Source organism: Zavarzinia sp., from assembly GCF_041650655.1.
Classification (GTDB): Bacteria; Pseudomonadota; Alphaproteobacteria; order Zavarziniales; family Zavarziniaceae; genus Zavarzinia.
In genome coordinates this window covers 1-46,637 of record NZ_JBAZKR010000026.1, presented here as the reverse complement: position 1 = coordinate 46,637, position 46,637 = coordinate 1, and the positions used below count along the sequence as shown (strand labels likewise).

The 46,637-nt window shown below is 67.6% G+C and carries 44 protein-coding genes; 34 read left to right on the top strand and 10 right to left on the bottom strand.

Translation table 11 applies throughout. The features are described from left to right. Window positions 1-151 precede the first annotated feature (151 nt). The 3 genes from WC493_RS08130 to WC493_RS08120 all read right to left on the bottom strand — a co-directional run bounded on the left by WC493_RS08130 (window position 152) and on the right by WC493_RS08120 (window position 2,578). A complete protein-coding gene (locus WC493_RS08130) occupies window positions 152-985 on the bottom strand; it encodes an SDR family NAD(P)-dependent oxidoreductase (RefSeq protein ID WP_373064394.1) in 834 nt (277 codons plus the stop codon). A 148-nt stretch (window positions 986-1,133) separates the two neighbouring features. Then, window positions 1,134-1,544, bottom strand: a complete 411-nt coding sequence (locus WC493_RS08125; RefSeq protein WP_373064392.1) for a c-type cytochrome — start codon at window positions 1,542-1,544, stop codon at window positions 1,134-1,136. 104 nt (window positions 1,545-1,648) lie between these two features. Further along, entirely contained in the window at window positions 1,649-2,578 is a 930-nt protein-coding gene (locus WC493_RS08120) for a MurR/RpiR family transcriptional regulator (RefSeq protein WP_373064390.1), read from the bottom strand. Window positions 2,579-2,851: 273 nt separating this feature from the next. Here WC493_RS08120 and WC493_RS08115 point away from each other — a divergent pair, with 273 nt between their 5' ends. From WC493_RS08115 to WC493_RS08085, 7 genes are all read left to right on the top strand, one after another. Continuing rightward, window positions 2,852-4,297 carry an amino acid permease gene (locus WC493_RS08115; RefSeq protein WP_373064388.1) on the top strand — a complete coding sequence of 482 codons (1,446 nt, stop codon included), beginning with the start codon at window positions 2,852-2,854 and terminating at the stop codon, window positions 4,295-4,297. Between the two features lie 71 nt (window positions 4,298-4,368). Beyond that, window positions 4,369-5,736, top strand: coding sequence for a glutamine synthetase family protein (locus tag WC493_RS08110; RefSeq protein WP_373064386.1), 1,368 nt, complete (start codon window positions 4,369-4,371; stop codon window positions 5,734-5,736). Continuing rightward, window positions 5,736-7,127, top strand: a complete 1,392-nt coding sequence (locus tag WC493_RS08105) for an aldehyde dehydrogenase family protein (protein WP_373064384.1) — start codon at window positions 5,736-5,738, stop codon at window positions 7,125-7,127. The genes WC493_RS08110 and WC493_RS08105 overlap by 1 nt, the downstream gene beginning before the upstream one ends. Window positions 7,128-7,138: 11 nt before the next feature. Next, window positions 7,139-8,317: an iron-containing alcohol dehydrogenase gene (locus WC493_RS08100; RefSeq protein ID WP_373064382.1), complete on the top strand. Its 1,179-nt coding sequence runs from the start codon at window positions 7,139-7,141 to the stop codon at window positions 8,315-8,317. 15 nt (window positions 8,318-8,332) lie between these two features. Next, the gene (locus tag WC493_RS08095) at window positions 8,333-9,193 is read left to right on the top strand and encodes a type 1 glutamine amidotransferase (RefSeq protein ID WP_373064380.1); all 861 of its coding nucleotides are present in this window, start codon (window positions 8,333-8,335) and stop codon (window positions 9,191-9,193) included. 121 nt (window positions 9,194-9,314) lie between these two features. Beyond that, a complete protein-coding gene (locus WC493_RS08090; RefSeq protein ID WP_373064378.1) occupies window positions 9,315-10,559 on the top strand; it encodes an FAD-dependent oxidoreductase in 1,245 nt (414 codons plus the stop codon). Window positions 10,560-10,708: 149 nt separating this feature from the next. Then, window positions 10,709-11,302 carry an RBBP9/YdeN family alpha/beta hydrolase gene (locus tag WC493_RS08085; RefSeq protein WP_373064376.1) on the top strand — a complete coding sequence of 198 codons (594 nt, stop codon included), beginning with the start codon at window positions 10,709-10,711 and terminating at the stop codon, window positions 11,300-11,302. Here WC493_RS08085 and WC493_RS08080 read toward each other — a convergent pair whose 3' ends face one another. Then, a complete protein-coding gene (locus WC493_RS08080) occupies window positions 11,303-11,959 on the bottom strand; it encodes an MBL fold metallo-hydrolase (protein ID WP_373064374.1) in 657 nt (218 codons plus the stop codon). It lies immediately after the preceding gene. A 97-nt stretch (window positions 11,960-12,056) separates the two neighbouring features. Between WC493_RS08080 and WC493_RS08075 the strand changes: the two genes are divergently transcribed. From WC493_RS08075 to WC493_RS08065, 3 genes are all read left to right on the top strand, one after another. Beyond that, entirely contained in the window at window positions 12,057-12,695 is a 639-nt protein-coding gene (locus WC493_RS08075) for a DUF502 domain-containing protein (protein ID WP_373064372.1), read from the top strand. Between the two features lie 70 nt (window positions 12,696-12,765). Beyond that, window positions 12,766-14,670 (top strand): acyl-CoA synthetase, encoded by a 1,905-nt coding sequence (locus WC493_RS08070; RefSeq protein WP_373064370.1) that lies wholly within the window; start codon window positions 12,766-12,768, stop codon window positions 14,668-14,670. Between the two features lie 67 nt (window positions 14,671-14,737). Then, window positions 14,738-14,917: a hypothetical protein gene (locus WC493_RS08065; RefSeq protein ID WP_373064368.1), complete on the top strand. Its 180-nt coding sequence runs from the start codon at window positions 14,738-14,740 to the stop codon at window positions 14,915-14,917. Between the two features lie 102 nt (window positions 14,918-15,019). Here the strand turns inward: WC493_RS08065 and WC493_RS08060 are convergent, their stop codons facing one another. Next, window positions 15,020-15,238 carry a hypothetical protein gene (locus WC493_RS08060; protein WP_373064366.1) on the bottom strand — a complete coding sequence of 73 codons (219 nt, stop codon included), beginning with the start codon at window positions 15,236-15,238 and terminating at the stop codon, window positions 15,020-15,022. 139 nt (window positions 15,239-15,377) lie between these two features. Between WC493_RS08060 and ccoN the strand changes: the two genes are divergently transcribed. From ccoN to WC493_RS07970, 18 genes are all read left to right on the top strand, one after another. Next, window positions 15,378-16,847 (top strand): cytochrome-c oxidase, cbb3-type subunit I, encoded by a 1,470-nt coding sequence (ccoN, locus tag WC493_RS08055; protein ID WP_373064364.1) that lies wholly within the window; start codon window positions 15,378-15,380, stop codon window positions 16,845-16,847. 12 nt (window positions 16,848-16,859) lie between these two features. Then, entirely contained in the window at window positions 16,860-17,597 is a 738-nt protein-coding gene (ccoO, locus tag WC493_RS08050) for a cytochrome-c oxidase, cbb3-type subunit II (protein WP_373064362.1), read from the top strand. 18 nt (window positions 17,598-17,615) lie between these two features. Then, the gene (locus tag WC493_RS08045) at window positions 17,616-17,774 is read left to right on the top strand and encodes a cbb3-type cytochrome oxidase subunit 3 (protein WP_373064360.1); all 159 of its coding nucleotides are present in this window, start codon (window positions 17,616-17,618) and stop codon (window positions 17,772-17,774) included. A 1-nt stretch (window position 17,775) separates the two neighbouring features. Then, window positions 17,776-18,657, top strand: coding sequence for a cytochrome-c oxidase, cbb3-type subunit III (gene ccoP / locus WC493_RS08040; RefSeq protein WP_373064358.1), 882 nt, complete (start codon window positions 17,776-17,778; stop codon window positions 18,655-18,657). 37 nt (window positions 18,658-18,694) lie between these two features. Continuing rightward, entirely contained in the window at window positions 18,695-20,143 is a 1,449-nt protein-coding gene (ccoG, locus tag WC493_RS08035) for a cytochrome c oxidase accessory protein CcoG (protein WP_373064356.1), read from the top strand. Next, window positions 20,140-20,634 carry a FixH family protein gene (locus WC493_RS08030; protein WP_373064354.1) on the top strand — a complete coding sequence of 165 codons (495 nt, stop codon included), beginning with the start codon at window positions 20,140-20,142 and terminating at the stop codon, window positions 20,632-20,634. Before ccoG ends, WC493_RS08030 begins: the two co-directional genes overlap by 4 nt. Further along, window positions 20,631-22,835 (top strand): heavy metal translocating P-type ATPase, encoded by a 2,205-nt coding sequence (locus tag WC493_RS08025; RefSeq protein ID WP_373064352.1) that lies wholly within the window; start codon window positions 20,631-20,633, stop codon window positions 22,833-22,835. The genes WC493_RS08030 and WC493_RS08025 overlap by 4 nt, the downstream gene beginning before the upstream one ends. Continuing rightward, window positions 22,823-23,002: a cbb3-type cytochrome oxidase assembly protein CcoS gene (gene ccoS / locus WC493_RS08020; protein ID WP_373064350.1), complete on the top strand. Its 180-nt coding sequence runs from the start codon at window positions 22,823-22,825 to the stop codon at window positions 23,000-23,002. Before WC493_RS08025 ends, ccoS begins: the two co-directional genes overlap by 13 nt. Before the next feature lie 117 nt (window positions 23,003-23,119). Continuing rightward, a complete protein-coding gene (gene zapE / locus WC493_RS08015; protein ID WP_373064348.1) occupies window positions 23,120-24,259 on the top strand; it encodes a cell division protein ZapE in 1,140 nt (379 codons plus the stop codon). Window positions 24,260-24,512: 253 nt separating this feature from the next. Then, the gene (gene mdh / locus WC493_RS08010; RefSeq protein WP_373064346.1) at window positions 24,513-25,535 is read left to right on the top strand and encodes a malate dehydrogenase; all 1,023 of its coding nucleotides are present in this window, start codon (window positions 24,513-24,515) and stop codon (window positions 25,533-25,535) included. A gap of 112 nt (window positions 25,536-25,647) precedes the next feature. Further along, entirely contained in the window at window positions 25,648-26,817 is a 1,170-nt protein-coding gene (gene sucC / locus WC493_RS08005) for an ADP-forming succinate--CoA ligase subunit beta (protein ID WP_373064344.1), read from the top strand. Then, complete coding sequence (sucD, locus tag WC493_RS08000; RefSeq protein ID WP_373064342.1) at window positions 26,817-27,692, top strand: succinate--CoA ligase subunit alpha; 876 nt, start codon at window positions 26,817-26,819, stop codon at window positions 27,690-27,692. The genes sucC and sucD overlap by 1 nt, the downstream gene beginning before the upstream one ends. Window positions 27,693-28,015: 323 nt before the next feature. Continuing rightward, window positions 28,016-30,937 carry a 2-oxoglutarate dehydrogenase E1 component gene (locus tag WC493_RS07995; RefSeq protein WP_373064340.1) on the top strand — a complete coding sequence of 974 codons (2,922 nt, stop codon included), beginning with the start codon at window positions 28,016-28,018 and terminating at the stop codon, window positions 30,935-30,937. A gap of 36 nt (window positions 30,938-30,973) precedes the next feature. After that, on the top strand, window positions 30,974-32,206 hold the full coding sequence (gene odhB / locus WC493_RS07990; RefSeq protein ID WP_373064338.1) for a 2-oxoglutarate dehydrogenase complex dihydrolipoyllysine-residue succinyltransferase: 1,233 nt from the start codon (window positions 30,974-30,976) through the stop codon (window positions 32,204-32,206). 110 nt (window positions 32,207-32,316) lie between these two features. Beyond that, entirely contained in the window at window positions 32,317-34,101 is a 1,785-nt protein-coding gene (lpdA, locus tag WC493_RS07985; protein WP_373064337.1) for a dihydrolipoyl dehydrogenase, read from the top strand. 2 nt (window positions 34,102-34,103) lie between these two features. Then, a complete protein-coding gene (locus WC493_RS07980; protein ID WP_373064336.1) occupies window positions 34,104-34,652 on the top strand; it encodes a hypothetical protein in 549 nt (182 codons plus the stop codon). Next, the gene (locus tag WC493_RS07975; RefSeq protein ID WP_373064335.1) at window positions 34,652-35,092 is read left to right on the top strand and encodes a hypothetical protein; all 441 of its coding nucleotides are present in this window, start codon (window positions 34,652-34,654) and stop codon (window positions 35,090-35,092) included. Before WC493_RS07980 ends, WC493_RS07975 begins: the two co-directional genes overlap by 1 nt. 168 nt (window positions 35,093-35,260) lie before the next feature. After that, the gene (locus WC493_RS07970) at window positions 35,261-35,800 is read left to right on the top strand and encodes a hypothetical protein (protein WP_373064333.1); all 540 of its coding nucleotides are present in this window, start codon (window positions 35,261-35,263) and stop codon (window positions 35,798-35,800) included. 94 nt (window positions 35,801-35,894) lie between these two features. Here WC493_RS07970 and WC493_RS07965 read toward each other — a convergent pair whose 3' ends face one another. The 4 genes from WC493_RS07965 to fsa form a co-directional block, all read right to left on the bottom strand. Then, the gene (locus WC493_RS07965) at window positions 35,895-36,218 is read right to left on the bottom strand and encodes a hypothetical protein (protein WP_373064396.1); all 324 of its coding nucleotides are present in this window, start codon (window positions 36,216-36,218) and stop codon (window positions 35,895-35,897) included. Between the two features lie 105 nt (window positions 36,219-36,323). Next, entirely contained in the window at window positions 36,324-37,268 is a 945-nt protein-coding gene (locus WC493_RS07960; RefSeq protein WP_373064331.1) for a tyrosine recombinase XerC, read from the bottom strand. A 1-nt stretch (window position 37,269) separates the two neighbouring features. Beyond that, window positions 37,270-38,016 carry a DUF484 family protein gene (locus WC493_RS07955; protein ID WP_373064329.1) on the bottom strand — a complete coding sequence of 249 codons (747 nt, stop codon included), beginning with the start codon at window positions 38,014-38,016 and terminating at the stop codon, window positions 37,270-37,272. A gap of 5 nt (window positions 38,017-38,021) precedes the next feature. After that, window positions 38,022-38,678 (bottom strand): fructose-6-phosphate aldolase, encoded by a 657-nt coding sequence (gene fsa / locus WC493_RS07950; RefSeq protein WP_373064327.1) that lies wholly within the window; start codon window positions 38,676-38,678, stop codon window positions 38,022-38,024. 100 nt (window positions 38,679-38,778) lie between these two features. On the opposite strand from fsa, the gene WC493_RS07945 reads away from it, so the two are divergent. Beyond that, window positions 38,779-40,950 (top strand): primosomal protein N', encoded by a 2,172-nt coding sequence (locus WC493_RS07945; RefSeq protein ID WP_373064325.1) that lies wholly within the window; start codon window positions 38,779-38,781, stop codon window positions 40,948-40,950. Between the two features lie 22 nt (window positions 40,951-40,972). After that, a complete protein-coding gene (locus tag WC493_RS07940) occupies window positions 40,973-41,425 on the top strand; it encodes an N-acetyltransferase family protein (protein ID WP_373064323.1) in 453 nt (150 codons plus the stop codon). A gap of 427 nt (window positions 41,426-41,852) precedes the next feature. Here WC493_RS07940 and WC493_RS07935 read toward each other — a convergent pair whose 3' ends face one another. Beyond that, the gene (locus WC493_RS07935; RefSeq protein WP_373064321.1) at window positions 41,853-42,074 is read right to left on the bottom strand and encodes a hypothetical protein; all 222 of its coding nucleotides are present in this window, start codon (window positions 42,072-42,074) and stop codon (window positions 41,853-41,855) included. 310 nt (window positions 42,075-42,384) lie between these two features. On the opposite strand from WC493_RS07935, the gene WC493_RS07930 reads away from it, so the two are divergent. From WC493_RS07930 to atpD, 4 genes are all read left to right on the top strand, one after another. Continuing rightward, window positions 42,385-42,945 (top strand): F0F1 ATP synthase subunit delta, encoded by a 561-nt coding sequence (locus tag WC493_RS07930; RefSeq protein WP_373064319.1) that lies wholly within the window; start codon window positions 42,385-42,387, stop codon window positions 42,943-42,945. Then, window positions 42,945-44,474, top strand: a complete 1,530-nt coding sequence (gene atpA, locus WC493_RS07925) for a F0F1 ATP synthase subunit alpha (RefSeq protein WP_373064317.1) — start codon at window positions 42,945-42,947, stop codon at window positions 44,472-44,474. Before WC493_RS07930 ends, atpA begins: the two co-directional genes overlap by 1 nt. Before the next feature lie 25 nt (window positions 44,475-44,499). Continuing rightward, window positions 44,500-45,387 carry a F0F1 ATP synthase subunit gamma gene (locus WC493_RS07920; RefSeq protein WP_373064315.1) on the top strand — a complete coding sequence of 296 codons (888 nt, stop codon included), beginning with the start codon at window positions 44,500-44,502 and terminating at the stop codon, window positions 45,385-45,387. A gap of 23 nt (window positions 45,388-45,410) precedes the next feature. Then, the coding region (atpD, locus tag WC493_RS07915; RefSeq protein ID WP_373064313.1) for a F0F1 ATP synthase subunit beta at window positions 45,411-46,637 on the top strand (1,227 nt) is incomplete at its 3' end.

Below are 46,637 nucleotides of genomic sequence, written 5' to 3'. Positions count from 1 at the left end.
AGGCCCCTACAGTTTAGCGGTCTGGTGACTGGGGGCCAACCGCAACGGTGAAGCCTGGCTTGCCGGCGATGGAAACAGTTTAGCGGTCTGGTGACTGGGGGCCAACCGCAATAGGCGAACGTTCTCCCGGTCAATGCTCTGGAGCCCGCGTTTACGGCGCGCTCGACCAGGGCGCCGGCCAGTCCTTGCCGAAGAGTTCGGTGTCGGCATCGTCGTTGGTGCGGTTGAGGGCGAGTTCGGTGCCGCCGTCGACGGCGAAGCTCTGGCCCGTCACCCACTTCGCCGTGGCGAGGTAGCGGACGGCTTCGGCGACTTCCGAAGGATCGGCCGGGCGGCCCATGGGGATCACCTCGCGCGCCCGGGCCGCCATCACCTCTTCACCGAACATCGACTTGACGCCGGCGGCGACCGTCATGCCGGGACGCACCGCGTTCACCCGGATACCCAGGCGGGCGCATTCCTTGGCCGCCCCCTTCACCATCGCCTCGACCGCCGCCTTGGCGGCGCAGTAGGGGGTGAGGTGGGTCGAGGGCAGGCTGGCGCAGACCGAGGAGATGCAGGTCACCGAACCGCCCCGTTCCAGCATCGGAATGCCGAAACGAAGCGCCAGGAAGGCACTGGTCAGGTTCCGCTCGATCACCAGCCGGAAACTGTCGAGGGAATGCAGCACCAGGGGTTTCAGGCCCAGGCTGCCGCCCACCGTGGCGACGATCATGTCGAGCCGCCCCTGTAGCCCGTGGGCGGTCTCGAGGGCGCGGCGCATATCGGCTTCCGAGCAGGCGTCGCCCGCCGCGACGGCCACCATGGCGGCAGGATAGCGGGTCGCCAGACGTGCTCGTGTGGCCTCCAGTTCGCCCATCCGGCGCGCCACCAGGAGCACGGCGGCGCCGTCCGCGGCCAGGCGCTCGGCGCAGGCGGCGCCGATCGCGCCGCTACCACCGGTGATGATGGCCGTGCGGCCGGCGAGCGAGGGAGGAAGTGTCATGGGTGGCCCCGTCTTGTCCTGGGTGGCGACAAGGTCGGACGTTGCGCCGGGGCCGTCATCCCTCGCCTGGACTAGGCAATCTTCCGTCGAGGATCGCCCCGGGAGCGCGAGGCACGGGAAGGCTGGATCGCCTTCCCGGCCCGTTGCGTCAGTGGGAACTCAGGATGTAGTCGATCAGAATCGCGGCTTCCTCGTCGGTGACGGGCTGGCGGGCGTCCTCGGGCGGCATCTTGCCGGGGCCCCAGTGATAGGGGGCGCCTTCGCCGGTGCCGGCGTGCACGATCGGCATCAGCATCATCTTGGCATTCGCCAGGCCCTCGAAACGCCGCGCGATATCGCCGAAGGATGGCGCGAGGCCGCCGCTGCCCTTGGCGCCGTGGCACACGAAACAGCCTTTTGCCTTCGCCAGTTCTTCCGGCGTCAGCGCCTGCGCCGGCGCGGTCGCCGCCGCCGCCAGCGACAGGAAGCCCACCGCCAGGAGCGCACGGGTGACCGCCTGTTTCCTGCCCTTGTTGGTCGCCGTGCCGACGTCGGGCGACTGTTTGATAGTTGCAGACATTTGAGCCCTCTCGAGTTGACAAGGTCGACCACCGGCGCGGCATTTCCGATGGCCAGCTCCGTTATACCACACTCGTCGCGCGATGAATGGGCTCCCCCTGGGGTTCAGTCCTCCGCCCGCCCGGGGGGCGCGGGGGCTCGCAGCCGGTCGCGCAGGTCTTCGATCGCGGCCAGGCGCTTTTCCAGTTTCGGGCCGGCCAGGGCGCTCACCCGGGCGATCAGGGCTTCGGCCAGGGCGAAGAGGGCGGCGGTCGAATCCCAGGTTCCTTCGGTCCGCACTTCGGCGGTCAGCACGATGCGGGCGTGCGGTGTCGAGGGCGTCTCGCGCTGATCGGTCAGCAGGATGACATCGGCCCCGCGGGCGGTGGCGGCCTCGGCGAAACGGCCGATCGTGGTCGAATGGCGCCGGATGTCGAACAGCACGACGACGTCGTTCCGCCCGAGATCGGCCAGCCGGTCGGCCCAGGCATCGGCCTGGGCGTCGGGGCGGAGCACATTGCCGCGCACGATGTCGAGGTGGAGTGCCAGGTAATGGGCCAGCGTCTGGGTGAAGCGGCCGCCCAGGACCTGGAGGCGGCGGCGCGGCTCGGCCAGCAGGCGGGCGGCGCGTTCGAAATCGGCACGCGGCACCTGGGCGAAGGTGGTGGCCATATTCTGGGCGACGCGGGCGGCGAAACGGGCCAGGAAATCGTCCTGGCGCGGGCGCCGCGTACTCGCCGCGGTGAGCCGTTCGAGCGGCGATTGCAGGCCGGCCGCGACCTCGTGCTTCAGCGCCGCCTGGAAGGCGCCGTAGCCGGCAAAGCCGAGCTTGGCGACGAAGCGCAGCACCGATTGCGGGCTGGTACCGGCGCCGCGGGCGAAGGCGCCAATCGAGCCGAGCCCGGCCATCGGATAGGTGGCGAGCAGGTGGCCGCCGGCCAGCGCTTCGCGCGGGGTCAGGTCGGTCATCGCGGCCTGCACCCTGTCGAGCACGGTCTCACCCTGGCGAAGCGGGCGGGCGGCGGAACGGGTTACCGCGCGGGCGAGGCGGGGCATGCCGTGTTTCCTCCTTTTCTTGGCCGGACGAGGGTCTGATCAGGTTGGATCATTCGTGCCAGCATTGACAGTCCTCACGCGCTTTGGAACGATCATTCGAACAACTCGGGCGCAAAAGCCCGGCCAGGGAGCGGCTTCATCGGTCCAATCTCGCAACGGGTGCTGGGGAGTACAACCATGTCTGGGTCAGAGAACGGTTATACAGAGGCCGAGCATCATAAGGATGTTCAGGTCCTGCACAGCATGGGCTATGCCCAGGAGCTGGAAAGGCGCATGAGCGCCTTTTCCAATTTCGCCATCTCCTTCTCGATCATCTGCATTCTGGCCGGCGGCATCACCGCCTTCCAGCTCGGCTTTTCGGCCGGCGGCGGGGCCTCGATCGGGCTCGGCTGGCCGCTCTCGTGTATTCTGTCGCTCATCGTGGCGGCCTCGATGGGGCAGATCGCTTCGGCCTATCCGACCGCGGGCGGCCTCTATCACTGGGCCTCGATCCTGGGCGGCCGTGGCTGGGGCTGGGCCTGCGCCTGGATCAACCTGCTCGGCCTCGTCTTCGTCGTCGCCTCGGTCGACGTCGGCGTCTGGTTGCTGTTCCGCGACCTCGTGCTGGGCGGCGTCTTCGGTGTCGACGTCTCGGGCTTTGGGCCCACGTCGCAGTTCGTCGCGGTGGCGATCATCCTGATCAGCCAGGCCGTGTTCAACCATGTCGGCATCCGCGCCACCACGATCCTGACCGATTTCTCGGGCTATCTGATCCTGGTCGTCGCCATCGTGCTGACCATCGCCCTGCTGATCGCGGCGCCCTCGATCGACCTCTCGCGTCTCTTCACCTTCACCAACAACACGGGTGACGCGGGTGGTGGCGTCTGGCCGGCGACCGGCTCGGCGATCCTGGCCTTCGGCCTCGGCATGTTGCTGCCGGCCTATACGGTGACCGGCTTCGATGCCTCGGCCCATACTTCGGAAGAGACCCGTTCGGCCCAGACCAGCGTGCCGCGCGGCATGCTGACCTCGGTGTTCTGGTCGTTCCTGTTCGGCTATTTCATGATCTGCTCCTTCGTGCTGGCCATGCCGGACACGACGGAAGGCGCCAAGCAGGGCCTGAACGTCATCTTCTGGACGATCGACGGTACCTCGATCCCGAAGCCCCTGAAGGACGCGCTCTATATCGGCATCGTGGCGGCCAACTATCTCTGCGCGCTGGCCGGCCTCACCTCCTTCTCGCGCATGATCTTCGCCTTCGCGCGCGACGGCGGCCTGCCCAAGATCCTGGCCAAGGTGAGCCCGACCCACCGCACGCCGGTCCATGCCGTCTGGGTGGCGGCGATCCTGGCCTATATCTCCACCCTCTATTCGCCGGCCTTCGCGGCACTGGCGGCGGGCTGTGCCGTCTTCCTCTATCTCTCCTATGCGATGCCGATCGCGGCCGGCTTCTTCGCCGAGGGCAAGACCTGGACCACCTTCGGGCCGTTCCGCCTGGGCGCCATGTCGAAGCCCTTCGCGGTGATCACCGTGGTCTTCGCGCTGGCCCTGCTGTTCCTCGGCCTGCAGCCGCCGAACGACATCCTGGTCAACTACAGCCTGGGCATCCTGGTGCTGCTCCTGGTCGGCTGGTACGCGCTCGAACGCCGCCGCTTCCAGGGCCCACCGGTCGGCGACATGATCAAGAAGCGCGCTGCCGAGATCAAGGCGGCCGAAGCCGCGGTCGGCGAACCCGGCTGATTACATGATGTACCCCGGCCGCACTCGACGCGGCCGGGTTTCCATAAGAAAAATTCGGGAGGAAGTTTGCCATGTTGCCGGTGGAGGTGAAAACCGCCGCCGATGCCCGGGCGATCGTCGAGGAACGGGGCCTGACTCACGTCAAGGTCGGGGTCTTCGACGTCGACGGCATCATGCGCGGGAAATACATGTCGCGGGAGAAGTTCTTCTCCGCCCTCGACAACGGCTTCGGCTTCTGCGACGTCGTGCTCGGCTGGGATTCGAACGACCAGCTCTATGACAATGTGCGTTACACGGGCTGGCACACCGCCTATCCGGACGCGCCGGTCCGCGTGGTGCCGGAAACCTGCCGGGCGGTGCCGGACGAGGGCGACATGCTGCTCTTCCTCGGCGAATTCGCAGAGGGGGCGGAGGCGGTCTGCCCGCGCGGCGTGCTGCGCCGGGTCCTGAAACGGGCGGCCGACATGGGCTTTTCGGTCAGTGCCGCGGCGGAATTCGAATTCTTCCTGTTCGACGAGACGCCCCATTCGATCCGCGAGAAGCACTACCGCGGCTTGAAGAACCTGACCCCCGGCTTCTTCGGCTATTCGGTGCTGCGCTCCTCCGTCCATGCGGAATTCTACCGCGATCTCCTGACGCTCTGCGAAGCCATGCGGATGCCGCTCGAGGGCCTGCACACGGAAACCGGGGCCGGCGTGCTCGAAGCCGCCATCACCTATTCCGAAGCGCTGGAGGCCGCCGACCGCGCCGCCCTGTTCAAGACCTTCACCAAGGTGCTGGCGCAGCGGCGCAATCTGATGGCCACCTTCATGGCCAAATGGTCGCACGACTGGCCGGGCCAGTCCGGCCATCTCCACGTCTCGCTGAAGGGCAAGGGCGGCAAGGCGGTGTTCCACGATCCGGGGAAGCCGTCCAACATGTCCGACACCATGCGCTGGTTCGTCGGCGGCCAGCAGGCGCTGATGCCGGAACTGCTGGCCATGGTCGCCTGCACCGTGAACAGTTACACGCGGCTGATCCCCGGCTTCTGGGCGCCGACCGACGCGACCTGGGGGGTGGAGAACCGGACCTGCGCGCTCCGCGTCATTCCCGGCAGCCCGAAGAGCCAGCGGGTCGAATACCGGGTCGCGGCCGCCGACATCAATCCCTATGTGGCGCTCGCCGCCGCGATCGGCTCCGGCCTCTGGGGCATCGAACATAAGATCGAGCCAGACCCGGCCGTGGTCGGCAATGGTTACGCGGTGAAGCACCCGGCCAAGCGGCAACTGCCGCGCAGCCTGGGCGAGGCGGCGTCCCGCCTGGCGAAATCCAAGCCGGCCAAGGCCCTGTTCGGCGAGGACTTCGTGCATCACTTCGCCTCGACGCGCGAATGGGAAGAACGGGAAGCCCGCCGCGCCGTCACCGATTGGCAATTGGCCCGCTATTTCGAGATCATCTGATGTCCGGCATGATTCAGACCATCAGCCCGGTCGACGGGCGAACCTATGTCTCCCGCCCGCTGGCCGACCATGGCGCGATCGAGGCGGCGCTGCTGCGCGCCAGCGGGGCGGCCTATATGTGGGCGGCGACACCGCTTCCCGAACGGCTGGCCCGCCTGACCGCCCTGGTCGACGCCATGGTCGCCATGGCGGGCGAGATCGGCCCCGAGCTGACCTGGCAGATGGGCCGCCCGGTCTCCCAGACGCCGGGCGAGGTGCGCGGCTTCGAGGAACGAGCGCGTTACATGATCGGATTGGCGCCACAGGCGCTGGCGCCGGTCGATCCCGGGCCGAAGGAGGGCTTCATCCGCGCCGTGAAGCGGGTTCCGCTCGGCGTCGTCGCGGTGGTGGCGCCCTGGAACTATCCCTATCTCACCGCGGTCAACGCGGTGGTGCCGGCGCTGGCCGCCGGCAATGTGGTGATCCTGAAGCACAGCCACCAGACGCCGCTGGTGGCCGACCGTTTCCAGGCCGCCGCCGATGCCGCCGGCCTGCCGCCCGGGGTGTTCCAGCATCTCGACCTGTCGCACGCCGACACGGCGCGGCTGATCGGCGATCGCCGGATCGCCCATGTCTGCTTCACCGGCTCGGTCGCCGGGGGGCACGCAGTCGTGCAGGCGATGGAAGGCGGCTTCGGTACCGCCGGCCTCGAACTCGGCGGCAAGGACCCGGCCTATGTCCGGGCCGATGCCAACCTCGCCCATGCGATCGAGAATATCGCCGACGGCATCTTCTTCAATTCGGGGCAGAGCTGCTGCGGCATCGAGCGCGTCTATGTCCACGACAGTCTCTACGACGCCTTCGTCGAAGGGGTCGTGGCTTTCGCCAAGGGTTACAGGCTGGGCGACCCGACCGATCCCGCCACCAACCTCGGCCCCATGGTGCGGACGTCGAGCGCCGAATTCGTTCGCGCCCAGGTCGCCGAGGCGGTGGCGCAGGGGGCGCGCGCGCTGATCGATCCCCGCCATTTCGCCGCCGACCGGCCGGGCACGCCCTATCTGGCGCCCCAGGTGGTGGTCGATGTCGACCATTCCATGCGCCTGATGACGGAGGAGACTTTCGGCCCGGTCGCCGGGATCATGCGCGTCGCCTCCGACGAGGCGGCGATCGAGTTGATGAACGACAGCGCCTATGGCCTGACCGCAGCGATCTGGACCTCGGACGTCGAAGCGGCGGAATCGATCGGCGACCGGCTGGAAACCGGCACGGTGTTCATGAACCGCTGCGATTACCTCGACCCCGCGCTGGCCTGGACCGGGGTCAAGGACACCGGCCGGGGCGCCACCCTGTCGCGCGTCGGCTACGAGCATCTGACACGGCCGAAGAGCTTCCACCTGCGCAGCAAGATCTGAGAGAGGCGAGCATGACCGCCACCCTGAAGGGCGCCTGGAATTACCCGACCCGCGTGCTGGCCGGGCCCGGGCGCATCGCCGAACTGGCCGACGCCTGCCGTGGCGCAGGCATCCTGAAACCCCTCTTCGTCACCGACAAGGGCCTGGAGACCAGCGCCATCGCCGCCCGCGCCATGGCGGTGCTGCGCGACGGCGGCCTTTCGCCCGGCTTCTATGCAGAGATTCGCTCCAACCCGGTCGAGGCCAATCTGACCGACGGCCTCGCGCTCTACCGGGCCGGCGGGCACGACGGGGTGGTGGCCTTCGGCGGCGGCTCGGCCATGGATGTCGCCAAGCTGATCGCCTTCATGTCCGGGCAGAAGCGCCCGGTTTGGGATTTCGAGGATGTGGGGGACTGGTACACGCGGGCCGATCCCGCCGGCATCGCCCCCGTGATCGCGGTGCCCACGACGGCCGGCACCGGCTCCGAGGTCGGCCGGGCCGCCGTGCTGACCGACGGCGCCACCTCCACCAAGAAGATTATCTTCCACCCGAAGATGCTGCCCGTCCTGGTGATCGAGGATCCGGAGTTGACGGTGGGCCTGCCGCCCCATGTCACCGCCTGGACCGGGCTCGACGCCTTCACCCATTGCTTCGAGGCCTATTCGGCGCTCGGTTTCCATCCGCTGGCCGACGGCATCGCGCTCGAAGGCATGCGGCTGGTGAAGGACTATCTGCCCCGTGCCTTCGCCAAGGGCGACGATATCGAGGCCAGGGCCAAGATGCTGGCCGCCGCCACCATGGGCGCGACCGCCTTCCAGAAGGGCCTGGGGGCGACCCATTCGATCGCGCACCCCCTGGGCGTGCTCTACGACACGCCGCACGGACTGGCGAATGCCGTCATCCTTCCCTATGTGATGGTCTACAACCGGCCGGCCATCGAGGACCGCATGCCGCTGCTCGCCCGGGTGCTCGACCTGCCCCGGGCGGATTTCGACGGCGTGCTCGACTGGCTGCTCGGCTTCCGCAAGGCGCTCGGCATTCCCGCCAGTCTCGGCGAGGTGCAGGTGCCCTTGGCGCGGGCGGCGGAAATCGGCGTGATGGCGGAACACGATCCCTCGACCGGGACCAATCCGCGTCCCGCCGCCGCCGCCGACATGGAAAAGATCTTCCGGGCGGCGCAATCGGGCGACCTCGCCGCCGCGGGATAGGGTGAAGGACGGCACATGGAACTGCGGCTTCTGGTGGTCGAGGGCAATACGGCGGCGGGGCGGGAGCGCGCGGTCGCTTCCGGCGGCGCGCCCGCGGGCGAAGCCTATGCCGCCCTGCTGCGCGACCTGGCGCCCGATGCCACCGTGGACATCTGCTATCCGGCCGATCCCGGCACCAACCTGCCGGGGGTCGAGGAATTGGGTGCCTATGACGGCGTCGCCATCACCGGCTCCGCCCTCAACGTCTATGACGGCGGCCCGGCGATCGAACCGCAGGTGCGCCTGGCGCAGGATGTCTTCCGCGCCGGCACGCCCATGTTCGGCTCCTGCTGGGGTCTCCAGGTCGCCACCGTGGCGGCCGGCGGCACGGTGCGCGCCAATCCGAAAGGGCGCGAGATCGGCGTCGCCCGCAAGATCGCGGTGAACGAGGCGGGCCGGGAGCATCCGCTGTTGGCCGGCCGGCCCCCGGTTTATGACGCGCTCTGCGTCCATCTCGACGAGGTGGAGGTGATGCCGGCGGGCATGACCGTGCTCGCCGGCAACGAGATGAGCGAGGTGCAGGTGGCCGAGATCCGCCACGGCGCCGGCATTTTCTGGGGCGTGCAGTATCACCCGGAATATTCCTTCGGCGAGCTGGCGGCGGTGCTGCGCCGCTATGGCCCGGTCATGCAGCGCGACGGCTTCGTGCACGAGGGGGCGGAACTCGAGCGGGTGATCGCGCTCTACGACGGGCTCCAGGCCCTGCCGGCGGACAAGGCCCTGGCCTGGCAGCTCGGCGTCGACCGCCAGACCCTCGATCCCGCCGAACGCAACCGCGACATCGCCAACTGGCTGGAATTCCTGGTCCGCCCCACCGCCGCCCGCCGCCGCGCCTGAAAATCGGGGCCTCGACCCCGCGTCATGCAGGGGGCGGGGGCCCTCATGTGCGGCTGGCCCTTTCGTTCGCCGCCCGCCGGTGGCTATGATCGCTGAGGTTTCATCGGGCGGGGTTGAAGGAATGGCGAAGTCTGACGTCGTGGTCCTGGGTGCCGGCATCGTCGGCGTTTCGGTCGCCCTGCACCTCCAGGCCCGCGGGCGTTCGGTCGTGCTGCTCGAAAAGAGCGGCATCGGCGAGGGGACGTCCTTCGGCAACGCCGGCCTGATCGAACGGGCCAGCGTGGTGCCCTATTCCTTCCCGCGCGATCTCCTGGATCTCGCGCGCTATGCCCTGAACCACAATGTCGACGCCCATTACGACCCGCTCTTCGCGCCCAAGATCGCGCCCTGGCTGGCCCGCTTCTGGTATTATTCCTCGCCTCAGCGCCTGGCCAAGATCTCGGCCGAGCTGTTGCCCCTGATCCAGAATTCGCTGAGCGAGCACAAGGCCCTGATCGAACCCGCGGGGCTCCAGCACCTGATGCGCGAAGTCGGCTGGATCGAAGTCTTCCGCAAGGAATCGAGCCACCAGAAGGCGATCGCGGAGGCGAAGGAGATCTACGCCCCCCACGGCCTGAAATTCGACGTGCTCGACGCGGCAGGGCTCAAGGCGCGCGAACCCTATGTCTCCGACGTGGTGGTGGGCGGTGTCCATTGGCTCGACCCCGCTTCGATTCTGGACCCGAGCGCCCTGGTCAAAGGCTATGCCGCGCTGTTCGAGAGAAGGGGCGGCACGCTGGCGACCGGCGACGCCCGCAGCCTCGACGTCACCGGCGGCGGCTATCGCTTCGTCACCGATACCGGCCCGGCCGAGGCGGCGGAGGCGGTGATTGCCCTCGGCCCCTGGGCCAACGACGTCTACGAGCCGCTGGGCTACGACTTCCCGCTGGCGGTGAAACGCGGCTACCACATGCATTACAAGCCGGTCGGCAATGCGGTGCTCAATCACACGCTGCTCGACGTCGACAAGGGCTTCCTGCTCGCCACCATGAACCGCGGCGTGCGCCTGACTACCGGCGTCGAATTCGCCGACCGCGACGCCCCGCCGACCCCGGTCCAGCTCGAACGGGCGGAGCCGATCGCTAAGGAACTCTTCCCCCTCGGCGAGCATGTCGATCCCGAACCCTGGATGGGCCGGCGCCCCTGCCTGCCCGACATGAAGCCGGTGATCGGCCCGGCGCCCAAGCACAAGGGCCTCTGGTTCGCCTTCGGCCACAACCACCACGGCCTGACACTGGGCCCCGTCACCGGCCGCCTGCTGGCCGAGATGATGACCGGCGCCGAACCCTTCACCGACCCGACGCCCTACCGCGCCGACCGTTTCTGAGCAGCGGAGCCTCGGCTGGCAGCCGGGGCTCTGCAGTTCTGGGTATATTGAACACAGAAATACTGCATTGAAATTTATAAATTTCATATTGTAGTGTGAATATCGGACGGCCACATGAATTCATGTTGTTTCTGTCCGGAGCCAGCGCCATGACCCTCGACTCACCGCCCTATCTGATCGTGCCCGGCCTCGGCAATTCGGGCCCCGGCCATTGGCAGAGCCATTGGCAGGCCGAGCTGCCGCGGGCGCGCCGGCTGGAACAGGCGGAATGGGAGCGGCCGCGGCTGGCCGACTGGCTGCCGCGGGCGATCGCCGCGATCGAGGCGGTACCGGGGGCGGTGCTGGTCGCCCATAGTCTCGGCTGCGTGCTGACCGCCCATGTCGCGGCGGCCAGGCCCGATCTCGATATCGCCGGCGCCTTGCTGGTCGCCCCGGCCGATGTCGAGCAGCGCGGGCGCGCGCCGGACTTCCTGGCCGATTTCGCCCCGGTGCCGCGCGACGCGCTGCCGTTCCCCGCCATCGTGGTGGCCAGCCGCAACGATCCCTATATGGATTTCGGCCGCGCCTGCGACTGGGCCGGGCGTTGGGGTGCCCGGGTGGTGGATGCCGGACCTGCCGGCCACATCAACGTGGCGTCCGGCCACGGCGCCTGGGCGGCGGGCAGGGCGCTGCTCGCCGAATTGGCGCCGCCGCGCCGGCGGGCCGGGGCGGCGGCCCGGCTGGCCGCGGGCGTGCCGGCCTGATCAGGCGCCGGCCGCCAACACCCGGTCGCCGACGAAGGGGTTGGAGCGCCGTTCCGCCCCGAAGGTGGAATGGGGGCCGTGGCCGGGCACGAAGGTGACGTCGGCGCCCAGCGGCCAGAGCTGCTCGGTGATCGAGCGGACCAGGGTCGCGTGGTCGCCGCGCGGGAAATCGGTCCGTCCGATCGAGCCCTGGAACAGCACGTCGCCCACGATGGCGAGCTTGCTCGGGGCATGGAAGAAGATCACATGGCCCGGCGTATGGCCCGGGCAGTGGCGCACCTCGAGCACTTCCTTGCCGACGGTCACGGTATCGCCGCCCTCGAGCCAGCGATCCGGCGTGAAGGCGGGGTGGACCGGGAAGCCATAGGCCTTGCCCTGGGTCTGGAGACTGTCGATCAGGAACTGGTCGTCGCGGTGCGGGCCCTCGATCTTGACACCGGCTTCTGTCGCCAATTCGCCCGCGGCCGAGGCATGGTCGAGATGGCCGTGGGTCAGCAGGACTTTCTCCAGCGTGATGCCCACTTTCTGGATCGCGGCGCGAATCCGGTCCAGATCGCCGCCGGGATCGATGGCGGCGCCCTTCATGGTCTCGTCGCACCAGACCAGGCTGCAGTTCTGGGCGAAGGGGGTGACCGGGACGATTCCGACTTTCAACATGGCAGGCCCACCGGCGATAATTCCGCCCGGTCTCTAACACAAGGCGGCTAGGATGCCCACATCCGCCGCCTGTCCTGTGTATCGGGGGTCGAGCATCATGGAACGCATTCGCCGCAACATCATGGCAGGGTTGCTGGCCAGCCTGCCCCTCCTGCTGACGGTCTGGGTCGTCGGCATCGTGTTCGATTTCCTGGTGGCGGCCGGGCGGCCGCTGGTGCTGGCGGTGGCCGGTGCGGTCGACACCTGGGCGCCCGGCGTCGCCATGATCCTGCAGCAGAGCTGGTTCCAGACCGGGCTCGCCGCCTTCGTCACCCTGCTCGCGCTCTATGTCCTGGGGGCGGCGACCACGGCCGTGCTCGGGGCGCGGGTCTGGCATTTGTTCGACCGGCTGATGGCGCGCATTCCCTTCGTCGAGTCGGTTTACGGCGCGGTGCGCAAGCTGATCGCCTCGTTCCAGCAGGCGCCGGCCGGTCAGCAGCGGGTGGTGCTGGTCGAATTTCCCAATCCGCAGATGAAGACGCTGGGCTTCGTCACCAAGGTCTTCACCGATACGGAGACGGGGCAGGAGATCGCCGCGGTCTACGTCCCGACCGCGCCCAACCCGACCTCCGGCTATATGGAACTGGTGCCGGTCGAGAATCTGGTCTGGCTCGACTGGACGGCCAACGAGGCGATGCAGTTCATCCTCTCGGGCGGTACGTCGGCGCCGGACCGCCTGACTTTCGGCAAGTCTTGACCCCGGCGGGCGGTACGCCGATCTTGGCTCCCCGCACAATGCCTCGCAGAAGGCGCCAGGGGAGAGTGAGATGGACGACGCGATCAGAATCGCGACTTACGACGACGTGCTGGCGGTCGAATCGGTACCGCTGGAGCAGCGCCTAGCCGGCATCACCGATACCTATTCGGTCCTGAGGCACGCGGCGGATCGCTTCGGCGACGCCCTGGCGCTCCGCTTCCTGCTTCTGGGCGATCCCGCGCTGCCCAGCGCCGATGTGACCTATCGCGAGCTCTTCGCCAATGTGACGCGCGCCGCCAACGCCTTCCATGGCCTGGGCGTCGGGCCGACCGATGTCGTCACCCTGTTGCTGCCCAACCTGCTGCAGACCCATTACGCGCTCTGGGGCGGGGAGGCGGCCGGTATCGCCAATCCGATCAATCCCCTGCTGGAGCCCGAGAAGATCGCCGCCATCATGCGGAGTGCCGGGGCCAAGCTGCTGGTCACCCTGGCGCCCTTCCCGCAGTCCGACCTGTGGGACAAGGCGGTTCAGGTGATCGATCAGGTGCCGAGCCTCGAAGCCGTGCTGCGGATCGACCTCGCCCCCTTCGTGCCGGAGCCGATGCGCCCCATGCTGGCCGCGCTGACGCCCGAAGACCGGCGCCCGGCGCGCGACCTGCCGATCCTCGATTTCGACGCCACGATCGCGGCCCAGCCGGGCGACCGCCTGCTCTCCGGCCGGGTCATCCGCGCGTCGGACATCGCGTCCTATTTCCATACCGGCGGTACCACGGGCACGCCCAAGCTCGCCCGCCACAGCCATTTCAACGAAGCCTTCGAAGCCTGGCTGCTCGGCTCCATCATGGGGGCGGAGGCGGACGACGTGATCCTGTGCGGCCTGCCGCTGTTCCATGTGAACGGCACGGTGGTGACCGGCATCGCCGCCTTCGCGGGCGGCGCCACGGTGGTGATCCTGACACCCCAGGGCTACCGCGGGCAGGGCGTGATCCAGAACTTCTGGGCTCTGGTCGAGCGCTTCAAGGGCAATTCCTTCTCCGGCGTGCCGACCCTCTACGCCGCCTTGCTGGACGTGCCGATCGGTACCTGCGACGTGTCTTCCCTGAAGACCGCGATCTGCGGGGCGGCCCCCATGCCGGCCGACCTGATCCGCCGCTTCGAGGCGGCCACGGGGGTGAAGATCCTCGAAGGTTACGGCATGACCGAGGGCACCTGCGCCAGCGCCACCAATCCCCGCTTCGGCGAGCGGCGGGCGGGCTCGGTGGGCTTCCGCCTGCCCTATGTCGAACTGCAGCCCATGGTGGTCGACGGCGAGCGCAAGCCGGTACGGCCCTGCCCGGTGGGCGAGGTCGGCACCCTGTTCATGAGGGGCCCGCAGCTCTTCGCCGGCTATGTCGGCCAGCCGGCACCGGACGATTGGTTCGACACCGGCGACCTCGCGCGTTACGACGAGGAGCATTATCTCTGGCTGGTCGGGCGGGCCAAGGACCTGATCATCCGGGGCGGCCACAACATCGATCCCCAGATGATCGAGGACGTGCTGGTCGGCCATCCCGCCGTGCTGCTGGCGGCCGCGGTCGGCCAGCCGGATGCCTATGCCGGCGAACTGCCCACGGTCTATGTCAGCCTGCGCCCGGGGGCGACGGCGACGGAACAGGAGCTGGCCGACTACGCCCGCGCCCATGTCCCCGAGCGCGCGGCGGTGCCCGTGCACATCGAGATCCTGCCCGAGATGCCGGTCACCGCGGTCGGCAAGATCCACAAGCCGCCGCTCCGCCAGATGGCGGCACGCCGGGTCATCGAGAAGGCGCTGGCCGACTCGGGCCTGACGGCGACGGTTGAGACCTTCGACGATCCGAAGCGTGGCCTGACCGCCCGGATCGCGCCGGCGCCCGGCACCGACCTCGATGCCTTGCGCATGGTCACCGGACGATTCGCCCTGGCTGTCGAAATTATCGGGAGTGTGGCCGCCGGGTAACAAACGACTCGCGTCGCCGAGCTCCCGCCGTTAGGTTAACGGCGGCAATTGTGCAGGAGGCCCGACGATGTCCGATCGCGATACCGAAAAGACCATCCCCGCCGTGCAGTACCAGCTCGTCGCAACCGGCGGATCGGCGCAGATCATCGCCTTTCCCCAGCCTTCACCGGAAGCCAAGCTGGTCGCCGCCGAAAAGGCATTGAGTTCGGCGGCCGCCAGCGTCTACGCCGCGGGCGACGAAGATTAGGCCGCCGCCGGCGGCTTTACGGTTTCCGGCAACGCAGAAAGTCCCGGCACCGCCCTGCGGCGGCCGGGACTTTCTTTTTTTGGCGCTTTTCGGCGTGCGGCTTCAGACCTTCTTGCCGAAATAATACATGGTCATCAGCAGCGAGAAGATCATGAAGCCGAAGCCTTCGACATAGCCCTGCTGGTCCGGCGCGTGGGCGGCCAGCATGACGCCGAAAGCGCAGATCAGCAGGAAGGCGATGCCCATCAGTACGGGGGCGATGCGGCCGCCGGACTCTGGCGGGGCGTCGAAGACGATATCGTGGTTTTCCGCGATGCTCATAGCGGGCTCCATAAGTCGAAAGTGTCGCAACCGTAGGGACCGAATGACCCCCTCGCCCTGATCTGGATCAAAGCGGCTGATCACCCCATCGCCCACATTCGGCCACAGTTTGCTAGGTCGCCAATGAGGGGCGCAAACCATGACCATGTCTGCATCCTTGTCTCCGGGACAAAGTCCCGACGCACCCGTCGCCTACCGCGACGACGTGGTGCGCTGGTTCATGATCGCCGCAGTTTTCTGGGCGGTCGTGGGCATGCTGGTCGGCGTATTGATCGCCGCACAGCTCACCTTTCCGGCCCTGAACCTCGGTCTGCCGTGGACCTCGTTCGGCCGGCTCCGCCCGGTTCATACGTCGGGCGTGATCTTCGCCTTCGGCGGGTCGATGCTGATCGGCACGTCGTTCTATATCGTGCAGCGGACCTGTAAGGCCCGGCTGTTCGGTGGCTTCGCCCCGGTCTTCGTGTTCTGGGGCTACCAGTTCTTCATCGTCATGGCTGCGCTCTCCTACGTTCTGGGCGGGTCCCAGGGCAAGGAATACGCCGAGCCGGAATGGTACGTCGACCTGTGGCTGGCGGTCGTTTGGGTGACCTACCTCGTGGTCTTCATGGGGACGATCATCAAGCGCAAGGAGCCGCACATCTATGTGTCGCTCTGGTACTTCCTGGCCTTCATCGTGACCATCGCGGTCCTGCACATCGTCAACAACCTGGCGGTGCCGGTCTCCTTCTTCGGCACGAAGAGCTACTCGGCCTTCTCTGGCGTCCAGGACGCCATGACCCAGTGGTGGTACGGCCACAACGCGGTGGGCTTCTTCCTGACCGCCGGCTTCCTCGGCATGATGTACTACTTCGTGCCGAAGCAGGCCGAGCGGCCGATCTGGTCCTATCGCCTGTCGATCGTGTCCTTCTGGTCGCTGATCTTCGTCTACATCTGGGCCGGTCCGCACCACCTGCACTACACCGCGCTGCCGGACTGGGTGCAGACCCTGGGCATGACCTTCTCGATCATCCTGTGGATGCCGTCCTGGGCCTCCATGGTGAACGGCATCATGACCGTGTCGGGCCGCTGGGACCGCCTGCGCACCGACCCGATCCTGCGCTTCCTGGTCGTCGCCGTGGCCTTCTACGGCATGTCGACCTTCGAAGGTCCGCTGATGTCGATCCGCGCCGTGAACGGCCTCAGCCACTACACCGACTGGACCGTCGGTCACGTGCACTCGGGCGCCCTCGGCTGGAACGCCTTCATCTCCTTCGGTGCGCTCTACTACCTGTTCCCCAAGCTGTGGGGCCGTAAGGAGATCTACAGCCAGGCGGCGATCCGTCTGCACTTCTGGCTCGGCACTGTCGGCATCGTCCTCTACATCACCGCGATGTGGGCGAGCGGCATCATGCAGGGTCTGATGTGGCGCGCTTACGACAGCCTCGGCTTCCTGCAGTACAGCTTCATCGAAACCGTCGCGGCCATGCATCCCTTCTACGCGATCCGTACCCTGGGCGGCCTGTGCTTCCTGACCGGTACGATCATCATGGCGTGGAACCTGTGGATGACGGTGAAGGCCGGCAAGCCCGTCGAGGCGAGCCCGCGTCCCGCCCTGCAGCCGGCCGAGTGAGGAGGACCCATCATGGCTAACATTTATTCGATCCATGACGCCCTCCAGAAGCACTCGATCAAGCTGCTGGTTGGCATCGTCGCCGCGGTCTCCGTCGGTGGTCTCGTCGAAATCGCGCCGCTGTTCCTGATCGAGAGCACGATCGAGAAGGTGGACGGGATGCGTCCCTACACCCCGCTCGAGCTCGCGGGCCGGAACATCTACATCCGCGAGGGCTGCTATCTCTGCCACAGCCAGCAGATCCGTCCGTTCCGCGACGAAGTGGAACGTTATGGGCCTTACAGCCTGGCGGCCGAGAGCATGTACGACCACCCGTTCCAGTGGGGTTCGAAGCGTACCGGTCCGGACCTGGCCCGCGTCGGCGGCAAATACTCCGACGACTGGCACGTCCGTCACCTCTCGAACCCGCAGAGCGTGGTGCCGGAATCGGTCATGCCGTCCTATGCCTTCCTGGCGACGACTCCGATCTCCGGTGCCGACATCGCGGACCACCTGAAGACCCTGCGTGTCGTCGGCGTGCCCTACACCGACGACCAGATCGCCAACGCCACTCAGGATTTCGCCGCCCAGGCGACTCCGGATGGGGCGCCGGCGGACTTCGCGGCCCGCTATGCCAAGGCATCGTCGCGTGATTTCGACGGCAATCCCGAGCAGGTGACGGAGATGGACGCGCTGGTCGCCTATCTCCAGATGCTCGGCACGCTGGTCGATTTCCCGAAGATCGTGCCCGACGCCGATTTCAACCGCTGAGGCGAGGGGGGATACGTCATGGACTTCGACGAAGCCCTGGTGTTGAGCCAGATCGTCTCGACCGTGCTGTTCTTCGGCCTCTTTATCATCTTTACCGTCTGGGCCTATCGGCCGGGCGGGCGGCGTGTCTACGAGGATGCCGCGCGCATTCCCTTCGACGCTGCCGAGGAGAAGTGAAATGACCGAACATCGCAAATATGAAGTCGACCCGGTCACGGGCAGCCCGATCCATCCCTACAGCTGGGACGGTATCGGCGAACTGGAAACGCCGCCGCCGCGCTGGTGGGTGCTGACCTACGCGGCCTGCGTGGTCTTCGCGCTGGCCTGGTGGGTGCTCTATCCGGCATGGCCCTATATCGCGGGCTACACCAAGGGCGTGTTGGGTTTCTCGACCCGCGTCCAGGTGGCGGAGACGCTGGCGGCGGCCAAGGCCGCCCAGGCGCCCTACAACGACAAGCTGGCCAAGCTCGACTATGCCGCGATCGCGGCCGACCCCGAGCTGTCGACCTTCGCTCTCGCCGGTGGCAAGGCGCTGTTCCAGGAGAACTGCTCGCAGTGCCATGGTTCGGGTGCCGCCGGTAACGTCGGCTATCCCAACCTGCTGGACGACGACTGGCTCTGGGGCGGCAATTACGCCACCCTGGAACAGACGATCCAGCACGGCATCCGTGCGCCGGGTGACGATGCCACCCGCGTCGCGCAGATGCCGGCCTTCGGCAAGGACAGCATGCTGACCCGGGCCCAGATCGACGACGTCACGGCCTATGTCCTGTCGCTCTCCGGCACGGCTCCGGCCGATCCGGCGGCGGCCGAGCGCGGTGCCCAGCTGTTCACCGACAACTGCGTCGCCTGCCATGGCGAAAAGGGCGTCGGCAACCGCGATGTCGGCGCGCCGAAGCTCGCGGATTCGATCTGGCTCTACGCCGGCGACGCCAAGTCGGTCGCGGCCCAGGTCTTCAATCCGAAGCACGGCGTGATGCCGGCCTGGGCCAGTCGTCTCGACCCGCTGGCGATCAAGAAGCTGGTGCTCTACGTCCACAGCCTCGGCGGTGGTGAGTAACTAGAAGCGATCTTGAAGCGATAGAGTGAGTACGGCCATGACTTCCCAACGCAGTTCCACCCCGACCTATATCGACGAGGAAGACATTCCCGTCTGGGCGGCGAGGCCCAAGGCCTTTCCGAAGAAAGTGAAGGGGCCGATCCGGAACCTGAAGTGGGCCGTCATGGCCGTCTTGCTGGGTATCTACTGGGGGGTGCCGTGGTTGCGTTTCGACCGCGGCCCCTTCGCCCCCGACCAGGCGGTCCTGATCGACCTGCCCGGCCGCAAGGCCTATTTCCTGTGGTTCGAGATCTGGCCGCAGGAAGTCTACATCATCACCCTGATGCTGATCGTCGCGGCGATCGGCCTCTTCTTCATCACCGCTATGCTGGGCCGCGTCTGGTGCGGCTATGCCTGCCCGCAGACCGTGTGGACCGACCTTTTCGTGCTGGTCGAACGGTGGGTCGAAGGCGACCGGGCCCAGCGCATGAAATTGGACCGCGCACCTTGGAGTTTGTCTAAGTTCCGCAAGCGGGTATCCAAATACGCCCTGTGGATCCTGATCGGTGCGGCCACCGGCGGCGCCTGGGTGCTCTATTTCAACGATGCTCCTTCCGTGGTGCCGGCGATCTTCACGGGCACGGCCGGCACGGCGGTCTATGCCACCATCGGCTTCCTGACCTTCTCGACCTTCCTGCTGGCCGGGGTGGCGCGCGAGAACGTGTGCACCTACATGTGCCCCTATGCGCGCTTCCAGTCGTCCATGTTCGATCCCGACACGCTGCTGGTCTCCTACCACCCGGCGATCGGCGAGCCGCGCGGCAAGCACAAGGCGGGCGAGAGCTGGGAAGGCCGCGGCCATTGCATCGACTGCCACCAGTGCGTCGAAGTCTGCCCGACGGGTATCGACATCCGCGAAGGCCTGCAGATGAACTGCATCTCCTGCGGCCTGTGCATCGACGCCTGTAATGCGATCATGGACAAGGTGGGCCTGCCCCACGGCCTGATCTCCTACGACACCGAACGCAACGTCGAGCTGATCGCGGCCGGGCAGAAGCGGCGGTGGAACTTCTTCCGCCTGCGCACCCTCGGCTATGGCGTGATCTTCACGGTCGCCGGCATCGCCATCGTCTATTCGCTGCTCGCCCGTTCGACGCTCGACGCCAGCGTGCTGGCCGACCGCAATCCGATGTTCGTGAAGCTCTCGAACGGCGACCTGCGCAACGGCTATACGCTGAAGCTCCTGAACAAGACGCCCCAGCCGCACAAGGTGAGCATCGTGCTCCAGGGTCTCGAGGGCGGCGAACTCACCGTGCTCGGCCACGAGGGCGAGGCGAACCCGGAAGTCGCCCTGTCGCCCGAACAGGTCGCCGCCATCCGCATCTTCGTGCGCCTGCCGGCCGAGCACTGGGCAGGCAAGCCGATCGACTATAGTTTCAAGATCGACGAAATCGGCGAAGACGTCAGCGTGACCGCTGGCGCTCGTTTCGAGGGACCGCAGAAATGACGATCGCGAACAACGAGATCCCCCGCGCGCGGGGGGGGCTGACCGGCCCAAAGGTGCTGGCTTGGTGCGTCGGCTTCTTCGTCTCCGTCGGGGCGGTGAACGTCTATATGGTGACGACCGCCCTGGAAAGTCAGCCCGGCCTGGTCGCCGACCACCCCTACGAGCGCGGCCTCGCCCACAACGACGTGCTGGCGGCGGAAGCGAAGGAGCAGGGGCTCGGCTGGAAGCTCGGTTCCAAGGCGGCGGACGGCGTTCTGACCGTCACGTTGCAGGACGCGGCCGGCCTGCCGGTCAGCGCGGAACGGATCGACGTCCGTCTGCTGCGGCCGAGCGACGCGCACCTCGACCGCCAGCTGGATCTGGTGGCGGACGGCGCCGGCCAATGGCGTGCGGCGATCGACGGCGCGGCCGCCGGCCTGTGGCATCTCGCGGTCGTCGCCGAGCGCGGCGGCCAGCGTTACGACAGCTACGAGACCCTGGTTCTGCCATGAGCATCGCCGCCGATCATTCGGGCGTCGTGCCGCGCGTCGAAACCGAAGGCGACGTCAACCGCCTGATGCTGGCGGTCGACGGCATTCATTGCGCCGCCTGCGTGCAACGGATCGAACGCGCCCTGACGGCGGAACCCGACGTGGTCGGCGCGCGGGTGAATTTCACCACCCGCCGTCTGTCCCTGGCCTGGCGCGGCGCCCCCGCCCGCGCCACCGACTTCATCGACCGGCTCGACGACATGGGCTTCACCGCCCGGCCTTTCGATGCCGGCAAGCTGGCCGCCGCCGATGCCGCCAACGACCGCCGCCTGATGCGCGCCATGGCCGTCGCCGGCTTCGCCGCCGGCAACGTCATGTGGCTGGCGATCTCGGTCTGGGCCGGGGTCTTCGCCGACATGGGGCCGGCGACCCGCGGGCTGCTCAACTGGGTGCAGGCGCTGATCGCCCTGCCGGCCGTCGTCTATGCCGGCATGCCCTTCTATAGCTCGGCCTGGCACGCGGTCCGGAGCGGCCGCGTGAACATGGACGTGCCGATCACGGTGGGCGTGTCGCTCGCCGCCGTGATGAGCCTGGTGCAGGCCATCATCGGGGCCGAGGAAGTCTATTTCGACGCCGCGATCTCGCTCGTCTTCCTGCTCTTGGTCGGGCGCTTCCTGGATCAGCGTGCCCGCGGCCGGGCCCGTGCCGCGGCGACCCATCTGCTCTCCCTCGCGGTGACCGAGGTGACACGCGTCACGGCCGATGGGCGGACCGAATTCGTGCCGATCGAGGCGGTGCGCCCGGGCGACCATCTGCTGGTCGCCGCCGGTGCCAAGCTGCCGGTCGACGGCATCGTCTATGCCGGCCGCTCGGCCCTCGACACCAGCACCCTGACCGGCGAGAGCGTGCCCGCCACCGTCGGTGTCGGCGATCAGGTCTTCGCCGGCACGATCAACACGGGCGGCGCCCTGACCATCGAAGCCAAGGCCGTCGGTCCGGACACCGTGCTGGCCGAGATCGTGCGTTGCATGGAGGCGGCGGAGCAGGGCAGGGCGCGCTATGTCGTGCTGGCCGATCGCCTGGCCAAGCTCTATGTCCCGGTCGTCCATGGCCTCGCCCTGATCACCTTCCTCGGCTGGTGGCTCTGGCCGATGCACGCCGATTGGACGGTCGCGCTGCTCAATGCCGTCGCCGTGCTGATCATCACCTGCCCCTGCGCTCTGGCGATCGCCGTGCCGGCGGTCCAGGTGACCGCCTCGGGCCGCCTGTTCAAGCGCGGCATCCTGCTGAAGAGCGCCACCGCGCTCGAGCGTCTGGCCGAAGTCGACACGATCGTCTTCGACAAGACCGGCACGCTGACCGAAGGCCGGCCGGAACTGGTCGATGCCGCCAAGGTGCCCGCCGCCGCCCTGACCCTGGCGAGCGGTCTCGCCGCCGCCAGCCGCCATCCGCTGTGCCTGGCGCTTCGCCGGGCCGCGGGCGACGTGCCGGCGCTGACCGGCGTGGTCGAACTGCCGGGCGACGGGCTCGAAGCGACGGTCGACGGACGTCTGGTCCGCCTCGGCCGGCGTGATTTCGCTGCTCCCACGGCGCCGGAGATCGACGACGGCTGCGCCGAAATGTGGCTGGCGGGCGAAGGGCAGGCGCCGGTTCGCCTGGCCTTCCGCGATGCCCCGCGCACCGATGCGGCTTCGGTCGTCGCCGCGGTGAAGCGGCGCGGCTATCGCGTCGCCCTGTTGTCCGGCGATCGGCCGGCCGCGGTCGCCGCCCTGGCCGACCAGCTCGGCATCACCGAATGGCGCGCCGCCCAGCGCCCGGCCGACAAGGTCGCCGCGATCGAGGCCCTGAAGGCCGAAGGGGCCCGCGTTCTCATGGTCGGCGACGGCATCAACGATGCGCCCTCGCTGGCCGCCGCCCATGCCTCCATGGCGCCTTCCGCCGCGGCCGACATCAGCCGCACCACGGCCGACGTGATCTTCCAGGGGGCAGGGCTCGACGCCGTGCCGGCCACGCTCGACGTGTCCCACCGTGCCCAGCGTCTGGTGGTTCAGAATCTGGTGATTTCTCTCCTCTACAATGCCACCCTGGTGCCGCTCGCCGTGATCGGCCTGGTGACGCCGCTGATCGCCGCAGTGGCGATGTCGGTCTCGTCGCTGACCGTCATTCTGAACGCCCTGCGCCTCGGCCGCGCGGGCAAGGGGACGCAGACATGGACATCCTGATCTTCCTGCTGCCCACGGCGCTCCTGATGGGCCTGGTCGGCCTCGCCGCCTTCCTCTGGGCGATGAAGACCGGCCAGTTCGACGACCTCGAAGGCGATGCCGCTCGCATCCTCTACGACGACGAGACACCGGCCCCGGTCGATGCTCCCCGGGGCAAGAAGGCCTGAAAACCGCCTTCAGGAATTCTGAAGCCGCACTTGTCTGATCGGCCCCGCCCGGCTAATCAAGCCGGGCAAGGTGGAGGTCGGCATGGTGCGGGTGAGGTCTGACGGCGGGGTTGGGGCATGAGCGGCCCGCTGGATGCCTATGCCGCCCTGGTCGCCGAAGGCACGGTCGAATCCGATCCGGCCCAGCGCCTGGCGATCGAAAAGCTCGAAATCCTGCATCAGCGCCTGGCGCTCTGGACCCCGCCGGAGGCACGCGCCGCGCGCGGCCTGTTCGGCTGGCTGACCGGGTCACGCCGCAGCCACGAGGAACCGCCCCAGGGCCTCTATCTCTATGGCGGCGTCGGGCGCGGCAAATCCATGTTGATGGACCTGTTCTTCCGCGGCGCGCCCGTCGAGAAGAAGCGCCGCGTGCATTTCCACGCCTTCATGCAGGAGGTCCATGCCGCGATCAACGCCCACCGCCGCCTCTCCGACACGGAGCGGGCCAAGCGGGGCGGCGACGACCCGATCCCCGTGGTCGCGCGCGACATAGCAGGCGAGGCGCGCCTGCTTTGCTTCGACGAATTCCAGGTCACCGACGTCGCCGACGCCATGATCCTGAGCCGGCTGTTCCATGTCATGTGGCAGGAGCAGGTGGTGGTGGTCGCGACCTCCAACCGGGCGCCGCGCGAACTCTACATGGGCGGGCTCAACCGCCAGCTCTTCATCCCCTTCATCGACGAACTGGAGGCGACGCTGGACGTCCTCCACCTCGACGGCGCCCGGGACTGGCGCTTGGCCCGGCTGGCCGGCCACCGGGTCTATTTCACCCCCCTCGGCGCGGAAGCGCGCGCAGCGCTCGACGAGGCCTTCCTGGACCTGACCCGGGGGGCGGCACCGGCGCCCTGCGCGCTCGACGTCCAGGGCCGCAGCGTGGTCATTCCCAGGGCCGCCTATGGCGTCGCCCGGGCCAGTTTCAACGACCTCTGCGCCGCCGCCCTCGGCCCGGCCGACTATCTGGCGATCTCCCGCGCCTTCCACACCCTGGTGCTGGACGACATCCCGCACCTGACGCCCGAGAAACGGAACGAGGCGAAGCGCTTCGTCACCCTGGTCGACGCGCTCTACGAAGCCAAGGCCAAGCTGGTCTGCTCGGCCGCCGCCGGGCCGGACGACCTCTACCCCGAAGGCGACGGCGCCTTCGAATTCGAACGCACGGCGAGCCGCCTCAACGAGATGCAGTCGGACGACTATCTGGCCCTCGGCCACGGCGGCTGAGGCTCACTGGGTGTCGGCCGAAGGGCCGCGCGGACAGGCACTGCCGGTGACCGAAATCGACTCGTACCGCGGTGATTTTCTCGCCCTATGAATTATGGTCGCAATATAAAACCGATGATTTCAAATCGAAAGTCACTAGAAAATAGGCGGAGAGAGCCGTTTTCGGGCCTCCTTCGACCTTCGCGAACCTTGTGATGTGCGACAAATCGCGCTAATCAACGGCCCCGACAGTGATGGTGGGGAAGCCTGGGGTATGGCGCGCAACAAGATCGCCCTGATCGGGGGCGGACAGATCGGCGGGACGCTCGCCCTTCTGGCCGGCCTCAAAGAACTGGGTGACGTCGCGATCTTCGACATCCTGGACGGCGTTCCCCAGGGCAAGGCGCTGGATATCGCGGAAGCGTCCCCGGTGCTGGGCTTCGACGCCGTCCTCGGCGGGGCCAAGAGTTATTCCGTGATCCGCGGTGCCGACGTGGTGATCGTGACCGCCGGCGTGCCGCGCAAGCCGGGCATGAGCCGGGACGATCTCCTGGCGGTCAACGCCAAGGTGATGGCGGCGGCCGGCCACGCCATCAAGCGCTATGCGCCCGATGCCTTCGTCATCGTCATCACCAATCCGCTCGATGCCATGGTCTGGGCCTTGCAGAAGGCTTCGGGCCTGCCCGCGAACAAGGTGGTGGGCATGGCGGGCGTGCTCGATTCCGCCCGTTTCCGCTATTTCTTGGCCGAGGAATTCGGCGTCTCGGTCGAAGACGTGCGCGCCTTCGTGCTCGGCGGCCATGGCGACACCATGGTGCCCCTGATCCGCTATTCCTCGGTCGGTGGCATTCCCCTGACCGATCTCGTGAAGCTCGGCTGGACCACGCGGGCCCGGCTCGAGCAGATCGTCGAGCGGGTGCGCAACGGCGGCGCCGAGATCGTCGACCTGCTGAAGACCGGCTCTGCCTTCTACGCCCCCGCCGCGGCGGCGATCGAGATGGCCGACGCCTACCTCAAGGACAAGAAGCGAATCCTGCCCTGTGCGGCCCATCTCACGGGCCAATACGGGGTGAAAGACCTCTATGTCGGCGTGCCGGTGGTGATCGGTGCGAACGGCGTCGAGAAGGTGATCGAAATCGCCCTGAACGCGACCGAGAAGACGGCTTTCGAAAAGTCCGTCGAGGCGGTGCGTATCCTCGTCCAGGCGACCGCCAAGCTGGAGCCCGCCCTGGGCGCGCCGGCAGTGCGGGCGCCCGCGGCGAAGAAGGCGAAAACGGTCGCCAAGAAGCCCAAGTAAGGTTGTCAGGCCATGGCGGTTGCGCGACATCATCCCGGTGCTATAACAGCGGCGCCGCGCATCCATCACCGCTTGACAGCGGCCCTCCCCGGAAGCCAACCCAGGATGCCCCATGAACATCCATGAATATCAGGCCAAGGCTCTGCTGGCCAAATACGGTGTCGCCGTCCCCAAGGGCGGCGTCGCCTATACGCCCGACGAAGCCGAAAAGGTCGCTCGTGAACTGCCCGGCCCCGTCTGGGTCGTGAAGGCGCAGATCCATGCCGGCGGTCGCGGCAAGGCCGGCGGCGTCAAGGTCGTGAAGTCGATCGAAGACGTCAAGGCGGCCACCGCCAAGATGCTGGGCATGACCCTGGTGACGCACCAGACCGGCCCGCAGGGCAAGGAAGTGAAGCGCGTCTACATCGAAGACGGCTCCAAGATCGCCCGCGAGCTCTATCTGGCCGCCCTGCTCGACCGCAAGTCGGGCCGCATCGCCTTCATCGCCTCGACCGAAGGCGGCATGGACATCGAAGCGGTCGCCCACGAAACCCCGGAAAAGATCCTGGGCCTGCCGGTCGATCCCGCCTGCGGCATCCAGGCCTTCCACGGCCGCCGCATCGCCTATGCCCTGAAGCTTCAGGACAAGCAGGTCGGCGCCTGCGTGAAGCTGGTGCAGGCGATCTACAAGGCGATGATCGAGACCGACGCCTCGCTGCTCGAGATCAACCCCCTGGTGGTGACCGAGGCCGGCGACCTGATCGCCCTCGACGCCAAGGTGAACTTCGACGACAACGCCCTGTTCCGTCACAAGGACATCCAGGAACTGCGCGATCCGGACGAAGAAGATCCGATGGAACGCGAAGCGGCCAAGCACGAGCTGTCCTATGTGAAGCTCGACGGCAACATCGGCTGCATGGTGAACGGCGCCGGCCTCGCCATGGCGACCATGGACATCATCAAGCTCTACGGCGGCGAGCCGGCGAACTTCCTCGACGTGGGCGGCGGTGCGACGCGCGAGCGCGTCACCGAAGCCTTCAAGATCATCCTCTCGGATCCGAACGTCGAAGGCATCCTGGTCAACATCTTCGGCGGCATCATGCGCTGCGACGTGATCGCCGAAGGCGTGATCGCGGCGGCCCGCGAAGTGTCGCTCTCGGTGCCGCTGGTCGTCCGCCTGGCCGGCACCAACGTCGAACTCGGCAAGAAGCTGCTGGCCGAGTCCGGTCTCCCCATCACCTCTGGCGACGATCTGGCCGATGCGGCCGCGAAGGTCGTCAAGGCCGTGAAGGAAGCTGCCTGATGTCCGTCCTCGTCAACAAAGACACCAAGGTCATCTGCCAGGGCTTCACCGGCGCGCAGGGTACCTTCCACTCCGAACAGGCGATCGCCTACGGCACCAAGATGGTCGGCGGCGTCACCCCGGGCAAGGGCGGCACCACCCACCTCGGCCTGCCGGTGTTCGACACCGTGGCCCAGGCGGTCGAAGGCACCGGCGCCAATGCTTCGGTGATCTACGTCCCGCCGCCGTTCGCGGCCGACGCGATCCTCGAGGCGATCGACGCCGAAGTGCCGCTGATCGTCACCATCACCGAAGGCATTCCGGTGCTCGACATGGTGAAGGTGAAGCGTGCCCTGACCGGTTCCAAGAGCCGGCTGATCGGGCCGAACTGCCCGGGCGTCATCACCCCTGGCGAATGCAAGATCGGCATCATGCCGGGTCACATCCACCAGCGCGGCAAGGTCGGCATCGTGTCCCGTTCGGGCACCCTGACCTATGAGGCGGTGGCGCAGACCACGGCGGCCGGCCTCGGCCAGTCGACCTGCATCGGCATCGGCGGCGACCCCGTCAACGGCACCAACTTCGTCGACAGCCTGGAACTCTTCCTGGCCGACCCGGAGACCGAGTCGATCATCATGATCGGCGAGATCGGCGGCGACGCCGAGGTGATGGGCGCCGAGTTCCTGAAGGCCAACAAGGTGAAGAAGCCCACGGTGGGCTTCATCGCCGGCCGTACCGCCCCTCCGGGCCGTCGCATGGGCCATGCCGGTGCGGTCATCTCGGGCGGCAACGATACGGCGGACTTCAAGGTGGAAGCGCTGAAGTCGGCCGGCATCCGCGTCGCGGATTCGCCCGCCGCCCTGGGCACCACCCTGGTCGACCTGCTGCGCGGTTGAGCCTGTGGCCGGCAGCAATGCCGGCCCTGCATGTCTCGGCGGGCGGCGCCTTGTTGCGTGCCGCCCTCCGGCGTCTAGAGTATTCACCGCCATTGGTCTAAGAGGGCCGAAGGCGGGTTGATTCAGCCGGCGGAACGGCCAATTTTAGGGCGCGCGACTCGTCGGGGGGATCCCCCACGATCCAGGGCCGCGTCACCCCGGCCGCCAGGCCGTGCGGGTCAAGGATTCAGTACCCGGTGCGTTAAAGGGAGACCACCGGCGGTTCAGTCAACGGCTTCGCGGCCAAGCAGAGAGAGCGGCCCAACAGGCCGCACTTGACGGACATGACGACCCAACTCGACGAACTTTCGTTCCTCAACGGCGCCAATGGTGCCTTCATCGAGGATCTTCTCGCCCGCTTCCAGAAGGATCCCAATTCGGTCGATCCCTCGTGGGCGCAATATTTCTCGGCCCTCGGCGAAAAGCTGAACGGGCCGACCCAGCCGAGCTGGAAGCGTGCCGACTGGCCGCTGGTGCCCAAGGGCCTCGACGACGACGAGAAGCCGGCGGCGCCCAAGGCCAAGAGCGAGGCCAAGCCGAAGGCGGAAGCCGCCCCGGCGCCCGCCCCGGCGGACATCCGCGCCGCGACGCTCGATTCCGTCCGCGCGATCATGCTGATCCGCGCCTATCGCATCCGCGGCCACCTGAAGGCCAATCTCGATCCCCTCGGCCTCGAGCCGCCGAAGCCCCATCCGGAGCTGGATCCCGAGACCTACGGCTTCACCGAAGCCGACATGGACCGGCCGATCTTCCTCGATTACGTGCTGGGCCTCGAAACCGCGACCATGCGCGAGATCCTGGCGATCCTGCGCCGGACCTATTGCTCGACGATCGGCGTTGAATTCATGCATATCTCCGATCCGGCCGAAAAGGCCTGGATCCAGGAGCGCATCGAAGGCCGCGAGAAGGAGATCAGCTTCACCCTCGAGGGCAAGAAGGCGATCCTGAACAAGCTCGTGGAAGCCGAAGGTTTCGAGCATTTCCTGAACAAGCGCTTCACCGGCACCAAGCGCTTCGGCCTCGACGGTGGCGAAGCGCTGATCCCGGCGATGGAAGGCATCATCAAGCGCGCCGGTAACCTCGGCTGCAACGAGATCGTGCTCGGCATGGCCCACCGCGGCCGCCTGAACGTGCTCGCCAACGTGATGAGCAAGCCCTATATCGCGATCTTCTCGGAATTCCAGGGTGGCTCGGCCAATCCCGACGATGTCCAGGGTTCGGGTGACGTGAAGTATCACCTCGGTACCTCGTCCGACCGCGAATTCGACGGCAACAAGGTCCACCTGTCGCTGGCGGCCAACCCCTCCCACCTTGAGATCGTCGATCCCGTGGTGATCGGCAAGGCGCGCGCCAAGCAGTGGCAGAAGGGCGATACCGACCGCATCCAGGTGATGCCGATCCTGCTCCATGGCGACGCCGCCTTCGCGGGCCAGGGCGTGGTCGCGGAATGCTTCGGCCTCTCGGGCCTCCGCGGCTATCGCACCGGCGGCACGATCCACATCATCGTGAACAACCAGATCGGTTTCACCACCGCCCCGCACTTCTCGCGTTCCTCGCCCTATCCGTCGGACATGGCGAAGATGGTGGCGGCGCCGATCTTCCACGTGAACGGTGACGATCCGGAAGCCGTCTGCCACGTCGCCAAGGTGGCGACGGAATATCGCCAGAAGTTCCACAAGGACGTGGTGATCGACCTCTTCTGCTATCGCCGCTTCGGTCACAACGAGACCGACGAGCCGATGTTCACCCAGCCGCTGATGTATTCGAAGATCGGCAGCCATCCGACCGTGCGCGAGATCTACGCCAAGCGCCTGGTCGAGGAGGGGGTCGTGACCGCGGCCGAGGCCGAGGCGATGAACTCCAGCTTCTACGCCAAGCTGGACGGCGATCTCGAAGCCTCCAAGCAGTACAAGCCGAACAAGGCCGACTGGCTGGAAGGCCGCTGGGCCGGGCTCCAGGTCGCGCGCGGCGACGTCCGCCGTGGCGAGACCGACGAGTCGATGAAGACCCTGAAGGAAATCGGCGAGGTCCTGACCACGATCCCCGAAGGCTTCACGCCGCACCGGACGCTGCGCCGCGTGCTCGACGCCAAGAAGAAGATGTTCGAGACGGGCGAGGGCTTCGACTGGGCGACGGCCGAAGCGCTGGCCTTCGGCACCCTGCTGCAGGAAGGCATCCACGTCCGCCTGTCCGGCCAGGACTCGGGCCGCGGCACCTTCTCGCAGCGCCACGCCGTCTGGGTCGACCAGGCCGGCGAAGACCGCTACATGCCGCTGCAGAATCTGGGGCCGGAGGCGTCGAGTTTCGAGGTCCACGATTCGATGCTGTCGGAAGCCGCCGTGCTCGGCTTCGAATACGGCTACTCGATGGCCGAACCCAACGCCCTCGTGCTGTGGGAAGCGCAGTTCGGCGACTTCGCCAACGGCGCCCAGGTGGTGTTCGACCAGTTCATCGCCTCGGGCGAGTCGAAGTGGCTGCGCATGTCGGGCCTGGTCTGCCTGCTGCCGCACGGCTTCGAAGGCCAGGGGCCGGAACATTCCTCGGCCCGGCTGGAGCGCTACCTCCAGCTCTGCGCCGAAGACAACATGCAGGTCGCCAACTGCACCACGCCGGCCAATTATTTCCACATCCTGCGCCGGCAGATCCACCGCAAGTTCCGCAAGCCGCTGATCATGATGACGCCGAAGTCGCTGCTGCGGCATCCCAAGGCGGTCTCCAGCCTGGCGGAAATGGGCCCCGGCACTTCGTTCCACCGCGTGCTCGAGGACGATTTCGACCCCAAGGCCGAATTCCCCAAGATCACCGGCGACTTCCGCCTGGCCAAGGATTCCGCGATCGAGCGCGTCGTCATGTGCACCGGCAAGGTCTATTACGACCTGCTGGCCGAGCGTGAGAAGCGCAAGCTCGAGAATGTCTATATCGCCCGCGTCGAGCAGCTCTATCCCTTCCCGGCCAAGACCCTGGTCAACCTGCTGCAGCGCTTCCCCAAGGCGGATGTGGTGTGGTGCCAGGAAGAGCCGAAGAACATGGGCGCCTGGTTCTTCGTCGAGCCCTGGATCGAATGGGTGATCAACAAGGCGCGCGGCACCAAGGGCATCCGCCCGGCCTATGCCGGCCGTTCGGCCGCGGCTTCGCCCGCGACCGGCCTGCTGCGCAAGCATGTCGAAGAACAGAACAAGCTGGTCGGCGACGCGCTGACTGTCTGAGAACCAACTGATCTGGAACGCCGAAGAGGCTGAAGAATGACGATCGAACTCAAGGTCCCGACGCTCGGTGAATCCGTCACCGAGGCGACCATCGGCAAGTGGTTCCGCAACGTCGGCGAAGCCGTCAAGAAGGACGAGGCGCTGGTCGAACTCGAGACCGACAAGGTCGCGGTCGAGGTCAACGCGCCGGAATCGGGCGTGCTGACGCGGATCGATGCCAAGCCGGGCGACACCGTCACGATCGGCCAGATCCTCGGCGCGATCGAGGAAGGCGCCACCGCCACCGCCAAGCCGGCGGCCCCGGCGGCGGCTCCCGCCCCGGCGCCCGCACCGGCTCCGGCCCCCGTCGCGGCGCCTGCGCCGGCCCCCGTCGCCGCCCCCGTGGTGGCCGGCGGTGCCGAGCCGGGTCCGGCGGCGCGCAAGCTGATCGCCGAATCCGGCCTTCCGGCCGCCGCCATCCCGGCGACCGGCCCGGGCGGCCGCATCACCAAGGGCGACGTGCTGGCCGCGATCGCCAATCCGCCCGCCGCCGCCCCGGCACCCAAGGCGCTGCCGCCCCGGCCCGAGGATCCGCGCGAAGAGCGCGTGAAGATGACCCGGCTGCGCAAGCGCATCGCCGAACGCCTGAAGGACGCGCAGAACACCGCGGCCATGCTGACCACCTTCAACGAGGTGGACATGACGGCCCTGATGGAAGCGCGCGCCCAGTACAAGGACCTCTTCGAGAAGAAGCACGGCGTGAAGATGGGCTTCATGTCCTTCTTCGTGAAGGCGGCGGTGCAGGCGCTGAAGGAAGTCCCGGCGGTCAACGCCGAGATCTACGGCGACGAGATCGTCTACAAGAACTATTACGACATCTCGGTCGCGGTCTCCTCGCCGAGCGGCCTCGTCGTTCCGGTCGTGCGTGACGCCGACAAGCTCGGCTTCCACGAGATCGAGAAGGAAATCGCCCGCCTCGGCACCAAGGCCCGCGACGGCAAGCTCGCCATCGAGGACATGCAGGGCGGCACCTTCACCATTTCGAACGGCGGCGTCTTCGGCTCGCTGATGTCGACCCCGATCATCAACCCGCCGCAGTCCGCGATCCTGGGCATGCACAAGATCCAGGACCGCCCGATGGTAGTGAACAAGCAGATCGTCGCGCGTCCCATGATGTATCTGGCGGTGTCCTACGATCACCGCCTGGTCGACGGGCGCGAGGCGGTGACCTTCCTCGTCCGCATCAAGGAGGCGATCGAGGATCCGTCGCGCCTGCTGTTCGGCGTCTGATCGCTCAGTAACCCTGGCCGTTCCTCGACAGGCTCGGAACGGTAAAGGTTTCAATCCGCCCCCACCCCGAGCTTGTCGAAGGGTGGGGGTTTGCATTCGAGGCAGGACCCATGACCATCGAACTGAAAGTGCCGGCGCTCGGCGAATCCATTACCGAAGCCACCGTCGGCGCCTGGAGCAAGCGCGTCGGCGAGTCGGTTAAGAAGGACGAGGTCCTGGTCTCGCTCGAAACCGACAAGGTCGCGGTCGAGGTTTCGGCGCCGTCGGCCGGCGTGCTCGCGACGATCGCGGTGAAGCAGGGCGACACGGTGACCATCGGCCAGGTGCTCGGCACCATCGACGAGACCGGCAAGGCCGCCGGTGCCGCCGCTGCGGCGAAGCCGGTCGAGCCCGCGCCCAACGTCGTCGTCTCGGCCCCGGCGCCGAAGCCGGCGCCCGCCCCGGTGCCGGCGGCTCCCGCCGTCGCCGCCAATATCGCCCCCGTCTCGGGTGAGGATGCCTTCGATCTCGTCATCATCGGCGGCGGCCCGGCCGGTTACACGGCGGCGATCCGCGCGGGCCAGCTCGGCTTCAAGACCGCGATCGTCGAGAAGCGCGGCACGTTGGGCGGCACCTGCCTCAACGTCGGCTGCATCCCCTCGAAGGCGCTGCTGCATGCGACCGAACTCTATGACGAGGCCCAGCACGGCTTCGCCAAGTTCGGCATCAAGGCGGACGGCGTCTCGGTCGACCTCGACGCCATGATGGCCCATAAGGCAAAGGTGGTCGGCGAGCTGACCAAGGGCATCGAGTTCCTGATGCGGAAGAACAAGGTGACCTATCTGGTCGGCACCGCCCGCTTCGCCGGACCGGACACGATCGAGGTCGAAGCGAACGACGGCGCCAAGCGCATGATCAAGGCGGCGCGCAGCCTGATCGCCACCGGCTCCGACGTCTCGACCCTGCCCGGCATCACCATCGACGAGAAGACCGTGGTCTCCTCGACCGGCGCCCTGTCGCTGGCCAAGGTGCCGAAGAAGCTGATCGTGATCGGCGGCGGCGTCATCGGCCTCGAGCTCGGCTCGGTCTGGCGCCGCCTCGGCGCCGAAGTGACGGTGGTCGAATTCCTCGACCGCATCACGCCCAATCTGGACGGCGAAATTTCCAAGAATTTCCAGCGCATCCTGGGCAAGCAGGGCTTCGAGTTCATACTCTCGCACAAGGTGACGGGCGTGAAGCCGGGCAAGAAGGGCGCCACCGTCACGGTGGAGCCGGTCGCCGGCGGCGACGCCAAGACGCTGGAAGCCGATGTCGTCCTGGTCGCGGTCGGCCGCCGGCCCTATACCGACGGCCTGAACCTGACCGCGGCCGGGGTCGAAGTCGGCCCGCGCGGCTTCATTCCGGTCAATGACCACTACGCCACCAACGTGCCCCACATCTATGCCGTGGGTGACGTCATCGGTGGCCTGATGCTCGCCCACAAGGCGGAGGAAGAGGGCGTCGCGGCGGTCGAGATCATGGCCGGCCAGCACGGCCATGTGAATTACGATGCCATCCCGGGCGTCGTCTACACCATGCCGGAAGTGGCCAATGTCGGCTTCTCGGAAGAGGACCTGAAGAAGGCCGGCGTCGCCTACAAGATCGGCAAGTTCCCCTTCACCGCCAATGCCCGCGCCAAGGCCAACGCCCAGACCGAAGGCTTCGTGAAGATCATCGCCGATGCCGCCACGGACCGCATCCTGGGCGCCCATATCATCGGCGCCGATGCCGGCAACATGATCGCCGAAGTGGTCACCGCGATCGAATTCGGCGGTGCCGCCGAGGACCTGGGCCGGACCAGCCACGCCCATCCGACCGAGATGGAAGCGATCCGCGAAGCCGCCCTCGGCGTCGACGGCCGCATCCGTCAGATGTGATCATGAGCGACCGGCAGTCCGACCAAGGAGGGCAGGGCGCCGGTCGCCCGAACGGCGCCGGGCAGAACGGCGGGGCGGAGATCATCCCGTTCCGCCGCCCGGCCCGGCCGCCCGCGCCGAAGCCGCCCGGCCGCGGCCCGGTGATCGGCCCGCGCAGCAAGCTCCAGCGCAAGCTCCGCCTCGCCGAAGCCTTTGCCTTCGGCCTGTTCTTCTCCCTCGTCACCTTCCTGCTCGAGCCGCCGCTGGCGGCCTTGCCCTTCGCCGGCCTCGGCTTCGCGCTGGCGGCCAGCCTCTGGTTCGCCATCTCCCCCCGGCGCGGCAGCATCGACAATGGCACGGTGATCGTCGCGGCCCTGGCCGCCGCCCTCACCGGCTGGCTCGGCTATGCCGCGATCAAGAGCGTGGTGGCCGGCGGCGGTCTGCTCACGGTCTTTTCCACTTTCGTGAGCGGCCTCTCCTATGCCGTGGTGGTGGCCTGGCCGGTGGGGATCGCGGCGGGATTGATCGTGCGCCGCCTTTCCGCGCAGTGGCGGCCGCAAGGGCGCGGATGATGGCGGTCTTGATCCGGGTCCTGGCCGCGGCGGTCTTCGGGTTGCTCGGCGGCGGGCTCTGCCTCCTGGCGCTCCAGGTCTTTCCGGGTTTCGCCCTCGCGCTCCAGGATGTCGAGCTGCCGACGGTGACCGCCTGCGTCGCGGGCGGCGTGATCGGCTGGTTCCTGGTCGCCGGGCCGACCGGCGTGCCGACGCCGCTCCGGGGGGCCGCCGCCGGTGCCGTCGCCGCGGTGATCGCCGATCCGCTGGCCGTCGCCTTCGTCAGCCTGGCCGCGGACAAGACCCAGACCGAACCCCTGAGTGCCGCCGGCTTCCTCGTCCTCTCCGCCGTCGGCTTGGTCGAGACCGGGCCGGTCTCGCTGCCGGTCGCGGTGCTGACCGGCGCCTTCTACGCCCTGCTGCTCGGCCTTCTGTTGCGCGACCGGCTGAGGGGCCGCTGATCGGGCACAGTGAAGCCGGCCACAGCCGGCCCCTTCGCCGTGTTCGCCCTGGTGCTGACCCAATGCCGGTGGCGGTCGGCGCCGCCCTCCTCTATGCACTGGCGAGCTGTCTTCGGCGGTGAAGCACATCATTGTCCGGGCCTCGGCCGCGGTGCCAGACTGTGGCCCATGACCAGACACGCTCATCTCCTCGAAGCTCTGGGGTTTGCCGTCCTGGGCCTGCTGCTGATCGGCATCGCCACCTTGCCCTCGGTGCTGGCGCGGCCCTGCTCCATGCCCTCGCCACGAGACTACCCTGAAGCGATGACGCGCCTCGGCTTCGCCCTGGAAACGGTCGGCTTCGCCATGCTGGCAGCAGCGGTCGCCGCCCCCATCGGCCTGAGCGGCGATCCCTGGATACCGGGCTGGCTCGCCCTGGTCGCCGCCCTCGGTGCAGCGCCGGCCTGGGCCTTGATGATCCCACGGCTGGGCGCGGTCCGCCCGCAGCGGGCGGCACTGGCCGGGGCTGCCGCGGTCGCCGCTGCCGATGTCCTGGGCCTGCTGCTGCTCGCCCTCGCCACGAGACCCGAGGAGCCCGGCGCGTCGTTTTGGGAGGGTGCGGCCGATTTTGCCTCATTCCCCCTGCTGATCGCCTGCCTGGCTGTCCTGCCGTTGGGCGCCGGGGCGGCGCTGCTCTACGCCGCCGTGACGAGGTTGTGGCGCCGATAGGCGGATGAACATGACGCGCCTCGATGCCGCTCGTCCACCCTTTAAGCAAGAAATCATCGTGGAAAAAATTGTAACTGCTCTGTCCGCAATATCTTTAGAAATATATTATGAATTCCGACAAATCACGCCCTGTGGGGCGCCGCCCTATTGGATTTCCGTCTCTCCTAAGATATTCGAGTTCGAAAATTTTTCCTTCTTTTACATGAAGGAGAATTTCTATGATGAATCCGTCTATGTCGCTGGCTTGTGCCTCGACGGCCACATTTTGGATATAGGGCAATTCTGCGGATTCTGCCGTTGGTCGGAGATGAAAACGCAAAATCGTTTCGTCGTCATTTATTGCTTCGACGCGGCAACCTGACATTTGATCGAGAAATCGGTCGGCGCCGGAAACATTCCGTGCCAATAAAACTTCCATCAAATCGATTTCATCTGCCGTCAGGGGGCGATCCATTTCTTGCCCTTTTTCAAATCGAGAGAACGATCCTCGGCCCGTTTCCCCTCGGGTCGCTCCGCGGCGCCGTCAATCCCCGCCGCGTGCCCGCGGGTGGGCGTCGGCATAGGCTGCGAGCAGGCGGGCGGTGTCGACTTCGGTATAGCGCTGGGTGGTCGACAGGCTGGCGTGGCCGAGCAGTTCCTGGATGGTGCGGAGGTCGCCGCCGGCGCCGAGCAGGTGGGTGGCGAAGGAATGGCGGAGCGCATGGGGGGTGGCGTCCGCCGGCAGGTTCAGGGCGCCGCGCAAGGCTTCCATGGAACGCTGGACGATGCGGGGCGAGAGCGGCCCGCCCTTGGCGCCGACGAAGAGCGGATCGTCCTTGGCCAGGCGATAGGGGCATTGGCGGAGATAGGCCTCGACCGCATCGGCGACCGCGGGCAGCACGGGGACGAGACGTTCCTTGTTGCCCTTGCCGGTGATGCGCAGCGTCTGGCCGAGCGGCGCGGCACCGCGGCGGAGCGAGAGCGCTTCCGAAATGCGGAGGCCACAGCCGTAGAGCAGGGCGAGCACCGCCTCGTCCCGCGCCGCGATCCAGGGCTCGGCGGCCAGCGCCCCGGCATCTTCGACCGCGGCCAGGGCGGCGTCGCGGGAGAGCGGGCGCGGCACGCCGTGCGGCAGTTTGGGCGCCTTGGTCGCCAGGGCGGCGGCATTGTGGCCGAGGCCCCGGCGGTCGAGGAAGCGGAAGAAACTGCGCAGGCCGGAAAGGCCCCGGGCACTGGTGGCGGCGGCGATACCCTCGCCCCGGCGCCGGGCCTGGAAGGCGCGGAAATCGCGCGGGCCGAGGGCGGCCAGGGCGGCGAGATCGGGCGGGGTGCCCAGATGCTCGGCCAGGAAGTTCAGGAATTGGCGAAGGTCGCGGCCGTAACTGTCGACCGTATGGGCGGAGGCGCGGCGCTCGCTGCCCAGGTGGCGCACCCAGGCGGCGAAAGCCGCCTGGACGTCGGGCGCCGCGGGCAGGGCGGCGCCCTCCATCCTATTGGTTCCGGCGCAGCCAGAGCTGCAGCAGCCGCTCGACCGAGAGGCCGAGGAAGCCGAGCAGTTCCGAACCCTGGCCGGCCTCGTATTTGGTCGCCTCGCGGCTGCCCAGCGCGAGCAGGCCGAGGGGGGCTGCGTCGCCGAGATCGAGGCGAGCCAGCGCATGGCTCTCGATCAGGCCGGCGGCGGGGCCGAAGACGGTGCCGTCGTCCGGCCGCTCGCCCGCCAGGCGCACGGTCTTGCCGGGGCCGAGCAGGGCGTCGATCGTGCCTTCGGGCAGGACGTGGAGGTTCTGCACGCTGGGCCGGCCGTCGCCTTCGCTGCCCTCGACGCAGAGAGTGACGACGTCGATGCCGAGGGCCGGCGCCAGCTCCTGGGTGATGACATGCACCAGATGTTCGAGGTTCTCCGCCTCCATCAGCATCAGCACCGCCTCGTGGACCAGGGCCTGGGCCGAGACATTGGCCCGGGCGGCGGTCAGCACTTCGGCCTGGAACTGGCGCAGGCGCTCGTTCTCGCTGCGCAGGCGCTGGACCTGCATGCGCTGGAAATCGATCACCCGCTCGCCGTCCGTCCCGTTCTGCCCCGGCAGGGTCTGGCGGGTCAGCACGTCGACATGCTTGGCCAGGAAGGCCGGATGGGCGTCGAGATAGTCGCACACCTCGGTCGCCGTGGTGCGATGCTTCGGCGTCGGTTTCTCCGGCGCCGGAAGTTCCGCCTTGGCGTCCGGCTGTTCGGGAGCCATGGCAGTTACAACACGCTCTGGCCGGTCTTGGCCCAGTCGGCCAGGAAGGCTTCGAGGCCGCGGTCGGTCAGCGGATGGCTGGCCAGCGCGCGCAGCACGGAAGGCGGCAGGGTGGCGACGTCGGCGCCCATCTTGGCGGCGTCGATGACATGGCGCGGATGGCGCACGGAAGCGACCAGGATCTCGGTCTTCAGGGCGTCGTAATTGTCGTAGATCTGGCGGATCTCGGAGATGAGCTCCATGCCGTCGGTCGCGATGTCGTCGAGCCTTCCGACGAAGGGCGAGATGAAGGTGGCGCCCGCCTTGGCCGCCAGCAGGGCCTGGGCCGGCGAGAAGCAGAGGGTGACATTGACCATGATGCCGTCGTCCGACAGCGCCTTGCAGGCCTTGAGGCCGGGCCAGGTCAGCGGCACCTTCACCGCGACATTGTCGGCGATCTTGGCGAGCTTGCGGCCTTCGACCAGCATGGTTTCGAAGTCGGTCGCGGTCACTTCGGCCGACACGGGGCCGGCGACCACTTCGCAGATTTCGGCGATCACGTCGAGGAAGTTGCGCCCGGATTTGGCGATCAGGCTGGGGTTGGTGGTCACGCCGTCGACCATGCCGGTGGCTGCCAGATCCTTGATGTCGCGCAGTTCGGCGGTGTCGATAAAGAATTTCATGAAGTCGGTTTCCGCTGGATGTTGCGATGATGCAAAAGGTGCACAGCGGGCGAATCGACAGACCGTCGACGCCCCAGCCCCGTTCCTGCCATCATAGACCATGAGCCCGCCAGCGCGCATTCCCGTTCTCGTCCCCGCCCCCTTCGCCGGCCCGCTCGACTATGCGCCGCCGGCCGGTGGCGGGGTGCCGGCGCCGGGCAGTTTCGTCGACGTCCCGCTGGGGCCGCGGCGGGTCACCGGCGTGGTCTGGGACGGGGCGGGGGAGGGGGTTCTGCCGGCCGCCCGGCTCCGCCCCGTCGCCTCGGTGCTGGAAGTCGCGCCGATGCGGGCGGCGGCGCGCCGCTTCCTCGACTGGATGGCGCATTACACCATGGCGCCGCCCGGCCTGGTGCTGAAGCTCTTCACCAATGCCGCCAATGCGGAAGCGCCGGCCCCCGCCGTCGGCTATGCACCGACCGGGCAGGAGGCCGGGCGGATGACGCCGGCGCGCCGCCGCGTGCTCGATTTCCTGGCGGCCGAAGGTCCGGCCCCGGCGGCCGAGATCCTGCGCGCGGCCGAAGCCAGTTCCGGCGTGCTGCGCGGCCTGGTCGACTCGGGCGTGCTGAAGCCGGTCGAACTGGAAGCGGGGCGTGTCGCCTTGCCCGATCCCGATTTCGCCGTGCCCGCCCTCTCGGCCGACCAGGCTGCGGCGGCGGGTGCCCTGGTCGAAGCGGTCCAGGCAGCGCGCTATCAGGCCGTCCTGCTCGACGGCGTCACCGGCTCGGGCAAGACCGAAGTCTATATGGAGGCGATCGCGGCCGCCTTGCGCAGCGGCGGCCAGGCCCTGGTGCTGCTCCCTGAAATCGCCCTGACTGCGGGCTTGATCGAGCGTTTCGCCGGGCGTTTCGGCGTCGCCCCCGCGGTCTGGCATTCCGACCTCGGCCCGGGCGCCCGGAAACGGGTCTGGCGCGCGGTCGCGGCCGGTGAGCAGCGCCTGGTGGTGGGGGCGCGCTCGGCGCTGTTCCTGCCCTTCGCGGCGCTCCGCCTGATCGTGGTCGACGAGGAGCACGACCAGGGCTTCAAGCAGGACGACGGTGTCGCCTATCACGGCCGCGACATGGCGGTGGTGCGCGCCACCCTGGAGCCCTGTCCGATCGTGCTGGCCTCCGCCACGCCGAGCCTGGAGACGCTCGCCAATGTCGAGGCCGGGCGTTACGGCCACCTCCGCCTGGCCGAGCGCCACGGCGGCGCCCTGATGCCGCGGATCGAGTGTATCGACTTGCGCGAGGCGCCGCCGGAGCGCGGCCGCTTCCTCTCGCCCGTGCTGACCCGCGCCATGGCGGAGACCATCGTGCGGGGCGAGCAGTGCCTGCTGTTCCTCAATCGCCGCGGCTATGCCCCGCTGACCCTGTGCCGGCACTGCGGCCACCGCATCGAATGTCCCAATTGCTCGACCTGGCTGGTCGAGCACAAGAGCCAGCGGCGCCTGATGTGCCACCATTGCGGCCATGTCGAGCCGACGCCGAGCCATTGTCCCGAATGCGGCGAAGCCGACAGCCTGGTCCCCTGCGGCCCGGGGGTCGAGCGGATCGACGAGGAAGTGGCCGATATCATGCCCCAGGCCCGGCGCCTGACCCTGGCGTCGGACACGCTGGGCAGCCCCGCCGCCCTGGCCGAAGCCTTCGACGCCATCGCGGCGCGGGAGGTCGACGTGGTGATCGGCACCCAGATCGTCGCCAAGGGACATCATTTTCCCTATCTCACCCTGGTCGGCGTGGTCGATGCCGACCTCGGCCTCGAAGGCGGCGACCTCCGGGCGGGCGAGCGGATCTTCCAGCTCACCACCCAGGTGGTCGGCCGCGCCGGGCGGGCGGAACGGCCGGGCCTCGCCTATCTGCAGACCTACGATCCGCAGGCGGGCGTGATCCGGGCGATCGTGAAGAGCGACCGCGACGGTTTCGTCGCCGCCGAACAGGCGTCGCGGAAACGCCACGCCATGCCGCCTTACGGCCGCCTGGTGGCGCTGATCCTCTCCGGTCCCGACCAGGCGGAGGTGATGGCGATCGGCCGCCACCTGGCCCGCACCGCGCCCCAGGGGATCGAGGGTTTCGACGTCCTCGGCCCGGCGCCCGCGCCCTTGAGCCTGCTCCGCAACCGCTACCGCGTGCGCCTGCTCGTCCGCGCGCCGCGCAAGCTCAACGTCCAGGCCGTGCTGCGCCCCTGGCTCGACGCCCAGGCGATCCCGGCCCGGGTGCGGCTCCAGGTCGATGTCGATCCCTATAATTTCCTGTGATCGCCTCTGAGAGGAGAGACGCTTGTCCCAGCAGATACCGACGATTCGCGAAGCCGCTGCCGGCGACGAAGCCGCCTGGCGCCGACTTTGGAGCGATTATTGCGCCTTCTACAAGGCGAGCGTGGCGGAAGCGGTGACCGCGACCACCTGGGCCCGGATCGTCGATCCAATGGCGCCCGTGCTCGCCCGCCTGGCCGAGGTCGAGGGCCGGGTGGTGGCATTCGCCGTCTGCGTCGTCCATGCCCGCACCTGGTCGATCGAGCCGATCCTCTATCTCGAAGATCTCTTCGTCGATCCCGCTGTCCGCGGCCGGAACGTCGGCCATGCCCTGATCGAAGATCTCCTGGCGCTCTGCAAGGCGCGCGGCTTCGGCCAGCTCTATTGGCATACGGAGGGTGACAACACCCGGGCGCGCCGCCTCTACGACCGATTCCGGCCGGCGGACGGTTATGTCCGCTATCGGCTGGACGCCTGACGTCCCGCTTCTGTGGGGGCTGGATCGAAAAAACCAGGCTCGCCGCTTTCCTCGTCGATTTTTACCACAACCTCGTCATGCCCGGGACGAGCCCACGGCTGTCCGGTCGAGCTGAAAATCACTGTGGCAGGCCAGGAAGCGGGCGGGATTTGCCCCCGCGCATCGACCGGGAAACAACCCTCTATCGTCATGGCCGTGCTTGACACGGCCGTCCACGAGAACACCGAGCCGGGCGGAGAGGCGTGGATCGCCGGGTCGAGCCCGGCGATGACGATCAAAGGTTGTCGTTAGCAGTAATGTCGCTATCCGATTTCCTAAACCGGACAGCCTTGGATCGAGCCCGGCCATGACGGTCGAGAGGGGGGAGAGAACACCCGACTCCGCCGACCGGATGGCCAGAGCCGCAGGCCGGGCGTTCGGAGAGCGTCTAGGCCGCTTCCCCCTGCCGGTCCCTGAAGCCCTGGAGAAAGGCGTCGCGCTGCCAGCGATTCTCGAACAGGCGGGCGGCATAGGGCTCGGCCCCGCCGGTGGTCTGGACGAAGGCCGCCATGGTCCGCTCGTGGAGGGCGGCGGCGCCGTAGCCCGCCAGATAGGCGCCCAGAATTTCGCCTGAGATGGCGTCACTCATCGCTTCCAGCTTGAAATCCATCGCGACCTCCCGTGGAATGCCTGCCGGCGTTATCGCCCCAGGTGTCTTTGCGCGCATCGCTCAAATGGCGGTCCCCGGTCTCCGCAGGCCGGCTAGACCATGGTCGAAAGAGCGGCCATTTTTCCGCCGCATTTCGCACCTTAGACCAATTTGACGCGGCCCTTACGGTTGCGGCGCGTCATGGCCTGTGGTACGAGACGCCTGCTTCAGCGGACGGGGGTCGTGCGCGCTCTTGGTGCGCCACTCATCGTTCTGTGATTTCAACGGCTTAGAGGTGGCCCCTGCGGGGCGGCTGCCGGGGGCAAGGGTCTTGGCAACCTCATCATCGATCGTCGCGCAAATTGGCGGCCGCTATGCCGGCGCCCTGTTCGATCTGTCGAAGGAGCGCGGCGTCCTCGATGCCGTCGCCGGCGACCTGAACACGATCGCGGCGCTGATCGCCGAGTCGGCCGATCTCGCGGCCTTCCTGCGCAGCCCGCTGCGCAAGCCGGCGGAACTGGTGCGGGGCATGAAGGCCCTGCTGTCGGCGGCCGGCATCGGGCCTTTCGCCACTCATTTCACCCTGCTGCTGGCCAAGAACGGGCGCCTCTTCGCGCTGCCCGCGGCCATCGGCATCTATCGTGAGCTGCTGGCCAAGGAGCGCGGCGAAGTGACGGCCCATGTCGTCTCCGCCGAACCCCTGAGCTTCGAGCAGGATCAGCAGCTCAAAGCGGAATTGTCTCGCCTCGTCGGCAAGACTGTCATGATCGACGCCAAGGTCGATCAAAGCCTCCTCGGCGGCCTCGTGGTGCGGGTTGGTTCGCGCCAGATCGACGGCAGCCTCAAGACCAAGCTCGACCGCCTGGCGGTCGCCATGAAGGGGAATGCATAATGGACCTCCGGGCCGCAGAGATTTCCGCAGTCCTCAAGGATCAGATCGCCAATTTCGGCGCGGAAGCCGAAACTACCGAGGTCGGTCAGGTCCTTTCCGTCGGTGACGGTGTCGCCCGCGTCTATGGGCTGGACGGCGTCCAGGCCGGCGAAATGGTCGAATTCCCCGGCGGCATCAAGGGTATGGCGCTGAACCTCGAAGCCGACAACGTCGGTATCGTGATCTTCGGCAACGACCGTTCGATCAAGGAAGGCGACGTCGTCAAGCGGACCGGCACCATCGTGGACGTGCCCGTGGGCCGTGGCCTGCTCGGCCGCGTGGTCGACGGTCTCGGCAACCCGATCGACGGCAAGGGTCCCCTCGTCGACGTCACCCGTTCGCGCGTCGAAGTGAAGGCCCCGGGCATCATTCCGCGCCAGGGCGTGCACGAGCCGATGCAGACCGGCCTGAAGGCGATCGACAGCCTGGTGCCCGTCGGCCGCGGCCAGCGCGAGCTGATCATCGGCGACCGTCAGACCGGCAAGACCGCCGTCGCGATCGACACCTTCATCAACCAGAAGCCGATCAACCAGGGCACGGACGAGTCGAAGAAGCTTTATTGCATCTACGTCGCCATCGGCCAGAAGCGTTCGACCGTCGCCCAGATCGTGAAGATGCTGGAAGACAACGGCGCGCTGGAATATTCGATCGTGGTCGCCGCGACCGCGTCCGAGCCGGCCCCGCTGCAGTTCCTGGCGCCCTACACCGGCTGCACCATGGGCGAGTTCTTCCGCGACAACGGCATGCATGCCCTGATCGTCTATGACGATCTGTCCAAGCAGGCCGTCGCCTATCGCCAGATGTCCCTGCTGCTGCGCCGTCCGCCGGGCCGCGAAGCCTACCCGGGCGACGTCTTCTACCTGCACAGCCGCCTGCTGGAGCGCGCCGCCAAGATGTCGGACGCCAATGGCGCCGGCTCGCTGACCGCGCTGCCGGTCATCGAGACCCAGGCCGGCGACGTCTCCGCCTATATCCCGACCAACGTGATCTCGATCACCGACGGCCAGATCTTCCTCGAGACCAACCTGTTCTATCAGGGCATCCGTCCGGCCATCAACGTCGGCCTGTCGGTGTCCCGCGTCGGTTCCGCCGCGCAGATCAAGGCGATGAAGCAGGTCGCGGGCTCGATCAAGCTGGAGCTGGCGCAGTACCGCGAAATGGCGGCCTTCGCCCAGTTCGGTTCGGACCTCGACGCCGCGACCCAGCGCCTGCTGAACCGCGGTGCCCGCCTGACCGAGCTTCTGAAGCAGCCCCAGTTCTCGCCGCTCGCGGTCGAAGAGCAGGTCTGCTCGATCTTCGCCGGTGTGAAGGGCTATCTCGACAAGCTGGCGGTCAGCAAGGTGGGCGACTTCGAAAAGGCGCTGCTCGACGAGCTGCGCACCAAGAATGCCGACATCCTGGCGACGATCCGGACCGAGAAGGCGCTGTCGAAGGAAACCGAGGCCAAGCTGGCCGCGGTGACCGACGCCGTCGCCAAGCGCTTCGCCTGACCCGGCAACCTGAGGGACAGCCGCCATGGCGAGCCTTAAGGACTTGAAGCTGCGCATCAACAGCGTCAAGTCGACCCAGAAGATCACCAAGGCCATGAAGATGGTCGCGGCGTCCAAACTGCGCCGTGCCCAGGAAGCGGCCGAGGCGGCCCGTCCCTATGCCGCGCGCATGGAACAGGTGCTGGCCTCGCTCGCGGCCGGCGTCACCATGACCGACGACATGCCCAAGCTGCTCACCGGTACGGGCAAGGACCAGGTTCAGCTCCTGGTCGTCGCCACGGCGGAACGCGGCCTCTGCGGCGGCTTCAACTCGTCCATCGTCCGCCTGGCGCGGCAGCGCATCCAGGCGCTGCAGGCCGAAGGCAAGACGGTGAAGATCCTCTGCGTCGGCCGCAAGGGCCGGGACGCACTGCGCCGCGACTTCGCCTCGCTGATCATCGACACGGTCGAGGTCGCGGGCGGCATCCGCAAGCAGGGCTTCCCGATCGCGGACCGCATCGCGGCCAAGATCTTCGCGCTCTACGATGCCGGCGAATTCGATGTCGCGACGGTGTTCTACGCCCGCTTCAAGAGCGTGATCGCCCAGATCCCGACGGCGCAGCAGATCGTGCCGGCGGCCCTGCCCGAACCGGGCGAAGCCGGGCTGGACCTCAAGGGTGCGGTCTTCACCTTCGAGCCGGGCGAGGAGGAAATCCTCGAAGCCCTGCTGCCGCGCAACGTCGCGGTGCAGATCTACCGGGCCCTGCTCGAGAATGCGGCCTCGGAAGAGGGCTCCCGCATGAGCGCCATGGACAATGCGACCCGCAACGCGGGCGACATGATCAACCGTCTGACGCTGACCTACAACCGGACCCGTCAGGCCGCGATCACCAAGGAACTGATCGAAATTATCTCGGGCGCCGAGGCGCTCTGAGGCAGGAATAGGAAGAGGCGGAAATGGCTATGCTGACGGGTCGCATTACCCAGATCATCGGTGCGGTGGTGGACGTCGAGTTCGACGACCAGCTGCCCGCGATCCTGAACGCGCTGGAGACCACCAACCACGGCAACCGCCTGGTGCTGGAAGTGGCCCAGCACCTCGGCCAGTCCAATGTGCGCTGCATCGCCATGGACACGACCGACGGCCTGGTGCGCGGCCAGACGGTGACCGACACCGGTTCGCCGATCACCGTGCCGGTGGGCAACGAAGTGCTCGGCCGCATCCTGAACGTGATCGGCGAACCGATCGACGAACGCGGCCCGATCGGCAACAAGCTGAGCGCGCCCATTCATGCGCCGTCGCCCGACTTCACCGAACAGTCGACCGAAGCCCAGGTGCTCGTCACCGGCATCAAGGTCGTCGACCTGCTGGCGCCTTACGCCCGCGGCGGTAAGATCGGCCTGTTCGGCGGCGCCGGCGTGGGCAAGACCGTGCTCATCCAGGAGCTGATCAACAACATCGCCAAGGCCCACGGCGGCTTCTCGGTCTTCGCCGGTGTCGGCGAGCGGACCCGCGAAGGCAACGATCTGTACCACGAATTCGTCGAAGCCAAGGTCATCGACCTGGACGGCCCGAATTCCAAGGTGGCGCTGGTTTACGGCCAGATGAACGAGCCGCCGGGCGCCCGCGCCCGCGTCGCCCTGACCGGCCTGACCATGGCGGAATATTTCCGCGACGAGCAGGGTCAGGACGTGCTGTTCTTCGTCGACAACATCTTCCGCTTCACCCAGGCGGGTTCGGAAGTGTCGGCGCTGCTCGGCCGTATCCCGTCAGCGGTGGGCTATCAGCCGACCCTGGCGACCGAGATGGGCAACCTGCAGGAACGCATCACCACGACGTCCAAGGGCTCGATTACCTCGGTGCAGGCGATTTACGTGCCGGCCGACGACTTGACCGACCCGGCGCCGGCGACCTCCTTCGCCCACCTGGACGCCACCACCGTGCTGTCGCGCCAGATCGCCGAGCTGGGCATCTACCCGGCGGTGGATCCGCTCGACTCGACCTCGCGCATTCTCGATCCGCGCGTCGTCGGCCAGGAGCACTATGAGACGGCCCGTAAGGTCCAGTCGATCCTGCAGCAGTACAAGTCGCTGCAGGACATCATCGCGATCCTGGGCATGGACGAACTGTCGGAAGAAGACAAGCTGACCGTCGCCCGCGCCCGCAAGATCCAGCGTTTCCTG

Bases quoted from the DNA above. Each gene is read 5' to 3' on its own strand.
- ccoN (WP_373064364.1), top strand. From the start codon at position 15,378: ATGACCATGTCTGCATCCTTGTCTCCGGGACAAAGTCCCGACGCACCC.
- WC493_RS08105 (WP_373064384.1), top strand. From the start codon at position 5,736: ATGTCCGGCATGATTCAGACCATCAGCCCGGTCGACGGGCGAACCTAT.
- WC493_RS08090 (WP_373064378.1), top strand. From the start codon at position 9,315: ATGGCGAAGTCTGACGTCGTGGTCCTGGGTGCCGGCATCGTCGGCGTT.
- fsa (WP_373064327.1), bottom strand. From the start codon at position 38,678: ATGAAATTCTTTATCGACACCGCCGAACTGCGCGACATCAAGGATCTG.
- WC493_RS08025 (WP_373064352.1), top strand. From the start codon at position 20,631: ATGAGCATCGCCGCCGATCATTCGGGCGTCGTGCCGCGCGTCGAAACC.
- sucC (WP_373064344.1), top strand. From the start codon at position 25,648: ATGAACATCCATGAATATCAGGCCAAGGCTCTGCTGGCCAAATACGGT.
- WC493_RS08065 (WP_373064368.1), top strand. From the start codon at position 14,738: ATGTCCGATCGCGATACCGAAAAGACCATCCCCGCCGTGCAGTACCAG.
- WC493_RS07980 (WP_373064336.1), top strand. From the start codon at position 34,104: ATGAGCGACCGGCAGTCCGACCAAGGAGGGCAGGGCGCCGGTCGCCCG.
- WC493_RS07945 (WP_373064325.1), top strand. From the start codon at position 38,779: ATGAGCCCGCCAGCGCGCATTCCCGTTCTCGTCCCCGCCCCCTTCGCC.
- sucD (WP_373064342.1), top strand. From the start codon at position 26,817: ATGTCCGTCCTCGTCAACAAAGACACCAAGGTCATCTGCCAGGGCTTC.
- WC493_RS08060 (WP_373064366.1), bottom strand. From the start codon at position 15,238: ATGAGCATCGCGGAAAACCACGATATCGTCTTCGACGCCCCGCCAGAG.
- WC493_RS08045 (WP_373064360.1), top strand. From the start codon at position 17,616: ATGGACTTCGACGAAGCCCTGGTGTTGAGCCAGATCGTCTCGACCGTG.
- WC493_RS07965 (WP_373064396.1), bottom strand. From the start codon at position 36,218: ATGGAAGTTTTATTGGCACGGAATGTTTCCGGCGCCGACCGATTTCTC.
- mdh (WP_373064346.1), top strand. From the start codon at position 24,513: ATGGCGCGCAACAAGATCGCCCTGATCGGGGGCGGACAGATCGGCGGG.
- odhB (WP_373064338.1), top strand. From the start codon at position 30,974: ATGACGATCGAACTCAAGGTCCCGACGCTCGGTGAATCCGTCACCGAG.
- ccoO (WP_373064362.1), top strand. From the start codon at position 16,860: ATGGCTAACATTTATTCGATCCATGACGCCCTCCAGAAGCACTCGATC.
- WC493_RS08130 (WP_373064394.1), bottom strand. From the start codon at position 985: ATGACACTTCCTCCCTCGCTCGCCGGCCGCACGGCCATCATCACCGGT.
- WC493_RS08095 (WP_373064380.1), top strand. From the start codon at position 8,333: ATGGAACTGCGGCTTCTGGTGGTCGAGGGCAATACGGCGGCGGGGCGG.
- WC493_RS08030 (WP_373064354.1), top strand. From the start codon at position 20,140: ATGACGATCGCGAACAACGAGATCCCCCGCGCGCGGGGGGGGCTGACC.
- WC493_RS08115 (WP_373064388.1), top strand. From the start codon at position 2,852: ATGAGCGCCTTTTCCAATTTCGCCATCTCCTTCTCGATCATCTGCATT.
- ccoS (WP_373064350.1), top strand. From the start codon at position 22,823: ATGGACATCCTGATCTTCCTGCTGCCCACGGCGCTCCTGATGGGCCTG.
- WC493_RS08075 (WP_373064372.1), top strand. From the start codon at position 12,057: ATGGAACGCATTCGCCGCAACATCATGGCAGGGTTGCTGGCCAGCCTG.
- WC493_RS07975 (WP_373064335.1), top strand. From the start codon at position 34,652: ATGGCGGTCTTGATCCGGGTCCTGGCCGCGGCGGTCTTCGGGTTGCTC.
- WC493_RS07970 (WP_373064333.1), top strand. From the start codon at position 35,261: ATGACCAGACACGCTCATCTCCTCGAAGCTCTGGGGTTTGCCGTCCTG.
- atpA (WP_373064317.1), top strand. From the start codon at position 42,945: ATGGACCTCCGGGCCGCAGAGATTTCCGCAGTCCTCAAGGATCAGATC.
- WC493_RS08125 (WP_373064392.1), bottom strand. From the start codon at position 1,544: ATGTCTGCAACTATCAAACAGTCGCCCGACGTCGGCACGGCGACCAAC.
- WC493_RS08110 (WP_373064386.1), top strand. From the start codon at position 4,369: ATGTTGCCGGTGGAGGTGAAAACCGCCGCCGATGCCCGGGCGATCGTC.
- WC493_RS08085 (WP_373064376.1), top strand. From the start codon at position 10,709: ATGACCCTCGACTCACCGCCCTATCTGATCGTGCCCGGCCTCGGCAAT.
- WC493_RS07920 (WP_373064315.1), top strand. From the start codon at position 44,500: ATGGCGAGCCTTAAGGACTTGAAGCTGCGCATCAACAGCGTCAAGTCG.
- WC493_RS08100 (WP_373064382.1), top strand. From the start codon at position 7,139: ATGACCGCCACCCTGAAGGGCGCCTGGAATTACCCGACCCGCGTGCTG.
- WC493_RS07960 (WP_373064331.1), bottom strand. From the start codon at position 37,268: ATGGAGGGCGCCGCCCTGCCCGCGGCGCCCGACGTCCAGGCGGCTTTC.
- WC493_RS07995 (WP_373064340.1), top strand. From the start codon at position 28,016: ATGACGACCCAACTCGACGAACTTTCGTTCCTCAACGGCGCCAATGGT.
- zapE (WP_373064348.1), top strand. From the start codon at position 23,120: ATGAGCGGCCCGCTGGATGCCTATGCCGCCCTGGTCGCCGAAGGCACG.
- WC493_RS07935 (WP_373064321.1), bottom strand. From the start codon at position 42,074: ATGGATTTCAAGCTGGAAGCGATGAGTGACGCCATCTCAGGCGAAATT.
- WC493_RS08080 (WP_373064374.1), bottom strand. From the start codon at position 11,959: ATGTTGAAAGTCGGAATCGTCCCGGTCACCCCCTTCGCCCAGAACTGC.
- lpdA (WP_373064337.1), top strand. From the start codon at position 32,317: ATGACCATCGAACTGAAAGTGCCGGCGCTCGGCGAATCCATTACCGAA.
- WC493_RS08070 (WP_373064370.1), top strand. From the start codon at position 12,766: ATGGACGACGCGATCAGAATCGCGACTTACGACGACGTGCTGGCGGTC.
- ccoG (WP_373064356.1), top strand. From the start codon at position 18,695: ATGACTTCCCAACGCAGTTCCACCCCGACCTATATCGACGAGGAAGAC.
- WC493_RS08120 (WP_373064390.1), bottom strand. From the start codon at position 2,578: ATGCCCCGCCTCGCCCGCGCGGTAACCCGTTCCGCCGCCCGCCCGCTT.
- ccoP (WP_373064358.1), top strand. From the start codon at position 17,776: ATGACCGAACATCGCAAATATGAAGTCGACCCGGTCACGGGCAGCCCG.
- WC493_RS07955 (WP_373064329.1), bottom strand. From the start codon at position 38,016: ATGGCTCCCGAACAGCCGGACGCCAAGGCGGAACTTCCGGCGCCGGAG.